This is a genomic window from Actinopolymorpha sp. B11F2 (assembly GCF_040195635.1).
In the GTDB taxonomy this organism is placed as follows: domain Bacteria; phylum Actinomycetota; class Actinomycetes; order Propionibacteriales; family Actinopolymorphaceae; genus Thermasporomyces.
This window is the reverse complement of the sequence record NZ_JBEFTX010000021.1, coordinates 112,170-152,695: the sequence shown is the minus strand read 5'-3', so window position 1 is coordinate 152,695 and position 40,526 is coordinate 112,170. Positions and strand designations below refer to the sequence as shown.

General features: G+C 67.9%; 43 protein-coding genes and 1 pseudogene. 20 read left to right on the top strand and 24 right to left on the bottom strand.

Annotated features, from left to right (window positions below):
• Positions 1-721: 721 nt before the first annotated feature.
• Entirely contained in the window at positions 722-1,294 is a 573-nt protein-coding gene (locus ABN034_RS29610; RefSeq protein ID WP_349694272.1) for a GNAT family N-acetyltransferase, read from the bottom strand.
• 388 nt (positions 1,295-1,682) lie between these two features.
• Between ABN034_RS29610 and ABN034_RS29605 the strand changes: the two genes are divergently transcribed.
• Complete coding sequence (locus tag ABN034_RS29605) at positions 1,683-2,687, top strand: aldo/keto reductase (RefSeq protein ID WP_349694271.1); 1,005 nt, start codon at positions 1,683-1,685, stop codon at positions 2,685-2,687.
• Between the two features lie 309 nt (positions 2,688-2,996).
• Here the strand turns inward: ABN034_RS29605 and ABN034_RS29600 are convergent, their stop codons facing one another.
• Positions 2,997-3,593, bottom strand: coding sequence for a ribonuclease FAU-1 family protein (locus ABN034_RS29600; RefSeq protein WP_349694270.1), 597 nt, complete (start codon positions 3,591-3,593; stop codon positions 2,997-2,999).
• A 227-nt stretch (positions 3,594-3,820) separates the two neighbouring features.
• On the opposite strand from ABN034_RS29600, the pseudogene ABN034_RS34665 reads away from it, so the two are divergent.
• Together ABN034_RS34665 and ABN034_RS29595 are read left to right on the top strand one after the other, a co-directional pair.
• A pseudogene (locus tag ABN034_RS34665) lies at positions 3,821-4,075 on the top strand (HIT domain-containing protein); the annotation flags it as partial.
• A gap of 81 nt (positions 4,076-4,156) precedes the next feature.
• Positions 4,157-5,095, top strand: coding sequence for a cyclase family protein (locus tag ABN034_RS29595; protein ID WP_349694269.1), 939 nt, complete (start codon positions 4,157-4,159; stop codon positions 5,093-5,095).
• A gap of 447 nt (positions 5,096-5,542) precedes the next feature.
• Here ABN034_RS29595 and ABN034_RS29590 read toward each other — a convergent pair whose 3' ends face one another.
• The 3 genes from ABN034_RS29590 to ABN034_RS29580 all read right to left on the bottom strand — a co-directional run bounded on the left by ABN034_RS29590 (position 5,543) and on the right by ABN034_RS29580 (position 7,922).
• On the bottom strand, positions 5,543-6,268 hold the full coding sequence (locus tag ABN034_RS29590) for a DinB family protein (protein ID WP_349694268.1): 726 nt from the start codon (positions 6,266-6,268) through the stop codon (positions 5,543-5,545).
• Between the two features lie 115 nt (positions 6,269-6,383).
• The gene (locus ABN034_RS29585) at positions 6,384-6,950 is read right to left on the bottom strand and encodes a DinB family protein (protein WP_349694267.1); all 567 of its coding nucleotides are present in this window, start codon (positions 6,948-6,950) and stop codon (positions 6,384-6,386) included.
• A gap of 228 nt (positions 6,951-7,178) precedes the next feature.
• Positions 7,179-7,922, bottom strand: coding sequence for a Stf0 family sulfotransferase (locus tag ABN034_RS29580; RefSeq protein WP_349694266.1), 744 nt, complete (start codon positions 7,920-7,922; stop codon positions 7,179-7,181).
• 427 nt (positions 7,923-8,349) lie between these two features.
• Between ABN034_RS29580 and ABN034_RS29575 the strand changes: the two genes are divergently transcribed.
• Both ABN034_RS29575 and ABN034_RS29570 read left to right on the top strand, forming a co-directional pair.
• Positions 8,350-9,132 carry an aspartyl protease family protein gene (locus ABN034_RS29575; protein ID WP_349694265.1) on the top strand — a complete coding sequence of 261 codons (783 nt, stop codon included), beginning with the start codon at positions 8,350-8,352 and terminating at the stop codon, positions 9,130-9,132.
• A gap of 243 nt (positions 9,133-9,375) precedes the next feature.
• Positions 9,376-9,801 carry a phosphomannose isomerase type II C-terminal cupin domain gene (locus tag ABN034_RS29570; protein ID WP_349694264.1) on the top strand — a complete coding sequence of 142 codons (426 nt, stop codon included), beginning with the start codon at positions 9,376-9,378 and terminating at the stop codon, positions 9,799-9,801.
• Between the two features lie 879 nt (positions 9,802-10,680).
• On the opposite strand, the gene ABN034_RS29565 is transcribed toward ABN034_RS29570, so the two are convergent.
• A complete protein-coding gene (locus ABN034_RS29565; RefSeq protein ID WP_349694263.1) occupies positions 10,681-12,270 on the bottom strand; it encodes an FAD-dependent oxidoreductase in 1,590 nt (529 codons plus the stop codon).
• A 73-nt stretch (positions 12,271-12,343) separates the two neighbouring features.
• On the opposite strand from ABN034_RS29565, the gene ABN034_RS29560 reads away from it, so the two are divergent.
• The 5 genes from ABN034_RS29560 to ABN034_RS29540 all read left to right on the top strand — a co-directional run bounded on the left by ABN034_RS29560 (position 12,344) and on the right by ABN034_RS29540 (position 15,824).
• On the top strand, positions 12,344-12,910 hold the full coding sequence (locus ABN034_RS29560; protein WP_349694262.1) for a helix-turn-helix domain-containing protein: 567 nt from the start codon (positions 12,344-12,346) through the stop codon (positions 12,908-12,910).
• A gap of 156 nt (positions 12,911-13,066) precedes the next feature.
• Positions 13,067-13,507: a VOC family protein gene (locus tag ABN034_RS29555; RefSeq protein WP_349694261.1), complete on the top strand. Its 441-nt coding sequence runs from the start codon at positions 13,067-13,069 to the stop codon at positions 13,505-13,507.
• Positions 13,508-13,585: 78 nt separating this feature from the next.
• Positions 13,586-14,086, top strand: coding sequence for a pyridoxamine 5'-phosphate oxidase family protein (locus ABN034_RS29550; protein WP_349694260.1), 501 nt, complete (start codon positions 13,586-13,588; stop codon positions 14,084-14,086).
• 175 nt (positions 14,087-14,261) lie between these two features.
• Entirely contained in the window at positions 14,262-14,672 is a 411-nt protein-coding gene (locus tag ABN034_RS29545) for a YciI family protein (RefSeq protein ID WP_349694259.1), read from the top strand.
• A gap of 6 nt (positions 14,673-14,678) precedes the next feature.
• Positions 14,679-15,824, top strand: coding sequence for an RNA polymerase sigma factor (locus tag ABN034_RS29540; protein WP_349694258.1), 1,146 nt, complete (start codon positions 14,679-14,681; stop codon positions 15,822-15,824).
• Positions 15,825-15,874: 50 nt separating this feature from the next.
• Here ABN034_RS29540 and ABN034_RS29535 read toward each other — a convergent pair whose 3' ends face one another.
• The 3 genes from ABN034_RS29535 to ABN034_RS29525 form a co-directional block, all read right to left on the bottom strand.
• Positions 15,875-16,711: a class I SAM-dependent methyltransferase gene (locus ABN034_RS29535; protein ID WP_349694257.1), complete on the bottom strand. Its 837-nt coding sequence runs from the start codon at positions 16,709-16,711 to the stop codon at positions 15,875-15,877.
• A gap of 211 nt (positions 16,712-16,922) precedes the next feature.
• Positions 16,923-17,945, bottom strand: a complete 1,023-nt coding sequence (locus ABN034_RS29530) for an amidohydrolase family protein (protein WP_349694256.1) — start codon at positions 17,943-17,945, stop codon at positions 16,923-16,925.
• A gap of 144 nt (positions 17,946-18,089) precedes the next feature.
• Entirely contained in the window at positions 18,090-19,055 is a 966-nt protein-coding gene (locus ABN034_RS29525) for a helix-turn-helix transcriptional regulator (protein WP_349694255.1), read from the bottom strand.
• Between the two features lie 169 nt (positions 19,056-19,224).
• Between ABN034_RS29525 and ABN034_RS29520 the strand changes: the two genes are divergently transcribed.
• The 3 genes from ABN034_RS29520 to ABN034_RS29510 all read left to right on the top strand — a co-directional run bounded on the left by ABN034_RS29520 (position 19,225) and on the right by ABN034_RS29510 (position 21,276).
• A complete protein-coding gene (locus ABN034_RS29520; protein WP_349694254.1) occupies positions 19,225-19,551 on the top strand; it encodes a DUF1905 domain-containing protein in 327 nt (108 codons plus the stop codon).
• Positions 19,552-19,700: 149 nt separating this feature from the next.
• Positions 19,701-20,111 carry a hypothetical protein gene (locus ABN034_RS29515; protein WP_349694253.1) on the top strand — a complete coding sequence of 137 codons (411 nt, stop codon included), beginning with the start codon at positions 19,701-19,703 and terminating at the stop codon, positions 20,109-20,111.
• A gap of 172 nt (positions 20,112-20,283) precedes the next feature.
• Positions 20,284-21,276: a GNAT family N-acetyltransferase gene (locus ABN034_RS29510; protein WP_349694252.1), complete on the top strand. Its 993-nt coding sequence runs from the start codon at positions 20,284-20,286 to the stop codon at positions 21,274-21,276.
• Between the two features lie 216 nt (positions 21,277-21,492).
• Here the strand turns inward: ABN034_RS29510 and ABN034_RS29505 are convergent, their stop codons facing one another.
• Positions 21,493-22,020: an HAD domain-containing protein gene (locus tag ABN034_RS29505; RefSeq protein WP_349694251.1), complete on the bottom strand. Its 528-nt coding sequence runs from the start codon at positions 22,018-22,020 to the stop codon at positions 21,493-21,495.
• Positions 22,021-22,188: 168 nt separating this feature from the next.
• Here ABN034_RS29505 and ABN034_RS29500 point away from each other — a divergent pair, with 168 nt between their 5' ends.
• Positions 22,189-23,010 (top strand): ArsR/SmtB family transcription factor, encoded by an 822-nt coding sequence (locus ABN034_RS29500; protein ID WP_349694250.1) that lies wholly within the window; start codon positions 22,189-22,191, stop codon positions 23,008-23,010.
• A gap of 111 nt (positions 23,011-23,121) precedes the next feature.
• Here the strand turns inward: ABN034_RS29500 and ABN034_RS29495 are convergent, their stop codons facing one another.
• The 3 genes from ABN034_RS29495 to ABN034_RS29485 form a co-directional block, all read right to left on the bottom strand.
• The gene (locus tag ABN034_RS29495) at positions 23,122-23,769 is read right to left on the bottom strand and encodes a methylated-DNA--[protein]-cysteine S-methyltransferase (protein WP_349694249.1); all 648 of its coding nucleotides are present in this window, start codon (positions 23,767-23,769) and stop codon (positions 23,122-23,124) included.
• A 93-nt stretch (positions 23,770-23,862) separates the two neighbouring features.
• Entirely contained in the window at positions 23,863-24,177 is a 315-nt protein-coding gene (locus ABN034_RS29490; RefSeq protein WP_349694248.1) for a hypothetical protein, read from the bottom strand.
• A gap of 96 nt (positions 24,178-24,273) precedes the next feature.
• Positions 24,274-25,167 (bottom strand): phytanoyl-CoA dioxygenase family protein, encoded by an 894-nt coding sequence (locus ABN034_RS29485; RefSeq protein ID WP_349694247.1) that lies wholly within the window; start codon positions 25,165-25,167, stop codon positions 24,274-24,276.
• 76 nt (positions 25,168-25,243) lie between these two features.
• Between ABN034_RS29485 and ABN034_RS29480 the strand changes: the two genes are divergently transcribed.
• Positions 25,244-26,221 (top strand): helix-turn-helix domain-containing protein, encoded by a 978-nt coding sequence (locus tag ABN034_RS29480; protein ID WP_349694246.1) that lies wholly within the window; start codon positions 25,244-25,246, stop codon positions 26,219-26,221.
• 107 nt (positions 26,222-26,328) lie between these two features.
• Here ABN034_RS29480 and ABN034_RS29475 read toward each other — a convergent pair whose 3' ends face one another.
• The 4 genes from ABN034_RS29475 to ABN034_RS29460 form a co-directional block, all read right to left on the bottom strand.
• A complete protein-coding gene (locus ABN034_RS29475; protein ID WP_349694276.1) occupies positions 26,329-26,406 on the bottom strand; it encodes a mycothiol transferase in 78 nt (25 codons plus the stop codon).
• Between the two features lie 5 nt (positions 26,407-26,411).
• Positions 26,412-26,657 carry a mycothiol transferase gene (locus tag ABN034_RS29470; RefSeq protein WP_349694245.1) on the bottom strand — a complete coding sequence of 82 codons (246 nt, stop codon included), beginning with the start codon at positions 26,655-26,657 and terminating at the stop codon, positions 26,412-26,414.
• Between the two features lie 203 nt (positions 26,658-26,860).
• Positions 26,861-28,009, bottom strand: a complete 1,149-nt coding sequence (locus ABN034_RS29465) for a GNAT family N-acetyltransferase (RefSeq protein ID WP_349694244.1) — start codon at positions 28,007-28,009, stop codon at positions 26,861-26,863.
• 345 nt (positions 28,010-28,354) lie between these two features.
• Complete coding sequence (locus ABN034_RS29460) at positions 28,355-28,783, bottom strand: CBS domain-containing protein (protein ID WP_349331728.1); 429 nt, start codon at positions 28,781-28,783, stop codon at positions 28,355-28,357.
• 184 nt (positions 28,784-28,967) lie between these two features.
• Between ABN034_RS29460 and ABN034_RS29455 the strand changes: the two genes are divergently transcribed.
• Together ABN034_RS29455 and ABN034_RS29450 are read left to right on the top strand one after the other, a co-directional pair.
• On the top strand, positions 28,968-29,549 hold the full coding sequence (locus tag ABN034_RS29455; RefSeq protein ID WP_349694243.1) for an ArsR/SmtB family transcription factor: 582 nt from the start codon (positions 28,968-28,970) through the stop codon (positions 29,547-29,549).
• Positions 29,542-30,870, top strand: a complete 1,329-nt coding sequence (locus ABN034_RS29450; protein WP_349694242.1) for an MFS transporter — start codon at positions 29,542-29,544, stop codon at positions 30,868-30,870. The genes ABN034_RS29455 and ABN034_RS29450 overlap by 8 nt, the downstream gene beginning before the upstream one ends.
• 40 nt (positions 30,871-30,910) lie before the next feature.
• On the opposite strand, the gene ABN034_RS29445 is transcribed toward ABN034_RS29450, so the two are convergent.
• Positions 30,911-31,705, bottom strand: a complete 795-nt coding sequence (locus ABN034_RS29445; protein ID WP_349331731.1) for an inositol monophosphatase family protein — start codon at positions 31,703-31,705, stop codon at positions 30,911-30,913.
• A gap of 152 nt (positions 31,706-31,857) precedes the next feature.
• Between ABN034_RS29445 and ABN034_RS29440 the strand changes: the two genes are divergently transcribed.
• Positions 31,858-32,382, top strand: coding sequence for a DUF2231 domain-containing protein (locus ABN034_RS29440; RefSeq protein ID WP_349694241.1), 525 nt, complete (start codon positions 31,858-31,860; stop codon positions 32,380-32,382).
• A 23-nt stretch (positions 32,383-32,405) separates the two neighbouring features.
• On the opposite strand, the gene ABN034_RS29435 is transcribed toward ABN034_RS29440, so the two are convergent.
• Complete coding sequence (locus tag ABN034_RS29435) at positions 32,406-33,266, bottom strand: helix-turn-helix transcriptional regulator (RefSeq protein ID WP_349694240.1); 861 nt, start codon at positions 33,264-33,266, stop codon at positions 32,406-32,408.
• Positions 33,267-33,367: 101 nt separating this feature from the next.
• Here ABN034_RS29435 and ABN034_RS29430 point away from each other — a divergent pair, with 101 nt between their 5' ends.
• Together ABN034_RS29430 and ABN034_RS29425 are read left to right on the top strand one after the other, a co-directional pair.
• Positions 33,368-33,799: a PPOX class F420-dependent oxidoreductase gene (locus ABN034_RS29430; protein WP_349694239.1), complete on the top strand. Its 432-nt coding sequence runs from the start codon at positions 33,368-33,370 to the stop codon at positions 33,797-33,799.
• Positions 33,799-34,815: an aldo/keto reductase gene (locus ABN034_RS29425; protein WP_349694238.1), complete on the top strand. Its 1,017-nt coding sequence runs from the start codon at positions 33,799-33,801 to the stop codon at positions 34,813-34,815. The genes ABN034_RS29430 and ABN034_RS29425 overlap by 1 nt, the downstream gene beginning before the upstream one ends.
• 32 nt (positions 34,816-34,847) lie before the next feature.
• On the opposite strand, the gene rsgA is transcribed toward ABN034_RS29425, so the two are convergent.
• From rsgA to ABN034_RS29400, 5 genes are all read right to left on the bottom strand, one after another.
• Positions 34,848-35,897, bottom strand: a complete 1,050-nt coding sequence (rsgA, locus tag ABN034_RS29420) for a ribosome small subunit-dependent GTPase A (protein WP_349694237.1) — start codon at positions 35,895-35,897, stop codon at positions 34,848-34,850.
• Positions 35,894-37,195 (bottom strand): 3-phosphoshikimate 1-carboxyvinyltransferase, encoded by a 1,302-nt coding sequence (gene aroA / locus ABN034_RS29415; RefSeq protein ID WP_349694236.1) that lies wholly within the window; start codon positions 37,193-37,195, stop codon positions 35,894-35,896. Before aroA ends, rsgA begins: the two co-directional genes overlap by 4 nt.
• A gap of 79 nt (positions 37,196-37,274) precedes the next feature.
• Positions 37,275-38,684: an MFS transporter gene (locus tag ABN034_RS29410; RefSeq protein WP_349694235.1), complete on the bottom strand. Its 1,410-nt coding sequence runs from the start codon at positions 38,682-38,684 to the stop codon at positions 37,275-37,277.
• Between the two features lie 92 nt (positions 38,685-38,776).
• The gene (locus tag ABN034_RS29405; RefSeq protein WP_349694234.1) at positions 38,777-39,343 is read right to left on the bottom strand and encodes an ArsR/SmtB family transcription factor; all 567 of its coding nucleotides are present in this window, start codon (positions 39,341-39,343) and stop codon (positions 38,777-38,779) included.
• A gap of 72 nt (positions 39,344-39,415) precedes the next feature.
• Positions 39,416-40,279 carry a DoxX family protein gene (locus tag ABN034_RS29400; protein WP_349694233.1) on the bottom strand — a complete coding sequence of 288 codons (864 nt, stop codon included), beginning with the start codon at positions 40,277-40,279 and terminating at the stop codon, positions 39,416-39,418.
• Positions 40,280-40,526 lie beyond the last annotated feature (247 nt).

Below are 40,526 nucleotides of genomic sequence, written 5' to 3'. Positions count from 1 at the left end.
TATATCGGCGACTTCAAGCACCGCTCGATCTACCAGGAGTTCCTTCCATTACCAGCGAAGACACGGCCACCATGATCAACAGAGACGAAGCTCACACCAGAGAACCAGGTTCAGGAACAGGCTCTTACGAGGAATGCGGAGAACAAGCTTCGTGCCCAAGTACACGGTCAGATTGACCTTCCCCTGCAGTGGCACCGGGGTTACCTCTTCACGCGCTACCCCATAGTGGGCGGCAATGGCGTGGACGGCGTTCGTCAAGGAGTTCGAGTCACCCAGGTCGTCGCACATGTCGTGCTCCTCAGGGCAGGGTCGCCAGCGGTCGCTACGAAGCGTAGGAACGTGACCCTTTTGGACACAAGGCGACAGAAGCCGTCGTCTGGGTCATGACCACTCGGCTTCCATGCTGGCGCTTTCCAGGCCCGCGAGCAGCTCTTCGCCTGGATGGTCGCGAGGAATTCGTTGACGATTCGCCCGGTGAGTTCGGGCAGGGCTTCAGCGAAGCCGTGTTCACCCTCGACCCATCAAACGCTGTACCCGTGCCTTGTCGCACAGTCGGCCAGTCGCTCGCGCTGTTCGATAGCTTCTTGCGATTCGGGCCGCTCGGGAGTACCGCGAGTGAGCACGAAGAGGGCCGGTGTTGTCATTGCCTGGCGCGCCGGTCCCCGACTCGGCGAAGCGACGCACCTTGGTGCCGGGCGACGTCTCGCGAGGGCGTGAGGACTCAGGGGGTGGGAACCGGCTCGGACGACGGTCGCCACTCTCGCCTGATCAGCCCGTAGACCCACGAGTCAGAGACCTCGCCGTTCACGATGCAGTCTTCCCGCAACGTCCCTTCACGCACGAAGCCGAGCTTCTCCAGCACGCGGGCAGATCCCACGTTGCGCGTATCGGTCTCAGCCTGGACGCGATTGAGGTCCAGCGTGTCGAATGCCCACCGCAGCAAGACGTGCGCTGCCTCGGTCGCGTAGCCGTGGCCCCACGCTGCATCGTCGAAGCAGTAGCCCAGCGATGCGCTGCGGTAGTCCGGATTCCACCGGTTCAGGCTGCACCAGCCTATGAACGCGCCGTCGGAGACACGATTCACGGCCAGCCGCGCCCCGGTGCCTTCGTCCGCCATCTGCCGGCAGGCCGTGATGAACCGCTCGGCGCGCACGCGTTCGCTCCAAGGCGGCGCATCCCAGTAGCGCAGCACGTAGGCGTTGCTGTGCAGCGCGAAGAGGTCGTTCGCATCCGCGTCGTCGAAGGGTCGCAGTCGAAGGCGAGCGGTGTGCAGCGTGGGCGTTGGCAGCGACATGGGCGTCATGTTCCCTTCCCGAGATCGGTGGCCGATCAACCAGACATCCGATGCCGGCCACTCGCAACGGGTTTTCTCGGCGGGTGGGCAGGACGATGTGCTCACTCATCGGCAGATCCGTGCACCGGGCCGGTGCAGGCGGCTCGCCATCGAGGTCGCCATCGGTAAAGAAACCTTTCCTGCGTCACGTTGTTCCGGGTCAACCGTTCTAGCTCTACCGAAGGTTGGCCTCACGTGGCGTCCGGTCGCTGAGCGCCTGGTCGTGGGCGACGGCGACGAACGAACGAAGTCGACGAAGCCCCAACCCGGCGAATGATGTCGCACGCGTATCGATACGGCCAACACATTGCATTGGACGTATAGACGTGGCCGCCCTAGGTTCGAGGTCATGGAGCAACGATCTCTCGGCCGAACTGGACTGAAGGTTTCCGAGCTGTGCATGGGCACCATGACGTTCGGAAATGAGACTGATGAGCAGACCGCGCACCAGATGCTCGACGCCTTTGTCGACGCCGGCGGGACTTTCGTCGACACCGCCAACGGATACTCGGCCGGGGCGTCCGAGGAAATCCTCGGTCGCTGGCTGAAGAACAGGCAACGCGACGATCTCGTCATCGCGACGAAGGTGTTCCACCGGGTCGGGCCCGGGCACAACGACCGCGGTGGCGGGCGCAAGCACATCATGACCGCGGTCGAGTCGAGCCTTCGCCGCCTGGGCACCGACTACATCGACCTCTACCAGACCCACGTCTTCGACGAGAACACCCCGCTCGAGGAAACCCTTTCCACGTTGGACAGGCTCGTCACGAGCGGCAAGGTTCGATTCGTCGGGGCGAGCACCTACGCCGGCTGGCAGCTGCAGAAGTCGATCGACCTTGCCCGCCAGCACGGGTGGGAGCCGTATGTGTGCCTGCAGCCGCTCTACAACCTGCTCGACCGCGACGCCGAATGGGAGCTCGTCCCCGTCTGCCTGACCGAAGGGCTGGGACTCATTGCGTGGAGCCCACTTCGGATGGGGCTCCTGACCGGGAAGTACCACCGTGGCATGACGGAGCCGATCAGCGGAACGCGGGTCGAGCGGCTGAACGCCATCGGCGATCCTGCCTGGACGAGGTATGCAACCGAGCACACCTGGCGGGTGCTCGATGTCGTGAGGGAGATCGCCGAGGAAGCCGGACGGTCTGTCGCGCAGGTATCGCTGCGCTGGCTTTCGCAGCGACCCGGAGTGACCGCACCCATCATCGGGGCACGCACAATGGAGCACTACGAGGACAACGTCGGAGCGGTCGGTTGGTCGCTCACCGACGACCAGATGCGTCGGCTGAACGATGTGAGCGTACGCAGCCTTCCGTATCCGCACGATGTGCTCGCATGGGCTCAGACCCTGCCATGAAGCCGCGCCAGGTGAGCGCTGCGGCCAGTAGGTGGTGACCTCGGTGCCGCCCCTGTTCCGCGGCGGCCACGGGACGTGACGGTGTGACAGGGAATGACAGTGGGAATCGCTCCGTAAGTGACAGTTCCAGCTTTACGCGCGGCCCAACCGGGCTAACGTCACCGGTAAGAGCATACGAGCGAGGTCATCCGCCGGACGCCGTCTCGCGAGGCGTGAGGACTCAGCGGGTGGGAACCGGCTCGGACGACGGCCGCCACTCTCGCCTCCTTGAAAGCTGCACTGCTCAGTGGGGCAGGCAGTCGCTCATGGTCAGGTCGCGGTGAACGCGTCTCTCGGCCAGCTGAAGCGTGGTGTCACCGTGGTTGGTAAGTCCCACCAGGCGGGCAACGCTGTGGGCTCCCAGTCAGGATGAGCCACGAAGTCGCACCACGTGCCGTCGAAGGGAAAGGCCTTGCGCTCGATCGCGCGGGTAACTGCTTCTGCGCGAGCCCTGATGGTGCGCGCCTCCTGCTCGGTCCAGAACATCGGATCGCCGGTCTGTGCCGCGAGCTCGTCTTCGTCTTTCCACTCCCACTGACCATTCGGTTTGACGAGGACGTCGAGCGCAAGGTCGAACAGATCGATGCCTCCGGCCCAGCGCGACCCAGGAGACTCAAGGTTGATGTACCAGCCAATGTGATCCCCTGGTGCGTCGAACCCCCACCACACGGAGTGGTCGCTGTCGGGCGGGGTCAGGATGAGCGTTCCGAACCGGAAGTACGGCATAGGTTGCAGCGTCGTCGGCGTCTGTAGTTCCTGCGCGTAGGGCAGGTGCCTGGTCGGCTCGCTGTTCTCGGTGACGCGCCGCATCACCGTGGAATCCTTGGCGATCCAGATCAGCAGGCCCGGCTCGTCATCGGCGACCACCCTTGCACATTGAACGGTCGCCAATCGACCGTCGGGATGTAGGCAACGGCGAACGACGGTCTGCCCAGGTCGGAATCTCATGGAGGGCAATCTAACCACCGTCACGTCGGACGACTGTCCATTCTGTTCCCTCGCTGCGACTGATGGCGATCCTGAGCTTCCCTCCTACCAATCATCTGTAGCGCCGGCGTTTCTCCAACCTCTACCAACGCGATCGCAACCGCGGACATCAGTTGGTAGTCCCACGCGAGCACATCGCCGACCTCTACCGGCTCCCGAGTCAGATGTACGCCGGCATGCTCGGGGCCGTTGCAGTCGTTGCACGCGCGGTCCGCTCAGCCATCGACGCCGAAGGAGTCACAGTTCACCAGCACAACGAAGCCGCTGGCGGGCGATCGAGCCCATCCCTCCCGCATGGGCCTGGACGTCGACGGACGCAACCGGACGATCTTCAGCGGCCTACGGATGAGGTGTCAAAGTAGTAGAGGGCGGATAGCCTGCCTGCGGTGCCCTCGAACCGCATGACCGGAGGAGTCGATGCAGGGATGACGACAAGGCGGCCGATGCCCACACGGGACGACGTGCTGGGGTACTTCAACACGCTGTCGAACTGGGGGCGGTGGGGCGACGACGACGAGCTCGGCACGCTGAACCACATCACGGACGACGTTCGGCTGGCGGCGGCGCGGGCCGTGCGCCACGGCAGGAGCGTGTCGTGCGCATGGGAGGTTGCCGTACCGGAAGAAATGGAGCGGTCGACGACGACGTGCCCATGCGCCGCCGACATGCCGGGTGCCGAGAACATGCCGGTGGCCGCATTCCACAAGGACCGGCGCTGGGGCTTTTCGAACGAGCGGCTCGGCATCTTCTTCCACGGCAACACGATCACCCACGTCGACTCGCCGTGCCACATCTTCTGGGACGGCACCATGTACAACGGACGGTCGCACTCGCTGGTCGACGCCGCAACGGGATCGGCCTGGGCAGCTGTCACGGCGGCCGCGAACGGGATCATCACACGTGGTGTCCTACTGGACGTCGCGAGGGTCCGCGATGTGCCGTGGTTGGAACCGGGGCAGGGTGTGTTTCCCGACGATCTCGAGGAGGCTGAGCGTCGCCAGGGTGTTCGGGTGCGGTCCGGCGATGCGGTGTTCCTACGGACGGGCGGTGGCCGCGTCCGGCACGAGGCCGGTGCGACGCAAGGCTTCACGCAGGCTGGCTGGCACGCGTCCTGCCTGCCGTGGCTGTACGAGCGGGAGGTTGCGCTGATCGGCGCCGACACCCCTCAGGACGTTCAGCCGTCGGGGTACGAGGACGTGTTGATGCCGGTTCACGCGGTGAGCCTCGTCGCGATGGGTCTGTGGCTGCTCGACAACTGCGACCTGGAGGGGTGCGCGACGACGGCCGCCGAGCTCGGCCAGTGGGACTTCCACCTCGCAGTTGCGCCGATCCGCTTCGCCGGTACGTCCGGCAGCCCGGTCAACCCGATCGCTACATTCTGACGCGTTCACCAGCTCCTCAGAGCCCGGTACCGACCGAGTGCTGACACGGGCAGTACCTCGCGGAGAACCTCACCGGCGTCCCCCGGATCAGGCTGCCCCAGCCTTAATCGGACCGCTACGACCGCCCAACGAAGAGGCCTCTCACCCTCTCGACAACACAGCAGCTCTGGGCGCACACAGCAGCGAAGTACGACAACGCCAACAACCACCGTCGACCTGCCCCGACCGGAGATGGCGTGACGTACGCCTGGCTGACCGCCATCAACCAGGCACCCGATGGTTCGCTCGAGGGGTCAGCCGGGCCACTCATGGGAAATCAGCCGAGGGCAAGGAGGGGTACTGCAGGCCGCTGCAGCCTCATACTCACGCGGCGAGCCGGGCGGCAACCGCCAGATTGCCTCTTCGTGGCAGAGGCCATCCGCCAGCTGGGGGGTGCCGTACGGCGAGTCACGCTCCACTGCTGGGCTCGGTGGACCTGTGCTGCAGTACGTCGAGGTCGCGGCAGGCATATTGGTGGTGCGCCCACTCTTCGGCGATGACGATCTCCAGGTAGTGCCGTACGGGATCGGTCGTTTGGTCGCAGATCCGGTCGAGTTCGGCTTCGGTGAGTGCATCGATGATCTCCCGCACTCGTGCCATCCGGTCCCGCCGCACTGCGAGGACTTCCTCGAGTGTCGGGTCGTCAGGGTCCGGGCTGACGTCACCCCACCCCCGAACCGGGGGCCCCCACGAATGGTCTTGGGCGCCGGTGACCCAGCGAAAGACGGAACCATCGGTCACGCCCACGAGGTGGCGCAGGGTTTCCACGAAGGACCACTCGCCGTCCACTCGCTCATGCACCATCGGCTCCGGTAGCCGCTGCGCCCGATCGACCGTGGCCGCCCACAAGCCTTCGAGGATCGACCACGCTTCGCGGAAGCCCTCGGGCGTTGTCGGCTTCATCTTGGCGTGCTCCGGGAACCTGCGCAGCTTCTCGGCCTCCACCAGCGGGGCGATCGGAATGCCGTCCCACGTGAGGCCCTCGCAGCTGCCCCAGATCTCGGTGTTGATGAAGTCGGCACCTGTGATCCGGGCGTTCTCCATCCAGATGTTGTGCATACGCGACTCGGAGAAGTCCACCTCGACCAGTCGCGAACGGCGTAGGTCGTTCTTGAACATTGCGTGCTCAGGCATACCTGGCACTGTACGAAGCGAAACTGACCACCACTATGGCCTGTTTCTTCGCGTCGATGCGCGAATCCGCCGCCGCCGAGGCGGTTGCCCTGCCAAGCGACACTGTGGCCGTCGCTCAGTCATCGGCGCAGCGGACGCCCTGGCTTCTGAGGAACGTGCGCACCTGAGCCGAGTGCAGGGGGAGGTGGTACACGCCCAGGACGAGTTGGCGCGCCAGCGAGTCCGTCCCGGCGCCTAGGTGCCACCTGGGCAGTTGTGCGGCTCCCTGATCATCGGTCAGGTCAGCAAAGAGCTTGTCGGCCTGACGCCGACAGTGGTCGACGTAGCCGAGCAGCTGTTCGCGAGAATACGTAGGCGGCACGACGTACCAGTCTTCGTCGTGCGGAGAGAACGGGGCAGGAGGTGCCCAATCCGTCTCCATGGCAGACAAGTCGGCGTCGGTGAAGAAGAGCGCGTGGTAGGCAGTTCGCCACACGGCACCCTGGGCCCGGAGCTTGCGCTCACTGACCGCTGGGTCATCGAACGGCCGCCCATCAGGATCCGTCACAGGCCCGCCGTCGGCACTTACCTCCCACATACTCGCCTCCCACAGCTCATCAGGACAACCGCGCAAGACGATCTCCATTTCGTCAAGGCTCAACCGGTACTGTGCCGCGACTGCAGAAACCCAGATCGTGGTCATCTCCAACGCTCCGTCTCATCCCGTGTCCCGGAAATGGTCAGCCCGGAACTGCCTCGGCCTCGGTCGTAGCTTCGAACTGGTCGGCGACGCTACTGAAGGGAACCGGCCAGCGTGGTGTCCTGTTTGAACCAGGGAATCTGGGACGTGAGGACAAGGCACCGGGAATCACGGAGCTACGGCGCCTGCCTCTACGGATAGGTGAGACGGGCATTCCACAGCGGTCTGGGATCAGTCCGTCGGCGGCCGGCTTCGACGCTCGGCCTGATACCGGGCTACCCAGGTCGTGTTGAGTGCGGTGCCCTGGCGCTCGGTCTGCGCGGTGATCGGCTGTGCGGATGATGGGTCGACGTCCAGGAACGCGAGCACTCGCCTTGTGACGCCGGCCGGGTCCGCGTCGAGATCCTCGTACGTAACTGTGCACGGCTCGATGTTGTGCTCGTCGAACCATCGCATCCAGGCCGTGTTGTGCTCGTCGACCAGGTGGAGGAGCCCGTCGATCAGGTCGTAGTTGTAGTCGGGGTCCGGACCCGGATCCGACCCGGCCGGCCGGTACCACACCCCGGTCAGGTGAGCCCGCGCCAACGAGACAGCCTGCGCGATCGTGTCGGCGCGTCGGATGAGAACGAACCGTAGGTCGGGGAAGGTACGTCGCAGCAGCTGGGCCGCATCCAGCCCGGAGCTGGCGGGAAGGGTGGCGAGGTTGGTGAGCAGGTCGTCGAAGTATCCCCACATCACCTTGGCGGCGAATACTCCGTTCGGGGTCGTCCCCTCAGACAACGCGGCGCGCAGGTAGTCGGGCCATGGTGACTCCGCCGGGGCCGAAGCGTCCCAACGCTTCGCCCAGAAGGCCTCGTCCCCGCGCCAGAAGTACTCCTCGGCCCGGCCCGCGACGCCGCTCGACTTGAGCAGACCGCACAGCATCGAGCTGCCACTACGCGGTGTCCCGCATACGAGGCACGAACGGACGGGCATGGTCGCGTGCAGGCTCACAGGTCGACTGGCCCCATGTCGGTGCAGGTTAGGGCGAGCGCAGTCCACTCGGCCGTTCCCGCCGTGACCTCTTCAACTCGAACGGTCATGGGGTGGCAGCCTAGGTGGGTCGATCATGGAATTCGATCGATTTTCGGGACGGCGCCAGATAGGAAGGCCAGCGGGCAATCCGCGTGCAATTGCGGGACCGACGGATACGGACTGCCTGGACAACGAGGCGCCATGGCGTGCCCTGTTACGGCCGAACCAAGACTGCATGGACTGATCTGGACAAGTGAGCATGGGTTCCATATTCGTGTGCCGTCCGGGCCCACCGCCTTGACAGCTACTCCCTGTGGGAGGTCTCCGGGGACGCCATCAGTGCACCTGATCTGTACAGCCAGCTGCCTCCGCTGGCACCATCACGCGGATGACATCCGGGCTCACACTCCCACTACCGGTCGTACCCGATCCGTCGAGTCCCCGCGCCCGCCAGGTACTCCTGGATGCGGTCGCAGACGACGTCCCCATACGCATGCTGCTAGACACCGGGACCTACCGCAGCTCGGTACCGCACCGAGACGCACTCGCTGGCCGTCTCCGGCCGGAAGGTCCGGATCCGAATACGGGCGCGGGTCAACATGACGAGAGGCTTGTGCGGCTGGAGACGTTGCAGTGGGGTTCATTGACGGCACGGGGACTGACGGTGAGTCTCCAGGCGCCCGGATGGCCGCACCCACCCCTGCTCGGCATGGATGTGCTCGGCCCACACGCATGCCACTTCCGATTCACCGAGGGCGTCCTCGAGCTCGACGGACCAGCACCCACGGACGCGCTCCTGCCTTTGCCAACACCGTCGAACAAGTCCCCGGCAGTGCCAGTGCACTGGGGGAACACCACCGTCGATGCCGTATGGGACACCGGCGCCGGCATCACCATCGTCGACCGCACGTGGGCCGAATCCCATCCAGAGATTGTCACCATCACCCACGAGTTCGGTACGGGCACCGACGTCTACGGCAACACCGGCAGGAACCCCAAGGGGCGGCTGGCGCCGTGCCGCATCGGCAATGTCACGTTCCCCGAGCAGGACTGCGGCGTGCCGGACCTTTCTAGCCTCAACATCACGATGTTCCTCGGCCTACCCCTCATCAGCCATGCCGACTGGTATATGGACTTTCCCCGGCGTCACTGGAGGAACAGTGCCCCATAACGTGTGCCGTGCGGCGCCGTCGTCACCTGCCCTCGTCGCGGGGACTGGCGAGCGAAGCAGCGATGTACTGCAACGGCGGCAACCATGCTGGCTCGCCCCTGACCCCAGCATGACCCCAACGACCTGCAAGGACGGCCGAACTCGAGCCATCGGCCCGCCTGCCTCTACGGATAAGGAGGTCATGGAGCCACGCCTGCGCGCCTCCTGCCGACGAACCGGGGGGCACTACGACAGAATGGCCCAGTGACCGAACGCGCACAGCGCCCGTGGGGCACCTACACCGTCGTCGCAGATGGAAACGGCTTCAAGGTGAAGACCATCGAGGTCCACCCAGGGCACCGCCTCAGCTACCAAAAGCACGCACGCCGTTCCGAGCACTGGTTCGTGGTGGCCGGCGAAGGAGCGGTAACCCTTGATGGCAGCATGATCAACGTGCGGCGCGGTGATGCCATCGATATTCCCCAGGGCGCCGCCCATCGCATCCACAACACCGGGCTCGTTCCTCTGACGTTTGTCGAGGTCCAGCACGGCGACTACTTCGGCGAAGACGACATCATCCGCCTCGACGACGACTACGGCCGGTCACAGCCGGCTCGATCACCCGAGGGTAGGCCCGACGAGCCACGCCACGCAGGGAGTACGGACCACACAGGCCGAGTCGGGTCGTGAGCCGTTGGAATGGTGCGGATCGCCGCATCCACAACGAGACAGGGCGGAGTTCGTCCGGTCTACTACCTCTGGTGAGTCCTCCGGCGCCCGTGAGCCGTAGGGGCGGAACCAATGGGCCACCCTATCGAGGGCAGAAGGGCTTCCGATCATGCCCATGGGGCCCCAACTAATTGCCCGGTACGACATGCCGCTGTAGCAAGTCTTCGACCAACGCGGGCGCGCAGCCTGTTCCCCTTGGTGTCATTTCTTTCGCGTTGGAGGTGGAACGCTTTTGGGTAGGAGGTTATCGGCATCGAGGAAGACCGTGTCGACGATCCGAAACGCCTCAGACTTGCCAAGCATGCACTCATCATCCGGACCGACAGTCTCATAGTAACCGACGAGCTTTAGACGGGTGGTGAAATAGATTCCAGCCTGCAAGTCGCGATTGCGAAGCCTCCTATGAAGCACCGTGAATTTGGTCCTGTGGTGAGGCCTCACTCTTACCCGCCATCCCGACGGCCAGAGCAACGGGACCCTGCTGCTGTCCTCGTCGGTGACGAGCCAGATACATCCGTCGTCTGTAGAGCCCTGAATCTTCCCCGTCAGCTCGGATATTGCCGAACGGGTAGGCCTGCCGGACGAAGGCAGGTCTACGATCCACTCATCGGCCCCGTGACACTCAGCCAATTGATCGCCTCTCCTCGCGCGACAACCGCCGACGATGAAGGATCGAACCCGCCCCCGACAACGCCGCAAGCAACGCTCAGCGCCAGTAGGTCCGATTGTTGCACCCACATCAGGTAGCGCTTGAGCGGTTCGTGGAGCTCATGCAGTTCATCGACGGTGGCGTGTCGTCGGCGGGGGTTCTAGGGCAGGTCGGGGGAACGCGGAATCTTGTCAGCTAGCGCTTCGTCGGGCCCGTAGCACGACGTCTTCGATGTGGTGGGCAGCAGAGGCGGCACCCGCCGGGCGAGGTCGCTTCTCATGAACCTCGATGTTCCATTCGGTTGAGTCGGTGAGCATGGCTGCGAAGTCGTCGACTCGTAGGTAGGCGTCTGGGTCGAATGGTCGGCTGTGGGCCAGCGTGCCGGTCGGCGCACGCATCGGCTCGAGATCGTGGCTCACAACAAGAAGCGTGCCGCCGGGAGCAACTGCGTTGAGCAGGTTGCGAACACCGCGGCCATCGGGTGTGCGGGGAATCGATGCGTAATGCGCTGACACGAGGTCGAACGCTGCGGTGTCAAATGCATCGACTGCGTTCGCGTCAGAGCGGTGGCAGACGACGTGGAGAGCGCGGCGCTCGGCCTCGGCGTTGACACGGTCCAGTGCGCGTTGGGAGATGTCACTGGCAGTCACCTTCCAACCTTGTTCGGCCAGCCAGAGTGCGTCGCCGCCCTCGCCGGCGCCCACGTCGAGTGCGCGGCCAGGCGCGAGGCCGCCGACCTCGTTGACGAGTGTGCCGTTCGGGTTGCCGCTCCACATCTGGTCGCCGGCGTAGCGATGATCCCAGTCGGCCTCGTTGCCTGATCGTCGGGCGTCGGCTCGGATGTCGTCGGCTGCGAGACTGAAGCTGACCATGGCACCGACGCGGCTGCCGTCGGCGGCGGCCTGCAACACCTGCTGGCTCGGATCGGTGACGTTGCCGGCGGCGTAGAGACCCGGTATCGCGGTTGCCCCGGTCGCGTCGGTCTCCACGACATCCCCGAGCCCGGACGGGTGCGCCACCGGTCGCAGACCGAGCGAGGCAAACGGTTCGGCGCGTGCCCTGAACCGAGGACCGACCACTACCGCGTCGGCGTCGATGCGTTCGTGGTTGGCCAGCTCGACGGCCGCGACGTGGCGGTCCGCGCCCGTGACGACGCGGCCCACCGGCCCGGACCGGATGTCCACGCCGGCCGCCCGAAGGACGTCGAGCTCGGACTCGTCGATGCCGACAGGGTTGTGGAGCACGACGGTGAGCCGCTCGCTGAGCTGGCGAAACAACCCGACGGGGTGCAGTCCCATGGAGTGGGTGACGATCTGGACGATGCGGCGGTCGCGGACCTCGAAGCCGTGGCAGAACGGACAGTGGATGACCTCGCGCCCCCAGTGCTCGGCCAGTCCGTCGATGTCCGGAAGCACGTCCACCAGACCGGTGGCGGCAATGACTCGGCGGGCGACGACGAAGTGACCATCGACGAGTTCGACGCGGAAGTGGTCGTCATCGGTTCGGGTCACGCGACTCGCCCGACCGGCGAGGACCTCACCGCCGTAGCTGCGTACCTCCTCGCGACCCACGGTGGTCAGTTCTGAAGGCGTGACCCCCTCACGGCCGAGGTAGCCGTGCATGTGCGCGGCGGGGGCGTTGCGTGCATCGCCGGCGTCGATGACGATCACCGACCGGCGCTGACGCCCGAGTTGGAGCGCGGCGGCAAGTCCGGCCGCTGATCCACCGACGACCGCGACGTCACAGTGCCGTTCTACGGGTCGGAAGTCTGAATCACTCATGCCCCGGACGCTACGCCATCCTGGCGATATGTGCGAGACTACTTGCAGCATCCGCAAGGCACCTGGAGAGGCGATGACGGAACCCAGGGAGATCGAAAAGCTGGTTCGGACGCGGCTACGGAGTCTTCGAACGACCCTCGGCTTGTCGCTCGACGAGGTCGCCGCACGCACCAACCTCAGCCCCTCCACCATCAGCCGCGTCGAAACCGGCAAGCGGACGATCAGCCTCGACATCCTGCTGCCGTTGGCCACGGCCCTGCATGTCGACCTCGACGCCCTGCTCGACGTGCGCAGCGACGACGATGTGGTCATCCGCCCGACGCCGGACAGCACGGGCGAGCGCACAACCTGGATGTTGAGCCGGCCGACCGACAGCACGACCGCGGTCAAGGTGCGACTCGAACCAACCCGCAAAGCGGCTGAGCAACGGGTCCACCCCGGTCACGACTGGTTCTTCGTCACCGAAGGACGGGTGCGCTTGTCCCTCGGCGAACGCGAGATCACCGTCGAGACCGGCGAGGCCGCCGAGTTCGCCACCATGACACCGCACGCCTTCGCAGCCATCGACAGCCCGGCCGAGCTCATCATGATCTTCGATCGAGACGGTCACCACGCCCACATCCACCGCGAAACCGGGTAGCCATCGAAGAACGTAAACCTCGGCGCCCCGGGGCGGCGACGGCCAGATGTAGATCCCTGGAACTCATCACGTTCCGGGTGTCGAGAACGCGGCGCTGGCTCCGTCCTAGGTACACCAGTGGCCACAACGGGCGGCGCGAGGAAGAAGGAGAACACCATGACGATTCAGCGGATGGACAACGTCGGCATTGTCGTCGAAGACATGGAGGCCGCCGTCGCCTTCTTCACCGAACTCGGTATGGAGGTGGAGGGCAAAGGGCAGGTCGAAGGTCCCTGGGCTGACCAGACCGTCGGACTCGACGGGGTCCGCTGCGACATCGTGATGATGCGGACCCCAGACGGCCACGGCCGGTTTGAGCTGGCGAAATACCTGACTCCCGCGGCGATCGCCGCCAACCCGCAGAACCCGCCGCACAACACGGTGGGCATGCACCGGGTCATGTTCGTCGTCGACGACATCGAGGACGTCGTTGCCCGCCTGCGTACTCACAACGCCGAACTCGTCGGTGAGGTGACGCAGTACGAGGACAGCTACCGGCTCTGCTACGTCCGCGGCCCTGAGGGGATCTTCATCGGGTTGGCCGAGGAGCTCGGCTAGCGGCCCGTGGCGGCCGACCTGCGACCAACCAGAACGATCCGCCTGGAGAGACCGAGAACGGCAGCGGGAGGAACAACAATGCAACCGAACGAGATCACCGAGGTTCTGAACCGACCGATCAGCCAGGAACTGTTGGCCCGCGACCTGACCCGCTTGGCCTACGTCGCCAAGGACGGCACACCGCGCAATGTGCCGATCGGGTTCACCTGGAACGGCTTGGAGATCGTCATGTGCACGACGAAGAACGCGCCGAAGCTCCCGGCCCTACGCAACAACCCGACGGTCGCCATGACGATCGACACCGAGGTGCACCCACCCAAGATCCTGCTCATCCGCGGCCGCGCCGAGCTGGACTACGTCGATGGCATCCCGGACGAGTATCTCCAGGCGACCAGCACCTACGAGATGACGCCCGAGCAGCGGGTCGAGTGGGAGGCGGAGGTGCGTTCGCTCTACCGCGACGGCATGGTCCGGATCGTCGTGACCCCGACGTGGGCGAAGCTGATCGACTTCGAGACGACTCTGCCGAGCGCGGTCGAGGAACTGGTCCGACAGCGGGAGGAGCGTCAGCACGGCTGAGGGGCGCGCGGTCGCTCGCGTTGGGTGGATCACCCACGCCTCAACCCCACCGCGGCACACGGAGTCTGTGAAGTCCGCCAGGAAATCCAGGTGTGATGTCGAGAACCCCCGCGCGGCTCCGTCCCCGGAGTGAACACGGCCACAATGGGCCTGACCGCACAAGAAGGAGATGCTGATGGCCAAATACCTGCTGCTCAAGCACTACCGGGGCGCACCGGCACCGGTCAACGACGTGCCGATGGACCAGTGGACGCCGGAGGAGGTCGACGCGCACGTGCGGTTCATGCGCGACTTCGCGGCCCGGCTGGAGGAGACGGGCGAGTTCGTCGACAGTCAGGCGTTCTCACCGGAGGGTACGTTCGTCCGCTACGACGGCGAGGGGCGACCGCCGGTCACGGACGGCCCGTTCGCGGAGACCAAGGACCTGATCGCCGGCTGGATGGTGATCGACGTCGAGACCTACGATCGGGCGCTCGAGCTCGCCGGCGAACTGTCCGCGGCTCCGGGCGCGGGCGGGAAACCGATCCACGAGTGGCTCGAGGTCCGCCCGTTCCTGGGCGCGCATTCGACGTGCATCACGGAGTGACGCACGGTGGATGAGTCCCTGCTGCGGGCCCTCACCCCTACCGTGATCGGGATCCTCGTCCGCCGCGGTGCCGACTTCGCGGCGGCCGAGGATGCCGTGCAGGACGCCCTGGTCGAGGCCGTGCGCGTGTGGCCGGACGACCCACCGCGGGACCCCAAGGGCTGGCTGGTCACCGTGGCCTGGCGCAAGTTCCTCGACGCCGCCCGCGCCGACACGTCCCGACGGCACCGCGAGGAACGCGTCGAGGGCGAGCCCATGCCCGCCCCGGGCGAGGCGATGGACGACACGCTCCAGCTGTACTTTCTGTGCGCCCACCCCTCCTTGACACCGGCCTCGGCCGTCGCGCTCACGCTGCGCGCGGTCGGCGGCCTGACCACGCGTCAGATCGCGCAGGCCTACCTCGTGCCAGAGGCGACCATGGCCCAACGGATCAGCCGGGCCAAGCGGACCGTCTCGGGCGTCCGGTTCAACCAGCCCGGGGACGTCGCCACCGTGCTGCGCGTGCTCTACCTGGTCTTCAACGAGGGCTACTCCGGCGACGTCGACCTCGCCGCCGAGGCGATCCGGCTCACCCGCCAACTGGCGGCCAAGATCAACCATGAGGAGGTGGCGGGCCTGCTTGCGCTCATGCTGCTCCACGACGCGCGGCGCCCGTCACGTACCCGCACCGACGGCAGCCTCGTGCCCCTCGCCGAGCAGGACCGCAGCCTGTGGAACACCCGCCTGATCGCCGAGGGCGTCGACGTCCTCCAGGGGGCCCTCACCCGCGACCGCCTGGGCGAGTTCCAGGCCCAGGCCGCCATCGCCGCGCTGCACGCCGACGCGCGGACGGCCGAGGAGACCGACTGGGTGCAGATCGTCGAGTGGTACGACGAACTGCTGCGGCTCACCGACAACCCGGTAGCCCGCCTCAACCGGGCCGTCGCGGTCGGCGAGGCCGACGGCCCCCGGGCCGGCCTGGTTGCCCTGGCGGAGCTCGACCCCTCCCTGCCGCGCCACACGGCGGCCGCCGCGTACCTCCACGAGCGTGACGGTGACCCAGTCACCGCAGCACGGCTCTACGCCGAAGCCGCCCGATCAGCACCCAATCTCCCCGAACGCGACCACCTCACGCGACAGGCCGCACGGCTCAACGCGCAGCTGCGCAGTTGAGCGGCGGACGGTAGGCATCACCGATCCGATTACCCTCGCCCAATTGCATGTCAGGGACGCCAGATGACGACCTCGACGGCACTGGCTCGCTCGGCAAAGCGGCCGTTCGGGGCTGATTTCTGCAGGAGGTGGCGCAGATCGCCTTCGAAAGCGGTGAGTTGGTCGGTGAACAAGTGCGGCGCCGAACTGGAAAGGGAGAACACCGCCGAGATGATCTCGTCAATGCTCCGGTCGGCGATCCGTTCCTCGTCGATGGTGATCCGGGTAGGGCCGTTATAACCGGCGTGTCGCATGACGGCTTCCTCGCCTCCGCGGGTGCCTTGCGGCAAGTGGCCCTGTCCGGCCCGGCGTACTGGTCCGAGATACCGGGCGACCAGGTCCTCGATCTGTTGCCACGGTGGTGGCGGGTGCGGCAACGAGTGCTCACCGGTCACACCACGGTGCGTGGTGGCACCGACGTGGATCCACGCCCCACCTGGGCTGAGCATGTCGCGGACGCGACGGGCGACCAGGGGCTGATCCATCCAGTGGAACGACTGGGCGAACGAGGCGACCTGGAACGTGCCCAGGCCGGCTGGCAGGTCCTCGGCGCGCAGGTGCCGCCATTCGATGGTGCCTGCCTCCGCCTCCCCGGCCCGGCGCTGTGCTTCGGCGATCATGCCGGGGTCGGCGTCGACGCCTACTGCCGAGGCGAACAGGGGTGCCAGCAGGACTGTGAGCGACCCGGGTCCGCAGCCGACGTCCAGCAGTCGCCCGGTGCCGTCGAGATCGAGTTCATGGCAAACAGCGTCGGCGAGGCTGGGCGGGTAGGGCATGCGGCCGATGCCGTAGTGGGCTGCGCTCCCGGAGAACAGCGTCTCGTCCCACGTCCATTCCTTGGCGTCCATTTCAGGATGGTACTGGCGAGGCGATCGGCGGCCGGTCGGTGATCCGACGCCACAGCCGGGCAGGTGCATTCCGCATGTGGCGCCTGGAAGTGGCCGAGCATTCGGGCCGGGAACGTGAGGATGGTTGTCAAAATCTCGTGGGCAGCGCGGGGTGTAGGGCTCCTCCTCGAGGGCGAAGAGACAGACGCGGCAGCAGGAAAGGAATGAGGGATCAGGGCCCGAGGCGGGCGAGAAGCTCCGCTCGCCTGTCGGGTGTGGTGAAGCTCGCCTGGATGGCGTTCCGCGCGATGTCGTGCAGCTGTCGAATGGTGAGACCGAGTGAAGCTGCCACGAGGTATTCCCGCCCGATCGTCGTACCGACCTGGATCGGATTGTCTGTCGCGAGAGCCACCGAGACACCAGCCTCGATGAGCTGAGGCAGCGGATGCTCCTCGAGCGACGGCGTGGCGCCTAGGAAGGCATTGCAGGTCAGTGCGCACTCCAAGGTGATGCCGCGGTCGATGAGCAGGTCAATGAGGCCCGGTTCGGAGGCGGCGTGAATGCCGTGCCCGATGCGGGTGAGGCCGGGTGTCTGGGCCGCGGCGGCGATGTTGGCTGTGGACATTTCGCCAGCGTGCGCGGTGACGCCGAGACCGACCTCCGCGAAACGCTCCGCAAGGCGGTGGATCGGGGTCCAGTCGGCGTCGGTGAGGTACGGCTGGTACAGAAAGTCCACGCCGGCGAGGCCGTCGCCCCGGGCCCGCACGCATTCGTCGGCGATGGCGGCCACCTCGTCCGCGGGCAGTGTCGTCATGATGATGGCGATAGCCTCGGCGCGGAGCTGAGGGTACTTTTCCTGAGCGCGCTGTTCAGCCTGGCGGAAGAGTTCCATGAACCGAGCCTTGCGTATTGTGCGGCCGTCGCCTCGCACCTCCACGTAATGCGCGCCCGCCTCGGCCTCGAATTCCAGGAGTTCGGCAAATCGGGCTACGAAGAGGTCGTCATCATCGTCTGCTAACGGAACTGGTTTGACCGTGCCGATGAGACGCAAGCGTTCTTGTCCGGCTGGAACGGTCTCGATTATCTGACGGCGCCAGGCCGACCAGTCATATGGTGGTCGACCGTCACGCCTGGAAAAGATGCGATCCAGGCATCGCTCAGCCTCTTGGTGCAGATGCAGGTCGGCCTTGGGAATCGCGTCGATCGCTCGTAGACAATCGCTGGTCATCGCGTTCGTGGGATCCGTGCTCAGCATCGGCGGCGCCGTATCGATTCGAGGAATTCGGATTGGCTGATTCTACTTGAATATCCCCCAAGGCTGACGGCCGGCTGAGAGCGCATACGGGGCGAAGAAACGTGTCCGGAAATTGCCAGGGCTGCGACGATGGCCGGACCCAGGTCAAAGCCGTGGACTCTCGCCTGCGGCCAGTAGTCGCTGCCCGATGGTCCGCGCGGCTTCCTGGAGTTCGGGGCATTTCACGATCCGAAACGACGCCGGGAGCGCCGCGAGTTGCTCGGCGTACCAGATCGGGTTGCTGGTGCTGCCGACCAGTCGAGCGGTCCGAGAGTCGACACGTTCGAGCCGCCCGAGGGCGCGGGGGAGGCAAGGTGTCACGGTGTCGACGGGCGCGTCGATGACGACCTCGGTGGCGTAGTCCCAGCCGACGGCGAGGTGCGTTTCGAGGTCGGCGACGGGGTCGAGGTCGGCGGGCGGAGTGAAAATGCCGTCGAGGATCTCGACGGCGGTGACCCGGTCGATGCGGTAGGCGCGCCGATCGTTCGCATGGTGGGACCAGCAGAGCAGGTACCACCGGCCGTGGCGTACGACGACCGCCCACGGGTCAACCTCGCTCACCCACTCGGACCCTGCCTCGGAGCGGTAGGCGAGCCGCACCCGTCGGTGGTTCGAGCGGGCCTCGACGAGCGCGGTCGTGGTTTCGGGGTCGGGCCGGGCGGCGGAGCGGTCGGGGGCGGGCGCGGTGCTTCGACGGACGGCCTCGGCCTGGGCGGCCACCGGCTCCGGGAGTGCCTGCACGATCTTGCCGAGTGCGCTGCCGACCAGGGTTGCCGGATCGCCTGCGTCGTGGTGGCCGTCGAGTACGGCCATGACCAGTCCGAGGGCTTCCGCAGCCGTGAACATCAGCGGCGGAAGCCGAAGGCCGCGGCCGAGGCGGTAGCCGCCGTGGGGTCCACGGACGGACTCGATCGGGATACCGGCCTCGCGGAGGATGCCGACATATCTCCGGGCGGCCCGCTCCGAGACGCCGAGCTTGTCGGCGAGCCGGTCGGCGGTGATGCCCGGGCTGGCCTGGAGGAGTTCGAGGGCCAGGAGGGCCCTTGCGGTGGGGCTCGCGTCGTACGGCATTCGAAGTCCAAAATCCGGAAGTGAAACGTCCGGATCGGAGCGTAGCGTGTGGCGCCATGACCAAGGAAGACCGACGCCGAGGGCGACGGGGCCGGCAAGTGCAACGCCCGTTGAGCCGCGACCGAGCGGGTCTTCCCTACGACGAACGATCACGGCCATGATGGCGGGCATGGAAGAGCCGGCCAAGGGGGACCACGACGGCATGGTCGTGGAGTTCAGCGGCGAGATCTGGCAGTGGCGGGGCCCGGCGCCGTACTACTTCGTCACCGTGCCGGAGGAGGAGAGCCTCGACCTGCAGGCGGTTTCCGCGGCAGTCACCTACGGCTGGGGGATGATCCCCGTCCAGGTGCGGATCGGCGACACCGAGTGGGCGACGTCCCTGTGGCCCAAGGACGGAGGATACGTCGTACCGCTGAAGGACATGGTGCGCAAGGCCGAGGGGCTCGACGACGGCGACACCGTCACAGTCCGGCTGGCCACGAGTGGTCGCCAGTGACGCGAGTGGCACCCAAGCTGTACCCACGGTCGGGGACGCCCGCAGATTCTGCGTGCCGCCGGCGACCGGGACCCCTCCCATCCGCTCGGCGATACGCTCCGGAGAAGTAGGACGAACTGGTCGTATCCGCAGCGACTGCGAGGACGGCGATGAGCTCTGTCGGTCCGGAACACGTGCCCTCTCCCGAGGCGGACCAGCCGCCAGTTGAGCAACGTCCGCGCGTGGTCACCGTCGCCGCCGGGCTCTGGCTGGCGTTGGGCATCGTCCTCGCGTTGGCTGCCCTCTGGTACTGGGCGCGGCAGAGCGGGACCGGCGCGTCACTGTCGCCCGTTGCGGTGTTCCTCGTCGTCGGGCTGGGCGTGGTCTTCGTGGTGGCGTCGACGCGGCTGCGACGCGGAAGTGCCGTTGCCCGGATCGTGCTGACCGTTCTCGGCGGTCTCTTCATGCTCGCGCTCTGGCCCATACCCGTGGTGGTGCCCGCCGTGGTCCTGCAGTTCCTCCCGGCAAGCAACGCGTGGTTCCGGCGGCAGGCGGCGCTAGCTCGGCCGGAACAGCCCTGAGCCGATCGCGGTGGACACGGCAACTCCTCAGCCATACTCTCGCAGGGCGCTGGAGGGCGCTTCCGGGTCCGCGGGAAGGGCATAGTCCACCTTCGTTCGACCTACGTACGCACGTCGCCGGCCTCTACTTTCTGGCCTGAACGTGGACCCAGGCGCTCGAGAAGGAGACGCCATGGCTGTCCGTTCGCCGACATCTGGTCCAGAGCCGCTCCATCGCCGACTCCAGTTGGCTGGAGCGTCCAACCACCAGAGCATGTTCGGTACGCAGGCGGTGGCGGCCGGCGGATCGGTGCGACGCACGTACGACGGCGTGGTGGCCTACCGGCCCGGCACGGAGATCCTCGTGGGCTTTCCGGACGTACCGTCGGCCGAGGCGTCCGAGTTCGCCGACGAGGTGGTGGCCTTCGCCCGACAGCATCGCCCTCTCGGTCAGGTGGGCTGGTGGTCGATGGATGAGCGGGCGGTCGACGACCTCGGACCCCGGCTTCTCGCTCGGGGCTTTCACTGGGGTTGGCGGCCGAACTGGATGGGACTGGACCTCACGAACCTCGTCGAGGACAATCCCGAGCCCGAGGGCCTGGTCGTGGCCGAGATCGACAAGGACACCGGTCGTGGTCTGGGGGATCTGCCGTATCGGCCGGTGGCCAGCGATGGGACCGCCCCATCGCTGCGGTGCTTCGCCGCGTTCCTCGAGGATGTCGGTGTGGGCACCGTCATGCTGCACCTGTCCGGGTTCGAAGGGGAGTCGATCGGCGGAATCTACGACACGGCCGTCGTGGCCGGTTCGCGGCGGCAGGGCATCGGCACGGCGCTGACGGTCGCCGCATGCCGATCTGCGCGAGAGTTGGGCTGCCAGCATGTTCTGCTCAACGCGACAGCCATGGGTGAGCCGGTCTATCGGCGGGCGGGCTTCACGGCGTTGGGTGAGGCCGGTCAGACCTGGTGGATGCCCCACGAGACGCTCCAAGCCCCGCCACCACCGCGCGAGGAGGTAGTCCTCGTGGAGGCGATTGGACGTGGAGACGTGTCCGCCGTCCGCTGTGCACTGCGGGCCGAACCGCGGGCGCTCGAACGCAGGTTCAGCTGTGGACTCACCCTCGGCGAGATCGCTGAGGTGACCCACCAGCACACGATCACGCGGTTGCTCACGTCGTACAAGCCCTGATGTGCACCGTCGCGACGTCACCTACCGCACTGGCCGCGCGTGATCCGGCGCTACGGGCGCTTTCTGACCGTCCGGGTCGATCACGCGGAGGCAAAGTGGTCAACTGTCCTGTCTGCCCGGGAGGTCGGGGCGCTCGACATGCAGGTTCGGCTGCTGGCTCATCGACATTCCCCTTCCTGGCGTTGCTGTTCGGCCACCCGACTGGACCATGGGGCTTCAGGTCGTGGGCTCGGCTTGCGCGCTGGGTATTCGCCGGAGCCAGTCGTTGAGGGTGTCGAAGTCCACGAGCGTGAGGCCGTGTTGAGAGTCGACGCGGTGAAGCATGGCCGGGCCGTGATGGTGTGTCGTGACCCATGACCGGTCCAGCTCGCCGATCTCGTCGTCCACCCAGATGAACGGGCGTCCTGCGGCAGCCTCGACGAGGGCCTGGGTCTTCCAGTGCAACACGCTGAAGTCGTCTTCTTCGGGTGCGTCCGGAAGGTCGGCCACTGGTAGCTCTGGCAGTCCGAGCAGCGGAGCGATCACCTCGTTGGCGTCATGCATCCACGCCGTTGCCCAGACGAGTTCGCAGGACAGTGCCCGCAGTCGTGGGCCGTGTGCCGGATCGAGCTTCGCGAGCTGTGGATTCGACGCGTCCTGCCATGCGTCCCAGTCGATGGGCGAGGGACGCGGAACGCCGCCGACCGGCAGGAGGGTCCCGTCGACGTCCAGGAACAGCAGGGGGCGCCGTGCATGATCGGCCACGGCGGCACGGTATCGGCTTTCGCGAGGCAAGCCGTTGGGGCCTTTCACCCGAATCGTCGGCGCCATGATGTCGGCCTCCGCCCGACGGGTCCGGAGTGCGGTTGACATGCAGCCAGTTGGCTGCCTAACTTGTAGGCAGCCAACTGGCTGCATTTTTGGGGGTGGCAGATGGATGAGGTGTTCAAGGCACTGGCGGACCCGAGTCGGCGGCGGCTGCTCGACAGCCTGAACGTACGGAGCGGCCAGAGCCTGCGCGAACTCTGTACGGGTCTGGACATGGCCCGGCAGTCCGTCAGCAAGCACCTCAGCCTCTTGGAGGCCGCCAACCTGGTCGCCACCGTGTGGCGCGGCCGGGAGAAGTTGCACTACCTCAACGCCGAACCGATCAACGCCATCGCCCAGCGGTGGATCAGCCAGTACGACCGCGATCGGGTCCACGCACTCGCCGACCTGAAGACAGCATTGGAGTCAGAACCCATGAGCAAGCCGGAGTTTGTCTACACCACCTACATCAACACCACGCCCGAACGACTCTGGCAGGCGTTGACCGATCCCGCGTTCACCGCGCGGTACTGGGGGACCACGTTCGACACGGACTGGAAGGTGGGATCGTCGATGACCTGGAACGAGCACGGCATCATCTCCGCCGACCCCGACCAGGTCATCCTCGAGTCCGAGCCCTGCCGCCGACTTTCCTACACCTGGCACACCTTCACACCCGAGTGGTACGCCGGTGCGAAGGAATGGGTGAGCGCGGACTTCCTCGACAGGGCGGTGAAGGAACGCCGATCCAAGGTGACCTTCGACATCGAACCTGCCGGACCGTTGGTCAAGCTGACCGTCGTCCACGACGGCTTCGAGCCCGACAGCGTCGTCCTGGAAACTGTCAGCCAAGGCTGGCCGCACCTGTTGTCCAGTCTCAAGTCGCTGCTGGAGACTGGCGAGCCCCTTCCTGACCCCGAGCCGGTCGGTGCCCGCCAGGGAGGCTGAGCGGCCGGCGGGCGCGGCCGTCGACCTGATCACGGTCAGGTCGATAGCCGCGGACGCGGTCGGGTTCCAGTTTCCGGCGGGCGGCCGGTGCGATGTCGGTGGAGATGGAGGTCACGATGCGGCCTCCATCTCCAGAAGGGTCCTCTTGGCGGTGACGCCGCCGACGTACCTCCCGATCGAACCGTTGGCCAGGACCACGCGGTGGCAGGGCACGACGACGGGGAGCGGGTTGCGCGCGCATGCGGTACCGACCGCACGCACCGCTGCCGGACTGCCGGCGGCCGCGGCGACGGCGCCGTAGCTCGCGGTCGTGCCGTAGCCGATCTCGCGGAGACGATCGAGCACGAGCCGGCGGAAGCCGCGAGCGAGCCGCATGTCCAGCGGCAGGTCGAAGACTCGTCGGCGGCCGGTGAAGTACTCGTCGATCTGCCTGGCCGCCGGATCGAGTCGGGCAGGGGTGCGGAGGATGCGCGGGCTGACCTCGCCCGCGAGGGCGTCGAGGACCTTCTCGTGACCCTCGATCGGGTACGCCACGCGGACCAGCCCACGTTCGGTGCCCGCGACGAGCAGTTCGCCGACGGGGGTGTCGACCGTGCGGTACGCGACATCGAGGATTCCGGCCTGCTGGGCCTGGTCGGTCAGGCGGTCGCGGAGCCGGTCGTACGCCTCGCCGAGCGGATCGGCGTCGGCCGCCCGCTCGAGGGCGGCGCGCAGGTCGGCGTCTGGGCCGGCGTCGGGTTCTGGTGCGGTGGTGATCATCGGGTGATCCCCTCCTGTAGGCGGTTCTCACCCTGTCAACGCACGGCACGGGACCTTTGTGAGGTCCGGCGACGCCACCCCCTCACTGCAAGCTCAGGCGCTCACGTCGACGAGCTTCTCGAACCAGAACTCGTGCTTGAGGAACGACACGTCGTACTCGTGACCCGGATACGGCGGGATCAGCTGGGCGGCCTGGATGAGCCGCCAGCCGTCCTGCAGGGCGGCGACGCCGGTGTCGTAGGCCGGTTCGTCCGCGTCCCCTGTGGTCGGCGCCGTCCGGCCGGTCCCGTCGTAGACCGACCAGCCGACGACGGAGCTGTCGAGGGCGGACGTGGCGAGGTAGAGGACGAGCACCTGTTGCCGCAGGGTCGGCTGCGCGACGGTCGTCGGCGCGGTGGCGGCGTTCATGCAGGCTCCATTCGTTCGTACGTACGTACGCCTGCGAGAGGTCGTACGGCACCAGAGGGGGAACAGGCTCGGGATCGGACGGCCGTGGCGCGGGTTTCAGACGCCGGCGGTCACGACGCGCTTCGGGTAGTTGGAGACCCGGGTCGCCCAATAGTCGATGTCGAAGGTCTCGTCGCCGGTCAGCGCGCGCCACATCAGCACCCGGTTGTAGATCTCCAGCCGGCCGGTGGCGTGCTCATACCACGGGAAGCGGGTCCGCAGCTTCTCACCGACCGCGGGGTCGTGCAGGTCGTCGGTGTTCCACAGCCGGTGCTGGCGCACGGTGGGGTTGAAGCGGATCTTGAACATGTAGCGCTTGATGTCGCTGTCGTTGCGGCGCCCGCCGTGCCAGATGCCGTGGTGGACGAAGACCACTGTGCCGGCGGGGCATACGAGCCGCGTCTGGCCGCGGAGGTTCTGGTAGCGCCCGGTGTCGGACTCGTTGGTCCGGCGCAGGTGACTGCCGGGCACGCTCAGCGTGCCGCCCATGTCGAGCGTCACGTCCTGTGGGTAGTACATGAGCTGGACGTCGAACGCGTCGAGGCGTACGTCGATGATGGCGTCGCCGTGCAGGGGCTGAGCCTGCCCCTGGCGAGGTGACCGCACGTGCACGGCGTGGTGGTCGATCGTCGGACCCGGGCCGACGAGACTGTGGATGGCCCCGGCGACCTTCGGCAGTTCGACCAGCCGCCGGACGAACGAACCTTCCGGGTAGGTCTCCTCGATCGACGTGCCGTAGGGCGCGTGCGGGACGCCGGCGGTGAAGACGTCGACCGCTTCGGCGTTCATCTCCGCGGGGACGACTCTCTCCATGATCAGCGAGCCGTGTGAGACGAAGTGCGCCATCTGGACCGAGGTCAGAAGGTCCTCGCGGGCGGGGTGGATGGCCATGTCCTCTCCAGGGGTGCCGGGGATCGGGCTCGTGGCGTACGCAGACCTGCTGGTCGCCACCCATCAACGGTAGGTCGGGTAGGGCAACAATTGCGTGGGTCTCGTTCACCAGTAGTGGTAGATATTCACTATGAGCATGCATGCATCGTCCGGCTCCGGTCAGCGCCAGCTGGTCCCGGTGCGACTCGACGAGCCACCTGAAGTGGTCAGCCTCGGCGTCGGGCTGCACGGGACGGCCCGGCCGCGCGACGTGTTCCGGCTCCCGGACATGTGGCAGTTGCACCTCTACCGCTACACGGCGGAGCTCACCGTCGACACGGTTGTGCACACCATCCGCCCGGGCTATGTGAGCCTCGTGCCGCCGGGTGCCCTGGTGCAGTACCGCTACCGCGGCCGGTCCGAGCACCTGTATGCCCACCTCCGCCTGCCGCCCGCCAACGGCAGGGGATCGGCGGTGGCGGCGGCGCGGGACGACCTCCCGACCGTGCATGACCCGGCGTCGCGGCAGCCTGGGGAGGTGCGGGAGGGCCCGGCGTCGTCGGTGGCGCCACTGGTGCCGGGAGGGCAGGAGGTGTCAGTGGTGCCGGCGGTGCAGCAGGTGCCAGTCGTGCCGGCGGTGCAGCAGGTGCCGGTGGTGCAGGACAGCGGTGCCGAGATGCCGATGCTGTCCACTCTGCTGCTGCAGGCGATTGCCGCCTGGCCGCGTACTCCCGCGCGAGCGGCGGCCGAGGTGTGGGCCGCGTTGTGGCGCGTGGCCCAGCTGGGAATGCTGGCGGAGACGGGGCGTACGCACGTAGCGGTGGGCACCGCCATCGCCTACATCGAGTCCCATCTCGCCGGCGAGCTCACCGTGCCGGCAGTCGCACGGGCCGCCGGAGTGTCGCACAACCACCTGACCCGACTGTTCCGGGCGGAGACGGGCGACACGGTGGTGGGCTACATCCGGCGGCGTCGGATCGAACGCGCCAGGCACCTGTTGCGGGAGTCGACCCTGCCGATCCCGACCGTGGCGGCGTCGGTGGGAATTGGTGACCTGCAGGCGTTCAACAAGGCGTGCCGCCGGTTGCTGGGATCGGCTCCCCGTGCGGTGCGCGCAGGCGCGGACAGGAGGTAAGGGCGCGAGAGAAGCGGGGGTGTCCGGCCTGTGGACGTGCCGGGCTAAGCGACGCCGCAACCGGGCTCGGTGTAGACGACCGGCCGCCGGATCGTCGGCCTGGCCGGTCACTCTCCGATGAGGCCGTCCACCGACTCTCGGATGAGGTCGGCGTGTCCGTTGTGCCGGGCGTACTCCTCGAGCATGTGCATCACGGGCGCTCGTTCCCCCAGATGCGGTGGGAGAACCAGTGGTCCTCGACGTAGGCCAGGTGCTTGAGCATCCCGCCCAACGTCATCGTCGAGACGCCCACGGTCGCCTTCAGCCCGGCGGTGGCCAGGCCAGCGCACTTCCACGCGAACGTCGCGCGCTGGTACTCCAGGAACCCTACGAGGGTCTCGGTCTCATCAGCGGCCAGAGGAGGCTCCGGCCGACCCGGCTCGTCCAGGGTGCTCATAACTCCACTCTCCACACGTGTGTCGGAAACCTGTGCCGCATCCACGTCATGGAACACGCCCGGGTCATGGTTGGGTCGTCGAATCGGGTCTTGTTCGGTATTCGACCGTCAGTTCAGCTGTCCCGAGGCCGTGCCTGGGCTGCCCTGGCCGATGTGAGCGCTGCTAGGGGGTGTCTGATGGATCACGATCGATCAGACACCCCCTAGAAATCGATGCGCATGAGGATGCGCCTGGTGGTGGGTCTGCTCACCTCGACGAAGCCGGCGGCGGCGAAGACGTTGGGGGTGCCGACGTGAAAGACTTCGGTGCTGTGGGGATAGCCCTCCAGGGCGCGGGCGCCGCGTTGTCGGGCGAAGTCGACGGCGGCGCGGGCAAGTGCCCGGCTGATGCCGCGGCGCCGATAGCCGGCCCGGGTGACAAAGCACGTCACCGCCCACACGCTGTCATCCGTCTTGTCCTCGGCTCGGCCGGCCCAGGGCACGGGGCAGTGGCTCAGCAGGCGCGGGTTGGACGGTCGCGGGTCGACCGCGCACCAGCCGACTGGCTCACCGTCGAGGTAGGCGACCAGGCCGGTCGTGGTGGCCGACTCCGGCTGCCCGCAGCCGGTCTGCTCTCGGAGCCGGGAGGCGAGTCCCTCGGCACCAACCGTGGCCCAACCCTCCTTGGGCCGCATCTTGTACCGCTGGCACCAGCAGACGGATGAAGAGCCACGTACGCCGAAGATGGCCTGCAGGTCTTCCCAGGTCGCCTCGTTCGCGGGGACGATCCGGAGTTGATCGTCGGTGACCTGTGGCCTCTTGCGACTCTTGGCGCCTGCTCCGCTGCGCCCCACCTGTTGATCGTCTCCGCTACCTGGTTGGCGTCGCCCGGCTGCCTGAGGTGCTTTGCGATTGGCTCGAGCAGGACGCGCCCGAGCGGGATCCTGCCTCTTGTCCAGCGCTGGGACGGCCACAGTGAGGTGGATCGTGACGGTGTCCCCGTCGGCGAGGCCCCTAGGCTTGCGCACCGAGTCCCTTATCGGGAGGACGTAACGCCTGTCCTTGTGCCACATCGATGTCGCCCACTCGACATCGCCGATCCGCGCCTGTACCCGGAGCATTCCCCGGTGATAGCTGGTGCCGGACGTCGCCACTTTCAGCTGGAGGCTCTGCTCCTCAGGCACCGCAACGAAGTAGTACGGCGCCGGACCGCGCCACTGAAAGATCGCGCCGCTGAACTCAAGCTCCAGGCGGCCATCGCCTGTACGCATCTCCGGCGCCGATGACAGCCGGCGCAACGCAGTGGTGAACTTCTCGCCGTCACGTGCCGCAGCGCGGGCGTTCCGGCCCCTGGTTGTTTGCTTCTTCGGCATGTCGACATCTCTCCCCAGCAGCCCCACGCACCGCCGGTACCAGATGACAACCAGGCGGAAGCTTGCGCGGGCCCCAGGAGACCTTGGCCGACGAGTGCCACCGCAGCGTGGGCGCGGAAGCAAACGGCGAACGGCGTACGCGTCATGCCGCGCCAGCACGCTAGCACCGGCAGGGACCAAGCGCATCTCCGCGTCCACAACCGAGTGAGGCAGCACCTACGATGCGCGTCACTTCCCCCACGATGCACGGGCGAATTCGCCGTGCATCGTGGGGAAACAGCGCGTGCATCGTCTAGCGACGGCGCGGGCGCCGAGGTGAGCGAAGCCGGGAGAGTTCGCGGGTTCTCAGGAACGCCGGATGTAGTCGGCGAGCTGTTCGCGCTCGAACTCCAACTCGCCGATTCGGGTCTTCACGATGTCGCCGATGCTCACGAGGCCGGCGAGGCTCCCACCGGCCAACACCGGGACGTGCCGGATCCGCTCCTGCGTCATCAGGCGCATCAGTTCGTCGACCGTGTCGCCTGGCTCGCAGGTGTGCACTTCGCGGGTCATGATCGAGGACACCGGACGGTCGAGTACCTCGGTGCCAGGGGTGAGGTGGCGCACGATGTCGCGTTCGGACGCGATGCCCTGGATCGTGGCGCCGTCCCGGCTGACGACGACGGCGCCGATGTTGTGCTCGGCCAGGACATGGAGAAGATCTCGGACCGAGGTCTCAGGCGCGATCGTCACCACATGCGCGCCCTTGCCCCGAAGGATCTCGCGGATCCGCATCACCGGCCTCCCTTCGCCTGCCGGTGCCGCCCAGCACCGGCTGGGTACCCGTGAGCGCAGGCTAACTCTCCGGGGCCACGCAGCGGAACGCCTTCGGGCATGTCGTACAGATTTTCACTCCCAGCGACGACGACCTCCAAAGAAGTGCTTGACGGTCGGCGGCACCTTGGTCATACTCCCCAACATGTCTTTGGGGGTCGGCTCGCTCAGAGCTCTTGCACATCCGGTCCGGCTGCGGATCCTCTCCCTGCTCACCGGGGCCGCCCTGTCGGCGGCGGAGATCGCGCGCGAGCTCGACATCAGCCAGGCCAACGCGTCCTACCACGTCCGCACCCTCGCGGCCGCCGGCTATCTCGCGGAGGCGGGCGAGGAGACCATCCGGGGTGGTGTCGCCAAGCGGTACGCCTATGTCCCCGGCTACCCGAAGACGGAGTCGAAGGACCGCGACCCCGAGGGCCAGGCACTCGTCTACCAGGCCATCGCGGAGGAGCTCATCCGGCGGGCCCGGCTCTGCGCGACGACGCCCGCGTTGCCGCAGTCCCTCACCGATGCCGAGTTGTGGGTCGACCCGGAGGACTGGAGGCGGGCGACGGACCTGGCCATGGAAGCGTCCCAGCTCCTGCATCGGCGGGCACATCCGCCGCGTACCGAGGGCACCGTCCACGTCAGCGCCACGGTCGCGATGTTCCCGATGCGGTCGGACGCGCCATCGGACGCGCCATCGGACGCGTCGTCGCGCGAGCCGGGGGAGCCCGGCAATGGGTAGGCGGCAGGACAGCCGCCCATCCGGTCGCGTGCGTGGCAAGGCGCTCGCCAGGACCCTTGGCCGGGCGCTCGGCGAGAACGCGTTGGCACCGCTGCGACGCGTGCCGTACCGCTACTACCTCGGCGCCCGCTTCGCCTCCCTGCTCGGCAACGCGATCGCGCCGATCGCGCTCGCGTTCGCCGTGCTCGACCTCACCGGATCGGCGGCCGCGCTCGGCATGGTGCTGGCGGCCCGGACCATCCCGATGGTCGTCCTCATGTTGTACGGAGGCGTCATCGCCGACCGGTTCCGCCGGCACGTCGTCCTGGTCCTCGCCAATGCCCTCTGCTTCGCGACGCAGGGCCTCGCCGCCGGGCTCCTGCTGAGCGGTACGGCTGAGCTCTGGCACCTGGCCGCGATCGAGGCGGTCAACGGCGCGGCCGTCGCCTTCACGATGCCCGCCATGCAGGGCCTCATGCCGCACCTCGTACCGCGGGAGGAGCTGCAGCAGGCGAACGCACTCGGCGGACTTGTCCGCAACGCCACGGTGATCGGAGGGGCGTCGGCCGGCGGCGCGATCGTCGGGTTCGTGGGGCCCGGTTGGGGGCTGGCCGTCGACGCGCTGAGCTTCGGTGTCGCCGCCGCGCTCCTGACCCGGCTCCGGCTGCCGGCGACCGACCGCCTGGAGAGGAGCACGGTGCTGCACGACCTGCGGGTCGGCTGGCGCGAGTTCGTGGCCCGTCGCTGGGTCTGGGTGATCGTCGTCGCGTTCGGCGTGTTGAACGCGATCCAGGTCGGCGCGCTCCAGGCCCTCGGCCCGGTGATCGCGGACGAGTCATTCGGCCGCGTCGGCTGGGGGCTCGTCAACTCGGCACAGGCGGTCGGCCTCGTGATCGGCGGCCTTGTCCTGCTGCGGTACCGGCCGCGGCACCCGATGCGGCTCGGTATGGCCGGGATGCTCACCCTCGTGCCTGTCTACCTCGTCCTCGGGCTCTTCCCGTCGCTCTGGCTGCTGATGCTCGTGATCTTCGTCGCCGGCTTCGGGATGGAGCTGTTCGGCATCGGGTGGGAGACGGCCCTGCAGCACCACATCCCGCACGAGAAGCTGTCCCGGGTGGCGTCGTACGACATGCTCGGTTCGCTCGTGGCGCTTCCGGTCGGCCAACTGCTGGCGGGTCCCCTCGCGGAGGCGTACGGAGCACGGGACGTCATCGTCGTCGGTGCGGTGATCTACGCCGGAGTCGTCGTTCTCACGCTGGTCGACCGATCGGTCTGGACACTCCAGCGGGCCGACGACGCCGCGCCCGCCTCTTCCACGCGGACAGCGCCCGCGAACGCCTGAACCGTAGGTCCGCGGTCCATCGGTAGACCTGGCTGCCGCGTCAGTCGCCCGAGTCGTCGACGAGGGCGAGCGCCTCGTCGTGCAGGATGCCGTTGGTCGCGAGGGCGTTGTCGCCGTAGGGCCCCGGCGCGCCGTCGAGATCGGTGAACCGACCGCCGGCCTCCTCCACGAGGATGGACACCGCCGCCATGTCGTGGAGGTTCAGCTCCGGCTCGGTGGCGACGTCTACCACGCCTTCGGCGAGCAGCATGTACGACCAGAAGTCCCCGAACCCTCGGGTGCGCCCGCAGGCGCGCAGCAGGCGGGCGAACCCCGGACCACGCCCGGTCTTCTCCCACCCCTCGATGCTGGAGTAGGACAGAAACGCGTCGGCGAGGGTCGCGACCTTGGACACCTGGCAGTCCTGCGCCGACCGGAGGCTCTTCCCGGCGTAGGCGCCCTCACCCCTCGTCGCCCACCAGCGACGACCGAGGGCGGGGGCCGACACGACGCCGATGACCACTTCGTCCTCGACGGCGAGGGCGATCAGGGTGGCCCAGACGGGCACGCCGCGGAGGTAGTTCTTCGTGCCGTCGATCGGGTCGATGATCCATCGTCGCGGCCCCCATCCGGTCTTGCCGAGTTCCTCGCCCTCGATACTGTCCCGGGGGCGCGCCCGGCCGAGGGTCCGGCGGACCGACTCCTCGACCGCGGTGTCGGCGTCGGTGACAGGGGAATTGTCGGCCTTGGCCGTCACCTGCAGATCCTGGGCGCGGAACCGGCTCATGGTGAGCGAGTCGGCGTCATCGGCCAACAGGTGCGCAAGCCGCAGGTCGTCGGTATAGGTGGAGGCCATAGGCCAACGCTAATGGACCCGGCATGGTTTACGGTTTCTCGACCCGCAGTATCGAACCGAGCAGTCTGTACGGACGTGAAGACTATGGGGCCCGGTGTCACGGCCCTGGCGGAACCCGTTCTGACCGGTGAGGTTGTCCCAGGAGGTGCCAGGTGTTCGATCAGGTGAGCGGACTTCCGGTGCATGTGCTCGTGATCCACGCGGTCGTGGTCCTCGTACCACTGGTCGTGCTGACGGCGCTCGCCCACGCCGTGGTGCCTCGGTGGCGGTGGCTGCTGCGGTGGCCGCTGTTGGCCGGATCGGCCGGCTGCCTCGCGGCCGGGTTCGTGGCCAAGGAGAGCGGAGAGGCATTCTTCGACCGACTGAACGAGCCCGAGTTCGTGGCGGAACACGCCGCTCGGGGCAGTCTGCTCGTGTGGTTTCTGCTGGCGTTCTTCGTCGTGTCCGCGGCGGCCGCGTTCATGCTCGGCGGTCCGACCCCCCTGCTCGGCGGGCGGGAACGCGCGGGTGCGGCGAGGCCGGTTCAGCTGGTGGTGGCGGCGCTGCTCGTCGTGGTGGCGGTCGGCACCGGTGTGCAGGTGGTGCGTACCGGAGACGCGGGTGCCCGGGCGACCTGGAGCTCTGCTCCTGCGGGCGGCGTGACCGGCGTACCGGACGCGGATGCGCCGCTCGCTTGACCGGCGCCGTTCGGGCGGCGGGCCTAGCCGCGCACCGCGTGCAGGACTTTGGGCAGGTGCCGGTTGAGGCGGTCCAGTGCATCCAGTGCGGCGGAGGTGGCGTCATCGGCGGGGAGGTAGGTGATCAGGTGCTGGCCGTCGGTGTCGAGGGTCTCGTAGGCCAGCCGGAGTTCACCCGCCTCAGGGTGGATGAGCCGGTCGACACCGGTGCGGTGGGGGACGGTGGGCGGGGCCTGCCACCGTTCGATGAACGGGCCACCGGCCACGACGGTGAGTTCGTCGACGAGGTGTCCTAGGTGCGGGTCATCGCGGGAGGATCCGGCCTTGAGCGCGGCGACCTGCTCGTCGGCGACGCGGTCCCAGTCGGGGTATGCGGTCCGGGCCCGGTCATCGGTGAACAGGAACCGGATCCGGCTCGGTAGGTGGCCGTCCAGGAGGCCGATCGGCCCCGCAAGGCGCTCGTAGGCAGAGGTGTGGGCGAGCGTCTCGCCCAGCCGGTTGAGCAGCACAACCGGTGTGCCTTCCATCCGGTCCAGCAATGCCCACATCGTGGGACGTACGTCTCGTTCAGGAGGTAGCCGCCCAGGGCACAAACGGTCGGCGCCGGAGGCCTCCTTGGCCAGGTTCCGAAGCTGCACCCGCTCGTTGGACGACAGTCGGAGAGCGTCGGCGAGCGCGGCGAGGATCTGTGGTGACGGGTGCCGGTCGCGGCCCTGTTCCAGCCGCGCCAGGTAGTCGACGCTGACCCCGGAGACGGCGGCCAGCTCAGCTCGCCGCAGTCCGGGCGTGCGGCGCCGCGGGCCGGCCGGGAGTCCCGCCTGGCTGGGGGTGATGGCCTCCCGGCAGCTGCGTAGGAACGTCCCCAGCTCCCTGTCGTCGCTCACAGGCCGAGTGTACGGCCGTCGTGGCCGGCTGATCGTAGCCCTGCGAGAGCTAGCCTTTGCCCGGCCTTCCGCGGAGCTCCTCTGGCGCACAGTGTGGGTTCATGACCTTTACCGCGAACGAGATCGAGTATCTGAACAGCCAACCGCTCGGCCGCCTGGCCACGGTAGGTCCCGGCGGCCGGCCGCACATTGTGCCGGTGGGAGTCTTCTTCGATCCGGCTACCGAGACCATCGTGGTCGGTGGCCACGCCGGCACCACCATGGCGGGGAGCAAGAAGTTCCGCGACGCCCAGCGTCACTCTGATGTGGCGTTCGCTGTGGACGATCTTGCCTCTGTCGAACCCTGGACGCCGCGCGGCATCGAGATCCGGGGGCGGGCGGAAACGCACACCTTCGGGGGCGAGGAGATCGGCCGCCGCATCGGGGCCGGCATGCCGTTCGACCCGGCATGGATCCGCATCCATCCTCGGCGGATCCTCACGCGCGGCATCGACACCGGCCCGTTCGACCTTTCCGCGAGGGACGTGGCGTGATGCGCTACGGGTTGCTGGGCCCGACCGGGCTGCGCGTCTCGGAGCTGTTCCTGGGCGCGATGACCCTTGCGGACCCGGACGAAGCCCGCACGATGATCGACGTGTACGCCGACGCGGGCGGCAACGTGCTGGACACCGCCTCCGCCTATGGCGACAGCGAGAAGGTTCTTGGCGATCTCCTTCAGCACCGCCGGGATCGGTTCGTGCTGGCCACCAAGTACACGCTGTCGCGGGACGCAGCGGACCCGAACGCGGGCGGGAGCAATCGCAAGAACCTCACGCTGTCCCTGGAGGCAAGCCTGCGTCGGCTGCGGACCGACTACGTCGATCTGTTCTGGGTGCACACCTGGGACCAGCACACGCCGATCGAGGAGACGATGCGAGCGCTGGACGACGCCATCCGCGCAGGGAAGGTCCTCTACGTGGGCGCGTCCAACCTCCCGGCGTGGCTTGTCTCCCGGGCGAACACCCTGGCCGAGTGGCGTGGCTGGACCTCGTTCGCAGGCGTGCAGGTGCCGTACAGCCTGCTGAAGCGTGACATCGAGCGGGAACTGCTACCCATGGCCGACGCCTATGGAATGAGTGTCGCGACGTACGGCGCCCTTGCCGGCGGTGTGTTGTCAGGTAAGTTCACCGGTCCCGGTGCGGCCCCGACCGGCACCAGGGTTGACCCCGCGGACCTCACTGCGCGCGACCACCATGCCGCCCATGCCGTACTGGAGGTCGCCGGGGAACTGGGAGTGACCGCGTCCCAGGTCGCGATCGGCTGGCTCCTCACCCGTTCTCCCGCGGTGCACCCGATCATCGGCGCGCGTAATGCCAGCCAACTCGAGGACAACCTGGGCGCCCTGGATGTCACCCTTCCGACCGACGTACTGGACCGGCTGGATTCGGTCGTGGACTTCGACCTGGGCTACCCGACGGACATCAACACCGGCCCCCGCCCGTGGCTGTTCGGAGATCATGAATCCCGGCTGGAGGGCCGTTCCCGCCGCACCGGACGGTTCCTCTCCTGAGTCCAATGCATGACAGGACAGGCTCCAGTCGATCAGTCTCCCGCGCGGAGCTCGCGTGAGTCGAGCAGCCGGCGGTACGACTCCACCCTGGCCGGATCGAGCCGGCCGTCGACGACCGCCTCGTCGAGCGCGCATTCGGGCTCGGTCCGCGCGTGGGTGCAACCGCGCGGGCACCCCTCGGTCACCTCGTCGAGATCGGTGAACGCCTTGATCAGCCTGCGCGGGTCGACGTGGGCAAGTCCGAACGACCGGATGCCGGGCGTATCAACGATCCACCCGCCGAACGGCAGCGCCAGCATCACCGCCTGGGTCGACGTGTGCCGACCCCTGCCCGTCACATCGCTGACCTCGGCGGTGGCCCGACGCGCCTCGGGCACGAGGGCGTTGACCAGCGTCGACTTGCCGACGCCCGAGTGCCCGACGAGCACACTCACCCGGGCGGCCAGCCGGTCATGCACCAGCGGGGCCAGTTCCTCGTCATGCCGGGTGACGACCGACGCGACGCCCAGCGGGCGGTAGATCTCGAGCAGCTCGTCCGGGGACGCGAGGTCGGCCTTGGTCAGGCAGAGCAGCGGATCGAGGCCCGCGTCGTACGCCGCGACCAGGCACCTGTCGATGAGCCGGGGCCGCGGCGGAGGATCGGCCAGCGCCGTCACGATCACCAGCTGGTCGGCGCCGGCGACGATGACCCGCTCGACCGGATCGTCGTCGTCGGCCGTACGCCGGAGCACGGTCGCCCGCTCCTCGACCTCCACGATCCGCGCGAGCGTGCCGGGCTGGCCGGAGACATCACCAACCAGGCGTACGCGGTCGCCGACGACGACGCTCTTGCGTCCGAGCGGGCGCGCCCGCATGGCGGTGACGGTCCGACTCGTGCCAGGCTGCCGGCCTTTGGCACGTGTGTCGGCAGCATCCTCGGGCGGGGTGACCCGGCAGGTGTAGCGGCCACGGTCGATGGTGACGACCACGCCGGTGGTGGCGTCGTCGTAACGGGGGCGCTGTTTGGTGCGCGGGCGGGATCGGCGCGCCGGCCGGCCGTAGCTCTCGTGGTCGTCGACCTCGAACCGGCGCCCCGAACTCACGCAGCCGCCTCCCGGCTGAGCATGGCGGTCCACATTCCCACGAAGTCGGGCAGGGTCTTGCGCGTGGTGGCGACGTTCTCGACCTGGACGCCCGGCACGACGAGGCCGAGCACCGCGGCCGCCTGCGCCATCCGGTGGTCGTCGTAGGTGTGGAACGGAGCACCGATGAGGGGGCGCGGCGTGATCGTCAGCCCGTCGCCATCTTCGGTCTCGCGGGCGTCACAGCCGAGGGACTGCAGCTCGGTGGCGAGTGCGGCGAGGCGGTCGGTCTCGTGGCCGCGGATGTGGGAGATGCCGCGGAGGTACGACGGCCCGGACGCGAGTGCCGCAACGGCGGCGACGACCGGCGTCAGCTCGCCCGCCTCGTGCAGGTCGACGTCGATGCCCTCGATCGTCTCGGGTCCGCGCAGTGTCAGCCCTTCGCTGTCGAGGCGTACGTGCGCCCCCATCAGGGTGAAGATCTCGCGCAGCTGGTCGCCGGGCTGGGTGGTGGAGTCCGGCCAACCGAGGATGCGAACGCGCCCGCCGGTGACCAGAGCGGCCGCCAGGAAGGGCGCAGCGTTGGACAGGTCGGGTTCGATCTCGACGTCGATCGCCTTGATCGGCCCGGGCGCGACCCGCCAGGTGTTGGCTTCAGTGTCGTCGACCTCGACGCCGCGTTCGCGGAGCATCGCGACGGTCATCTCGATGTGGGGCATCGACGGCACCGGCTTGCCGACGTGGTGCAGGCTCACTCCGTCGTCGTAGCGGGCAGCGGCGAGCAGCAGGGCCGACACGAACTGGCTCGAGGACGACGCGTCGATCTCCACGGCTCCGCCCGGCAGCCGGCCGTGTCCCCGCACGGTGAACGGCAGCGCGTTGCGGCCGCCGTCCTCGATCGTGCCACCGAGCGTGCGGAGGGCCTGCAGGATCGGGCCCATCGGGCGTTCGCGGGCGTAGGGGTCGCCGTCGAAGTCGACGTCGCCATCGGCGAGAACCGCGACGGGAGGTACGAATCGCATGACGTTGCCGGCCAGGCCACAGTCGACGCTCGCGGGACCATGCAGCGGGTGGGGTGTGACCGCCCAGTCGTCGGCACCGGTGTCGTCCACACCGGTGCCGAGGGCCCGCAGCGCGCCGGCCATCAGGATGCTGTCGCGGGCCCGCAGGGGACGGCGTACGACCGACGGCCCGCCTGCCAGCGCGGCGAGGACCAGGGCACGGTTGGTGATCGACTTGGACCCGGGTACGCGAAGATCCGCGTCCACCGCGGCGGCGGCCACGGGTGCGGCCCAGAGGTCAGTGGTTTGCCTACCCATCGTTCGACGAGCGTAGCCGAAGGGCCCACTCGCCCGCGCCGCGACAAGGCGCCCACCGCGCGGTCCTCCCTGGCCGTGGTCACCTGTCGCCCTGGCCGGCTGGCGAGCGGATCTCGTCGAGCGGTCGCATGTGGCGGATGCCCTTGCTGACGCTGGCGATGACCGCCGCGACGGCGAGGACGCCGGCGAACACCACGAACGCCCACCGCCCGCCCGCGTGCGTGACGAGGACGCCTCCCGCTAATGGAGCGAGCGGGTTGAGGGCCTGCGCCAGTACGCCGAGCACGCTGTCAACCCGGCCCTGCATCGCGTCCGGGGTGATCGCGATCTGGTAGCCGAACAGCGCGGCGTTGAGCGACGGCGCCAGCAGGAGCCCGCAGGCCAGCGGGAGGGCGACCGCATAGGTGCCCGGCATCGCGGCGGCGGCCGCGACCAGGCCCACGATGATCCAGAGGAAGGCGATGATCAGCACCGGTGTTTTCACCCGCGGCTGGAGCCACGGTGCGATCAGGGCGCCGAGCAGGCCGCCGACGAGGATCGCGGACTGGACCGCCCCGATCCCGGCGGCAGGGGTTCCCCGCTGTTGCAGGACGACCACGAGAACGAACATCACCCCGGTGAACGCCGCGTTCACGAGCGGGGCGGAGCAGAGCGTCGCCCGCAGGAACGGCTCCCTGACCACGAACCGCAGTCCGGTCCAGATGGCGGGCAGCAGCCGCTCGTGGTGGCCGGTTCGTTCGTCCTGGAGCGGGCGCTTGATCGTGAGGACGGAGACGAGCGAGATGACGTAAGACACGGCGTCGGCCAGGAACGGTGCGAATCGCGTGACCGCGAACAGCGCTCCACCGAGCGGCGGCCCGGCGAGCTCCGCTGCGTACGTCCGCGCCTCGATCCGTGCTGAGGCGCGGGGCAACTGCACGGTCGGGACGATGTGCCGGAGCGCCGCGGTCTGGGAAGGGCCGAAGAGTACGCCGGCCGCGCTGGACACCACGCCCACGACGATGATGAGCGGCACCGATGCCCAACCGGTGAGGATCGCGACGACCAGGACTGCTGCGGCGAGTGCGCGGACCGTCTCGCACATGATCATCAGCTTCCGGCGGTTCCACCGGTCGACGAGTGCTCCGGCGGGGATGCCGAAGACCGCCTGGGCAAGGAGCGTCGCCGAGCCGACGAGTCCCGCCTGGACCGGAGACCCGGTGAGGGCGAGGACCAGAAGCGGGTATGCCAGTGCGGCCATGTTCGACCCAAGGTCGGAGAACGCCTGACCGATCCAGAGCCGCCGGAAGTCCCGGTTGCGATGCAACGGGACCAGCGCCGCCGAGGTCAGCGCCGCCTGGCCCGAGAGTGTTGGGCCCGGAGGCTTCTCGTCCCGTGCCGGCGGATCCTGTGCCGGCGGATCCTGTGCCGGCGGATCCGGAGGCCTCGGGCTCGTGGGTGGGGGTGTCGGAGGTGGGGGTGGGGACTGCTCGGTCGCCTCGCCAGCCATGTCCACGCTCCTCGTCGTCCCGGCTCGGTGATGTGAAGGTAATGCTTCATATCTGGCCTGACAAGACCGGCTCGCGGATCCGGATGGCCGGCTCAGTCCACGATGGGTACGACCAGAAAGCCGGCGCGGACGCGACGAGTTCCCTTGCGGCGCCGCCGGCCCTTGCGGCGAAACGGCTCGGCGGCGGCCATGAGCGCATCGATCAGTTGCTTGGTCTCGGCAGCCGTGAGGTACTCGGTTCCGGTGTTGAGAATGCCCTTCTCGCGCCACTCCGCCGGGAGATCGGGTTCGGCCGAGACGTACGACTCCAGCTCCCGCTGCTGCGTCTCCACGATCGCGGCGGTGAGCACACCGGCGGCGGCATGCTGCGCGCGGGTCGTCAGCGCGGCGAAGCTGACACCGCGACCGGCGGCCCGCCAGGGGCGTTCGCGGGCGTCGGCCGCGGACTCGTCGCGTTCGATGATGCCGAGCTTCTCCATGGCGCGCATGTGGTAGCTCATCGCGCTTGGCGTCAGGCCGGTGAGCTCGGCGAGTTCGGTCGAGGTTGCCACCCGCCCGCCGTACAGCTCGTCGATCACCGTGATGCGAGCCGGGTGGGCGAGCGCACGCATCGCCCGGGGATCCTTCAGCGTGATCTGCTTGCGCGAACGTCGAGCCATGGCCCGCAGACTAGAGCGAGCGGCGCCGACGTATCGATTCGGCTCGGTTCCTGCCGGGGTTGGTCCTCCGGCTCACGCCTTGGCGGACGTCACGAGTCTCCTGGCCATTCCGTCCTTGCCGTGCTTTGCGTCCCTGCCGTGTGTCCCGAACTTCGCCGGCTTGGCCGCCCGGCCACGCTTGCCGAGCAACCCGTCCTTGCCGAGTACACCGTTCTTGCCGAGTACACCGTTCTTGCCGAACATCCCGCGCTTGCCGTGCCGACCGGACTTGCCGCCGTGAGGAACCGTTGCGGACTTGGCGGTGTGGAGCGCCTTGGCAGCGGTCGCTCCCGCGCTCGCCACAGCGCTCTTGCCGGACTTGAACGGCATCGCGGTCTTCGCCGCCAGGTGTGCCTGATGCTCCGCGACCTTCGCCGCCAGATGAGCCTCCCGCCGCGCCGCCTTGCTCAGGCGTTTGGAGGCCTTCTTCGCGTCCCGCGCGCTGTAGCGTGCCCGCCACCACAGTCCCGGCTTGCCCTCGGTGTCGACGGCGGCGAGCAGCAGCCCGCCTATCATCGCCAGGTTCTTCAGGAAGTGGATCTGCTGGTTGGCACGCTGCGCCGGATCGTCTTCCTCCCAGTACGGATGGCCGGCCATCGTGGTCGGCACCATCGACGCGGCCAGCAGGCACGCGCCTGCCCGGCGGCCCTGCCCGGTCGCCAGGGCAAGCCCGCCGACGAGGTGGACGATCCCGTTCAGGCGTACTAATGTGCGTGGGTTCTCCGGTACCCGGCGCGCCACCTGATCGGGAGCCATCCTCTTCACGGTGGGCACGATCTGGTCGGCGAACGGCTTCGCCCTCGGTACCAGTGCGTCCGGGTTCTTGATCGCGCGGACTCCCTGGACGACGAAGATCGCGGCGAGCATCGGCCGTGCGAGCATTCTGACGAGCGTCATGTGAGCGCTCATACCCGCGTCCGGGCGTGTCACGCGCACGGTCGGCCGCGGCCCGGACATCCCCGCCGACCAGGTTCGGACGCCCGGTGACACTGTGGGACAGATCGACCCCCGCGTGCGCCGTCGCAAATGACCACGCTGAGCACGGTCGTGGAAGGTCAACCAGGCGTCGACGCATGGTTGACCATCACTGGCGTGCCCAGCGTGGTCATTTGCAGACCGCAGCTCGGCGGCAAACGCTTCTCAC

Bases quoted from the DNA above. Each gene is read 5' to 3' on its own strand.
- ABN034_RS29480 (WP_349694246.1), top strand. From the start codon at position 25,244: ATGCATGCATCGTCCGGCTCCGGTCAGCGCCAGCTGGTCCCGGTGCGA.
- ABN034_RS29555 (WP_349694261.1), top strand. From the start codon at position 13,067: ATGACGATTCAGCGGATGGACAACGTCGGCATTGTCGTCGAAGACATG.
- ABN034_RS29495 (WP_349694249.1), bottom strand. From the start codon at position 23,769: ATGATCACCACCGCACCAGAACCCGACGCCGGCCCAGACGCCGACCTG.
- ABN034_RS29595 (WP_349694269.1), top strand. From the start codon at position 4,157: ATGCCCACACGGGACGACGTGCTGGGGTACTTCAACACGCTGTCGAAC.
- ABN034_RS29580 (WP_349694266.1), bottom strand. From the start codon at position 7,922: ATGCCCGTCCGTTCGTGCCTCGTATGCGGGACACCGCGTAGTGGCAGC.
- ABN034_RS29610 (WP_349694272.1), bottom strand. From the start codon at position 1,294: ATGTCGCTGCCAACGCCCACGCTGCACACCGCTCGCCTTCGACTGCGA.
- ABN034_RS29520 (WP_349694254.1), top strand. From the start codon at position 19,225: ATGGAAGAGCCGGCCAAGGGGGACCACGACGGCATGGTCGTGGAGTTC.
- ABN034_RS29530 (WP_349694256.1), bottom strand. From the start codon at position 17,945: ATGCTGAGCACGGATCCCACGAACGCGATGACCAGCGATTGTCTACGA.
- ABN034_RS29560 (WP_349694262.1), top strand. From the start codon at position 12,344: ATGACGGAACCCAGGGAGATCGAAAAGCTGGTTCGGACGCGGCTACGG.
- ABN034_RS29430 (WP_349694239.1), top strand. From the start codon at position 33,368: ATGACCTTTACCGCGAACGAGATCGAGTATCTGAACAGCCAACCGCTC.
- ABN034_RS29585 (WP_349694267.1), bottom strand. From the start codon at position 6,950: ATGACCACGATCTGGGTTTCTGCAGTCGCGGCACAGTACCGGTTGAGC.
- ABN034_RS29575 (WP_349694265.1), top strand. From the start codon at position 8,350: ATGACATCCGGGCTCACACTCCCACTACCGGTCGTACCCGATCCGTCG.
- ABN034_RS29535 (WP_349694257.1), bottom strand. From the start codon at position 16,711: ATGGACGCCAAGGAATGGACGTGGGACGAGACGCTGTTCTCCGGGAGC.
- ABN034_RS29460 (WP_349331728.1), bottom strand. From the start codon at position 28,783: ATGCGGATCCGCGAGATCCTTCGGGGCAAGGGCGCGCATGTGGTGACG.
- ABN034_RS29565 (WP_349694263.1), bottom strand. From the start codon at position 12,270: ATGAGTGATTCAGACTTCCGACCCGTAGAACGGCACTGTGACGTCGCG.
- aroA (WP_349694236.1), bottom strand. From the start codon at position 37,195: ATGGGTAGGCAAACCACTGACCTCTGGGCCGCACCCGTGGCCGCCGCC.
- ABN034_RS29405 (WP_349694234.1), bottom strand. From the start codon at position 39,343: ATGGCTCGACGTTCGCGCAAGCAGATCACGCTGAAGGATCCCCGGGCG.
- ABN034_RS29445 (WP_349331731.1), bottom strand. From the start codon at position 31,705: ATGGCCTCCACCTATACCGACGACCTGCGGCTTGCGCACCTGTTGGCC.
- ABN034_RS29525 (WP_349694255.1), bottom strand. From the start codon at position 19,055: ATGCCGTACGACGCGAGCCCCACCGCAAGGGCCCTCCTGGCCCTCGAA.
- ABN034_RS29515 (WP_349694253.1), top strand. From the start codon at position 19,701: ATGAGCTCTGTCGGTCCGGAACACGTGCCCTCTCCCGAGGCGGACCAG.
- ABN034_RS29400 (WP_349694233.1), bottom strand. From the start codon at position 40,279: ATGACGCTCGTCAGAATGCTCGCACGGCCGATGCTCGCCGCGATCTTC.
- ABN034_RS29450 (WP_349694242.1), top strand. From the start codon at position 29,542: ATGGGTAGGCGGCAGGACAGCCGCCCATCCGGTCGCGTGCGTGGCAAG.
- ABN034_RS29470 (WP_349694245.1), bottom strand. From the start codon at position 26,657: ATGAGCACCCTGGACGAGCCGGGTCGGCCGGAGCCTCCTCTGGCCGCT.
- ABN034_RS29425 (WP_349694238.1), top strand. From the start codon at position 33,799: ATGCGCTACGGGTTGCTGGGCCCGACCGGGCTGCGCGTCTCGGAGCTG.
- ABN034_RS29605 (WP_349694271.1), top strand. From the start codon at position 1,683: ATGGAGCAACGATCTCTCGGCCGAACTGGACTGAAGGTTTCCGAGCTG.
- ABN034_RS29510 (WP_349694252.1), top strand. From the start codon at position 20,284: ATGGCTGTCCGTTCGCCGACATCTGGTCCAGAGCCGCTCCATCGCCGA.
- ABN034_RS29465 (WP_349694244.1), bottom strand. From the start codon at position 28,009: ATGCCGAAGAAGCAAACAACCAGGGGCCGGAACGCCCGCGCTGCGGCA.
- ABN034_RS29590 (WP_349694268.1), bottom strand. From the start codon at position 6,268: ATGCCTGAGCACGCAATGTTCAAGAACGACCTACGCCGTTCGCGACTG.
- ABN034_RS29455 (WP_349694243.1), top strand. From the start codon at position 28,968: ATGTCTTTGGGGGTCGGCTCGCTCAGAGCTCTTGCACATCCGGTCCGG.
- ABN034_RS29545 (WP_349694259.1), top strand. From the start codon at position 14,262: ATGGCCAAATACCTGCTGCTCAAGCACTACCGGGGCGCACCGGCACCG.
- ABN034_RS29500 (WP_349694250.1), top strand. From the start codon at position 22,189: ATGGATGAGGTGTTCAAGGCACTGGCGGACCCGAGTCGGCGGCGGCTG.
- ABN034_RS29550 (WP_349694260.1), top strand. From the start codon at position 13,586: ATGCAACCGAACGAGATCACCGAGGTTCTGAACCGACCGATCAGCCAG.
- ABN034_RS29490 (WP_349694248.1), bottom strand. From the start codon at position 24,177: ATGAACGCCGCCACCGCGCCGACGACCGTCGCGCAGCCGACCCTGCGG.
- ABN034_RS29410 (WP_349694235.1), bottom strand. From the start codon at position 38,684: ATGGCTGGCGAGGCGACCGAGCAGTCCCCACCCCCACCTCCGACACCC.
- ABN034_RS29475 (WP_349694276.1), bottom strand. From the start codon at position 26,406: ATGCTCGAGGAGTACGCCCGGCACAACGGACACGCCGACCTCATCCGA.